Origin of the sequence: Pseudomonas sp. AG1028, assembly GCF_007993955.1 — a bacterium.
Taxonomy (GTDB): domain Bacteria; phylum Pseudomonadota; class Gammaproteobacteria; order Pseudomonadales; family Pseudomonadaceae; genus Aquipseudomonas; species Aquipseudomonas straminea.
In genome coordinates, this window is sequence record NZ_VIVP01000004.1 from 55,373 (window position 1) to 112,218 (window position 56,846).

The window sequence follows — 56,846 nt, forward strand, 5'->3', positions numbered from 1 at the left end:
GACGACCAGTCGATCAGGCGCTTTCAACGTGAAAATCTGATATTTCGCCGGGCCGCTCAGCTCGAACACCAGCCTAAGCTTGTCGCCGTCATCCCAGGCGCGGGCATGCACGATTTTCTGGGTGGCGGAAGCGTCGAAGGCCCAGGGCAGGGCGATACCTGCAAGGGCCAGGTGCAGGAGGTGACGTCTGTGCATGGTGCTACGCTACCGAAGCGATAGATATTGGACGTTATATTATTTCATAATATGTCGTAATGTAAGTGCCCCTATATCCGCTGGCGATCGTGCAAAATTTGCTCATGCACAAGCACGAACGCCACCCGAAGGTGGCGTTTTTCATTGGAGAGCGCGTCACAACATGCGTTTCAGCACATCGTTGCGCTTGTCCTTGTCGAAGAAACGGTGCTTCAGCGAGCCGATCACGTGCAACACGATCAAGCCAAGCAGGGTATAGGCCAGCGTTTTGTGCAGCCACTGGAAGACCACGAACCAGTCATCGTTCTTGGCCAGCAGCTCCGGCAGGTTGACGCCGAAGAAGTACACGCCGTCGCTCATGGTGTAGGTGCTCGACATCGAATAGCCCATCAGCGGCACCAGCACCAAAAGCACGTACATGGAACGTTGCACCAACTGAGCAAGAAAACGTTCGTGTCTGGCTAAGGTAAGCGGTGGCTTTGGCAGCACCGGGGTCTTCAGGCGAATGATGATCTGGATCACCACCACCAGAAAGGCCAGCACGCCGAAGGATTTGTGCCAGGGGTAATAGAGCACGAATTTGCTCTCGACATCGTCGCTCATCCCGGTCATGTGCCAGCCGGCCCACAACAGGCCTAGGATCAGCACTGCACGTACCCAGTGCAGCACCAGCAAGGATCTTGGGTAATGGTCGACTGGTTCTTTTCTTATCGTATTCATCGCAGTCTCTTTTTAATGATCATCAAGGCCTGGGAATTACGGGCGGCCCGCGAAACTACGGGTCGCCCGGGTGACACACTCAGTTGGGTAGCAAAACGGTAACCACCTTCTCCTCGGTGTAGGCGACCGCGCCACCGAAGCCGCCTTCACGGCCGATGCCGCTGGTCTTCACGCCGCCCCAGGGCAGGTTGGCATCCAGCGGGCTCCAGCAGTTGACGCCCACTGCGCCGGTTTTCAGGGCCGCCGCCACACGGTGCGCGCGCGCCAGGTTGGTGGTCCATACGGTGGCCGCCAGGCCGTAGCTGGAATCGTTGGCCAGGGCGATGGCTTCTTCTTCGGTGTCGAAGGTGATCACCGTACCGACCGGGCCGAAGATTTCGTCGCGGGCGATGGCCATTTCATTGCGGGCATTGGCGAAAATGGTCGGGCGCACGAAGAAGCCCTGGTCGGGGTTGGACACGCCGCCGGCCAGCAGCGTGGCGCCCTGGTCGATACCCAGCTGGATGTAGCGGTTGACGCGGTCGAACTGCGCCTTCTTGGCCACCGGGCCCATCTGGGTGTCCGGCTGGCGCGGGTCGCCGACCTTCACGGAGCTGGCCGCCTGAGCCAATGCCGCCGCGAATCGTTCGGCCACGCCGCGTTGCACCAGGATGCGCGAACCGGCGGCGCAGACCTGGCCCTGGTTGGCGAACAGGCCCAGCGAGCAGCCGAACAGGGCATCTTCGAAAGACGCATCGTCGAAAACGATCTGCGGGCTCTTGCCGCCCAGTTCCAGGGCCACGCGCTTGAACAGCACGCCAGCGGTGCGCTGGATCTCGCGGCCGGCTTCGGGGCTGCCGGTGAAGCTGATCTTGGCGATGTCCGGGTGTTCGCACAGGGCGCGGCCCACTTCGGCGCCGAAGCCGGTGACGATATTGATCACGCCATCAGGAAAGCCCGCTTCCTTGGCCAACGCGGCCAGGTGCAGGGCCGACTGCGGGGTTTCTTCCGACGGTTTGACCACCACGGTGCAGCCGGCGGCCAGCAGAGCGGCCAGTTTCCACACGGTGATCATCAGCGGCGAGTTCCACGGCACGATGGCGCCGACTACGCCAATCGGCTCGCGTACGGTGTAAGACAGGGTTTTGGTGCCGAAATAGCCACCGCTCGGAATGGTGCGGCCTTCGAGCTGGTTGGCCCAACCAGCGGCGGCGCGCAGGTTGGCGATGGCGTTGGGCAGATCCATGCGGCGCGGCTCCATCGGCGAGCGGCCGATGGCGTTGGCGTCCATATCGGCGAGCTGCTCGGTGTCGCGTTCGACCAGATCAGCCAGCTTGTTCAGCAGACGGCTACGCTGGGAGCCGGAAAGCTGGCTCCAGGCGCCGCCTTCGAGCTGGCTGCGCGCCGCTTCCACGGCGCGGTTGACGTCCTCGGTGGTGCCGCGTGCGGAGCTGCCGTAGACCTTCTCGGTCACCGGGTCGATGAGGTCGAAACGACGGCCATCGGAGGAGTCCGCGGCGGCGCCGGCGATGAAGTGTTGCAGATGCTGAGTCATGTACGTGTCCACCAATGAGAGAGTCTGTTAAGCCTTGAGCGACGCCAGAGCGTCACCGAAGATGTCCAGCGCCTTGAAGAACAGCGCCCGTGAAATGGTCAGCGACGGCATGATGCGCATCACGTTGCTGTAGCGCCCGCACGGGATCATCAGCACGCCGTGGTTCATCAGGTAGCCCATCAGCTGACCGATCTTGTCGCGCGACAGCGGCTCCTTGGTGACCGGATCCTCGACCAGCTCGATGCCGATCATCAGGCCACGGCCGCGTACTTCGCCCAGGAACGGGCTGTTGAAGGCGCGGATACGCTCCTGGGCTTCGAGGCCCAGGGTGTGGGCGCGGTTGAGCAGGTCCAGTTCGGGGTCCTGAAGGATGGCGATGTTGGTCAGCGCCACCACGGCGGACAGCGAGTTGGCGGCGAAGGTGTTGGGCATCGAGCCGTCGGGGATCTGCGCGGCGAGGTCCGAGCGCATCATCAGGCCGGCCATTGGCAGGTCGCTGCCGATTCCCTTGCCGAAGGTCAGCATGTCCGGCTTGACGCCAGAATGCTCGACGGCCCACATCTTGCCGGTACGCCCGGCGCCGGCCTGAACTTCGTCGACGATCAGCAGCGTGCCGCTACGGTCGCAGGCCTTGCGCAGCAGTTGCAGGAATTCGGGTGAAGGCGGCACGTAACCGCCTTCACCCTGTACGGGCTCGACGATCACCGCGGCCACGTCGTCGGCGGCGGTGTAGGGCGTGTTGAGCAGGTAGTCCACGTACTCACCGGCGATCTGCTCGGCACTCTTGTGGGTAGTGTCGAACGGAAAACGGTAGGCGTAAGGGTAGGGCGCGTGAATCACGCCACCCATCTGCGCGCCAAAGCCCTTGCGGTAGGCGTTGCCGGTAGTCAGCGCGCCCGAGGCATGCCAGACACCGTGGTAACCGCCATGAAAGGCGAGGATCTGATGGCGACCGGTGACGCGCTTGGCGAACTTGATCGCCGCTTCCAGCGCGTCACTGCCGCTCTGGGTGAAGAAGGTCACGCAGTCGCCACGCAGCCCGGGCGGCGCGATCTCGGAAAGCTTGGCGGCCAGCTCGGTGCGCCGGGTGCTGTTGATCTCCAGGGCGTGCATCAACACTTCGGATTGAGCACGAATGGCCTCGACCACCTTGGGGTGGCAGCGGCCGACGCTGCTCACGCCCACGCCGGCGGACAGGTCGATGTAGGTGTTGCCGTCCGGATCCTTGAAGGTCGCCCCGAAGGCGCGATCCATGGCGATGGGCATGCGGCCGCCACCACGGGCCATCGACTCGGTGCGCGCCGACAGGGCTAGGGCTTCGCTGGTTTTCGGGCCTGGCAGGGTGCTGGAGACGATGTGCGGGGCGTCCGCAAAGTGCAGGGATTCGAGTTTGGCTTCGCTCATGACGGCCTCTACGGGATGTCGGTTCAGGTAAGCCGATCATCTGCTCAGTGGGCGTAGAGCCGGTATCCCAAATCGGCAACCGGCGTGTCCAGGACGGGTGCAGCGATCAATCAAACCATGTATGCCACGAAAGGGGCCTGGCACCGCTGCGCCCTGCCACCCATCATTCTTTGGCATCGACAGCCCCTAAAACCGGTCATAAGCAGAACATGAACATCCCGGAAACGGCCGATGAAACGTCTGCGTATCGCCACCTTCAATATCAATGGCATCAACGCCCGCCTGCCTAACCTGCTTAGCTGGCTGGAGCGCGAGCAACCGGATGTGGTGTGTCTGCAGGAGCTGAAAACAGCGGACAAATCATTCCCGGCCCGTGATATCGAAGCGGCCGGTTATGGCGTGGTGTATCAGGGGCAGACGTCGTGGAACGGCGTGGCGATTCTCGGCCGTGATACCCAACCGCTGGAGATTCGTCGCGGCCTGCCAGGCGCTGAGTGGGACGTCCAGGCTCGCTATATCGAGGCCGCAGTGCAGGGCGTGGTGGTGGCCTGCCTGTACCTGCCCAACGGTAATCCGCAGCCCGGGCCGAAATTCGATTACAAGCTCAAATGGTTCGAGCATCTGATCGCGCACGCACAGACGTTACAGGCCAGCGAACATCCGGTGGTGCTGGCTGGCGACTTCAACGTGGTACCGACCGATTTCGACATCTACAACACCCGTTCCTGGCTCAAGGACGCATTACTGCAGCCCGAAAGCCGCGCCTGCTTTCAACGGTTGCTCGAGCAGGGCTGGGTGGACGCACTGCGCACACTTCACCCGAACGAGCAGCTGTTCACCTTCTGGGATTACTTTCGCCGCCACTGGCAGAGCAATTCCGGGCTGCGAATCGACCACCTGCTACTCAACCCGGCGCTGGCTCCTTACCTGCAGAGCGCCGGTGTGGACACCTGGGTGCGCGGCGAGGATCACCCCAGCGACCACGCGCCTGCTTGGATCGAGCTGAGTAGCCGCAAGCGCAAACGCCATTAGCGGACAGCTGCTGGCGGGATTCGCCTGATGCAGGCTACACGCAGGCTTGGCGAGCTGCGCGCGCATTGTGCCAAGCGCATCTGGATGCAGATGCTCGGCTCCTGTTTCAAACCTTTAACAGTTCATCCATTACCACGCGGCACCTGTTGCCACGCAGGTTGCGCGGCAATTGCTGTCTGACGCCGGCACGCGAAGGTGTCTCGCCAGCGTTACAAATAGCGGTGGGGGCTTGTCCGCTATAAAACTTATCCTTTTGTTTTATATGAAAAAATATCTAGTGGCACAGTGCATGCTCAAGGCTCGATAACGCTCACATGGATCGAGCCTGGGGATGTAAGTCATGAAGCGCCTGGTTATCTTCAACTACTGCATATTGGCGCTGGCCTGCGTGCTGCAGGCCAGCGTTCAGGCTGCCGATGGCGACGTGATCATCACCCGTGACGTACAACCGCGTGTCGCTACCCGGGCAGCGCTGGTACCGGATCCGAACCCACTTTCCGTGAACCCTGGTCGCTCGGTGGTCGATGCCACTGCCGAACTGGCCGATGGCGACTTCGCCAACGTTTCCAGTGGGCTGGCTTTGCCTGCGCAACTGCTTGGCAACTCGTTTGGCTACCAGGTGCAAGCGCCGCTGCAGCAATCGATGCCGGGACTCGGCGCGTCCCATAGCGGCAGCGGTGGCAACGGTGTGGCCTCGCAGGTCAACCGCAGCGTGCAGCAGGGCCTGCGGCCTCTGCAGATGCTGGGGGATCGCTGATATGCGCTCGTGCATTCTGCTCATAAGCCTGGCCCTGAGCGGGCTGGTTCAGGCTGACGATGTCGCGCGTATCGACGCAGCCGGATCCGCTTATCAGGGCAACCTCAGCGTCAACCAGGCTGCCGGCGATCTGCAGCAGCAGGCCAATGTGCGGGTCATCAGCGTGGGCGGGACAGGGGTTTCAGCCAGCACTGTGCGCCAGAGCATCGACCAGCTACCCGCTGGCAGCGCTGCCCATAACACCCAGGCAAGTATCGACGGCAACGCCTTCAGCGGCGGTAACGGCGTGGTTGGCGTCACCCAGGCAGCCGGTGTCGGCAACCAGCAGGTCAACGTACTCAGCGTGACCTTGCTAGCCGCACCGCAAAGCCTGGACGACAGCGTTCTGGCGCAGAGCGTGACTCGCGCCGACGAATCCTTTTCAGCGACACCCGTCGGCGAGCGCCGGGCGCAGATGAGCAACGAGGCCTTCTCGGGAAGCCGTGGCGTCGTGCAGCTGAACCAGAGTTCCGGGATTGGCAACCGAACCGCCAATCACCTGAGCATCAGGGTTGTGGATTGACCCTAATCGAGCAAGGCCAACACTAAACCGCATGGAGAAACACGTCATGAAACCTTCAGTACTGCTCAGCCCTCTGGCATTCGCACTGGCTGCTGTTCTGGCCACCTCCGCCCACGCAACCCAACCAAGCAGCGGTGCTTCCAGCAACGCCAGCGGCGCCACGGCAAAGATTTCCGACACCCAGCTCAACTTCGGTAACCGTGTCACCAACCACGAGACCAAGAACAACGCCAGCGTCGACGGTTCGCTGCGTAATGCCTCCGGTAACGTAGGCGTCAACGTCGCGGCCGGCGACAACAACCAGCAGGCCAACGCGGCCGCCATTGCCACCGCCGACACCGCCTTCGTATTCGGTGTCGCGGTCGCCGGCTCCGGCGCCAATGCCACCACTGGTGTCGAGCAGCGGGCGTACTCCAACAACCTGACCAACTACGGCAACCCCAACAATGCGTCGGTCAATAACAGTGCCAACGGCGCAACCGGCAACCTGGGCGTCAACGTGGCGGCGGGTAACTACAACCAGCAGAAGAACGACACCACCATCGCTTCGTCTGAAACCGCCTACGTGGCCAACGCCTCGGCCACCGTGCTGCAGGCTTCCAACGGCAACGTGACCGATAACAACCAGGGCACTGTCTTCGAAGACGAGTCTGCCCTTGCCATGCAAACCAGCAGCTACGGCGGTTCCTGGTGGCCTCAGCCACAGCAGGAGAAAACGCCAAGCGTCAACAACGCCAGCCTGAGCGGTTCGCTGGCCGGCGTATCGGGCAATGTCGGCGTCAACATCGCAGCCGGTGGCGGCAACCAGCAAAGCAACAGCCTGACCATTGCCGCTGGTTGTAATGCCTGCGTAGCACGTTAAGGCCTGAAGCAGTCGACGATGCCGGGACCACCCGGCATCGTTTTATCGGGGAACCACCATGGCTGGATTTCTTGCCAGGCGACTGCTGGGCTTGAGCTGCGTGACGCTATGTCTGGCCGCGACAGCTGCCGAGATGCGCATGGCTGTGTTGCCCGGCGGGGCGCTTGCCAGCGTGCAGGTCGAGAGCATGCGCGAGCGGCGTTTCGCCAACCTGGTCGAGCAGAAGACCGACTTCAGCTGTGGCGCCGCTGCCATGGCGACGATTCTCAACCAGGCCTATGGCATGCAGCTGCAGGAGGAAGAGGTGATTCGCGGCATGTTGGCCAGCGCCGACGCCGAACAGGTACGCACCCAGGGCTTTTCCATGCTCGACATGAAGAATTACGCCAGCACCCTGGGCCTGCGCGCGCGGGGTTACCGGGTCGATGCCGAGCAACTGCAGAACCTGAAGATTCCCAGCATCGTGTTGCTCAACGTGCGTGGCTACAAACACTTCGTGGTGCTACAGCGCATCTACCGCGGCTACGCCTATGTCGGTGATCCGGTGCTGGGGCACAAGAAGATGCCGCTCAGCGAATTCAGCCAGGGCTGGAACGGGATTGTCTTCGCACTGATCGGCCCGGGCTACAACCGCGCCAACGCGTTGCTGACACCGCCGGAGCCGCTGACCGCCAAGACGCGCATCGATGGCTTCAGCCCGGTGAAAGATGCCGAGCTGATGGAGTTCGGCTTCATCCAGAGTGATTTTTTCTAACTGCCAGGGGAAGGGTCATGAACAGCAAGCTATGGCTGGCCGCGAGCATTCTTGCTGCGAGCCTGCCGGTGAGCGCCGCCAATCCGTTCCAACCTATAGAAGTCGCCGATCAGGAGCTCGCTCAGTTGCGTGGGCGCTACATATTGCCCGACCGCATCATCAGCTTCGGCGTAGTGATGAGCTCGACCTGGCAAAACAGCGCAGGGCAGGTGATCGGTGCCGAGGTGGCGGTGAGCGTCGCTAACGGGCAGGTGCTGCCGTCGCTGCAGGTTCGCGAGATCAGTTCGCTGGGTACCGGCGCAAACGTCACGGCCGGAACCGGGGTGATTACTGGTGGCAATGGCCTGGATTCGGTCAACGGCATCGTGCAGAGCGTGCGCACCGCGGGGGACCTGAATAGTGGCCTGAACGATCTGCGTGTGCAGATCAGCACCGGTGGCAGTACTACGGCTAGTAGCGAAGGCCAGGCGTGGAGGGGTAGCGAGGCGTTCGCCAACGCCGCCGGTACGGTGAATGTCAGCAGCCGCAACGGCGGCATCAATATCGCGTTGCAGGCCGGGCAGGGGCAGGGCTTCAGTAGCCAGCAGATCGGTGGCGGGGTAGCCCAGCACGCCAACATCTCCGGCTCGCTGAACGAGGTGCGCAACCTGGCGACTCTCAACGTGGCGCTGCGTGACAACCCGCGCAACCTCAATCTGGACAGCTGTATCGAGCAACTTCGGGCCCTGCGCCCCCATGGCTATTGAGCAGTGCCAAGGTGGCACAAAGGATTACGACTATGCGCCAGATGATCAGCGTCGCCATGCTGTTCGGTGTCGGCTTCAACACGGCTTTCGCGGCTGATCCGTCTCAGGTCGAGGCGCTGCAGCAGGAGCTGCAAGCGCTCAGGACCCAATACGAAACGCAGCAGAATGCCCTCAAGGTGCTCGAACAGCGCCTGCGCCAGGTCGAAAGCCGCGCGCCACAGTCCACCAGCGGCCCGGCGCCATTGACCCGCAGTGGCAACCAGCAGGTGGCCAGCAGCGGTGGTGGCTCGTCCGCTGGCTACGGGACGGCATTGAAGGATGATGCCGCGCCACCGGCCAGCGTCGAGCATCTCTACCAAGAAGCCAGCGGTTTCTTCGGCAGTGGCACATTCAGCCTGGAGCCAGGCATCACCTACAGCCATTACGACTCGCGCCAGTTGTTCCTCAACGGTTTTCTGGCCCTGGATGCGATCTTTCTCGGCAACATCGGCGTCGATCAGATCAATGCCGATACCTTCACCTTCGACCTGACCGGGCGCTACAACTGGGCGCAACGCTGGCAGCTCGACGTCAATGCACCCTGGGTCTACCGCGAGAGCACCTACCAGTCCGCCGGTGCCGGCGGCTCCAGCACCTCGATCAGCGAGGCCAGCGTGAGCAGTGATGCGCGGCTCGGCGATGTCAGCGTGGGGCTTGCCTACAAGTTGTTCGATGAAGGCGAAGGCACACCCGATGTGGTGCTGAACATGCGCGTCAAGGCGCCTACTGGCGTCGAGCCATACGGCATCAAGCTCGACAAAGTAGCCGGCAACGACAACTTGAGCATTCCCGAGGACCTACCCACGGGCAACGGAGTATGGTCGGTCACCTCGGGCGTGGCGTTGGTCAAGACCCTTGACCCGGCGGTGGTGTTTGGCAACTTCTCCTACACCTACAACCTGGAAGACAGCTTCGACGACATCAGCCCACAGCGCGGCGTGAAGGTGCCAGGCAAGGTAGACCTGGGCAACTGGTTCCAATTCGGCCTCGGCGTCGCCTTCGCCCTCAACGAGCGGGCCAGCATGTCGATGTCGTTCAGCGAGCTGATCAGCCAGAAGAGTCGCATCAAGGCCGAGGGGCAGAGCTGGCAGACCGTCTCCGGTAGCGATGCCAACACCGCCTACTTCAATATCGGTATGACGTTCGCCGCCACCGACAAACTCACCGTGGTGCCCAACCTGTCGATCGGCCTGACGCCGGACGCGCCGGACTTCACCTTTAGCATCAAATTCCCTTACTACTTCTAGGCTCCGTACGGAGCCTAGTCGCCTTGGGCCACACGGCTATTGCGCAGATTGTGTTTCTGCAGCAGCCGGTAAAAAGTCGGCCGCGACACACCCAGGGAGCGGGCGGCGTGGCTCATGTTGCTGGCGAAGTGCAGCAGGGCGTCTTCCAGTGCCTTGCGCTCGGCGTTGAGCAGGTATTCATCGAGGGGGCGACAGAGTGGGGTAACGGGCGCTGCCAGACCGATATCGTGCAGCTCGATCTCCCGCCCTTCGGCGAGCACCTGGCCGAGGCGGACGCGATTGGCCAGCTCGCGCACGTTCCCCGGCCAGCGGTGGGCGAGCAGGGCTGCGGTGGCTTCGCGGCTGAAGCGGCGCGGGCGCCGGCCAATCTCAGCGGCATAGAGTTGCGAGAAGTGTTCGGCGAACAGGGCGATATCTTCCTTGCGCTCGCGCAGCGGCGTGGTGCGCACCTGCAGCACGTTCAGCCGATAATAGAGATCCTCTCGGAAGCGACCTTTCTCGATGGCGTCTTCCAGGTTGATATGGGTCGCAGCCAACACCCGGACATTGGCAGTAATCGGCTTGCTTGAGCCCACGCGTTCGAAGGTCATTTCCTGCATGAAACGCAGCAGATTGGCCTGCATTTCCAGGGGGAGGTCGCCAATCTCGTCGAGGAACAGCGTGCCGCCTTCGGCGGATTCTATACGGCCGATCTTGCGCTGATGCGCGCCGGTGAAAGCGCCTTTCTCATGGCCGAACAGCTCCGAGTGGATCAAGTGTTCTGAGATCGCCCCGCAGTTGATGGTCACGAAGGGGCCCTTGTTACGCCTCGATTGACGCTGGAGGCTGCGCGCCACTACTTCCTTCCCAGTGCCGCTTTCTCCGGTGATCAGTACCGGCGAGTCGCTGATTGCGAGTTTGCCGATCAGCTTGCATAGCGCCTGAGTAGCTGGGCTTTGCCCGACCATCAGCACATCGTCGATGGCGCTAGGCTTGGTGTCCGGGTGGCGCAAGCGGCCCATTCCGAACGCGCGGCCCAGGGTGCAGTGCATGCGAGCGATGTCGATGGGCAGGGTATGAAAGTCGAAAAACCATTCGTAAATGAAGTTGGCCAGCCCGGTGTTATGGCGCAGGTCTCCACTCATCACAGCGATCCATTCACTTCGGCTGTGATGAATCAGCTGTTTGATATGTTCAAGTTGGTTCAGGTGGTGAGACTGCAGGCAAATAACACAAACATCGTAACCTGGCTCGATCTTATTGTTCAGGCCGCTGCGTTCGACCAGCCAGCGTTCGCGCTGCAGTTCCTGAATAAGCGGTTCACAGTCGCTAACGGAGTCAACCATCAGCAGACGCCTGTGCGAATAATCCAGCGAACCTAGCATACGAACTCCTTGCCAGTATGGGCCGTCATGCAGTGCGTGCACCGTCGTTCCACGCTCACGGCATCGCGTCGCCGGTGGGCTGTGAGCCTGGTCGGCGATGGCGTCGAGGATTCGGTGCGGCGTACCAGCGCCAACAAGACGCCAGATTCTATCGTTATCGAACGCCCTACATAGGGCGCTTCTTGTTTTCTACGTTCTTATATATGCAGTTGTGCAGGTGTGTCGTTCAGACAAAGCTAGATTATCCGATGAGCATGAAGCTTGGAATATGTAGGCATCGCGTGTGATATTAAAATTAGTCTTTCGAAATTGTCAGTCGTCTTACCTGTTTTTTATTTGGCGCCAGTTTAAAGATTCGTTGAAGTTGGTAAGTTGATAAGTTCACCAACTTCTCGGGAGCGTTATGTTCTTGGCGGCTTTTTAATTGGCGCTACCGGATTGAGCTGCCTGATCCATCTGGATCACGGCAGCGCTCCAAGCCCGACATGCTGGTTATTTCTTTTGGAGATAAGCAAATGCATTTTGGATATTTGCAGCTATTTCGGCTGGCAAGGGAAAATGCTCGATTGCACAAATTTATTGATACAGGTCAAAGCCTTGCTTTAAAGGTGCCTTTTGAACACATCCCTCAGCGGCCAATTGGCCAGAACGCTTGCCGACAGTCAGCCCGGATCTGAGGAGCGCACGCGCGCCCGCGAGGGCGTGATCGATTACTTCGCCTGCCTGCTGCCCGTGCAGCTCGGTTTGCTGAAGGACTCGGGGCTGATGCCGGTGCGTGAAGTGTTTCCTGCAGCGCGCAGCACGGAACATCATGCCCTGCAGCTGGGTTACATGAGCCACGCGCTGGATTTCGACGACTACCATGCGACCTTCCGCGGCCACCCGACCACGGTGGTGCTGTCGACGCTGCTGGCCTTGCTCGCGAACCAGCCGTGCCTGGCGGTCGAGGATTTTCTCGATGCGTATGTCGTCGGCGTCGAGCTGGCTGGGCGTATGGGCAAGGCCATCGGTACCCGCCATTACGCCGCCGGGCTGCACAGCACCGCGACGCTGGGTGTGATCGCCGCGACCGGCGCTGCCTGCCGGCTACTGCGCCTGACGCCAGAGCAAAGCGAAATCGCCCTTGGCCTGGCCGCGACCCAGGCTTCGGGCCTGCGCGCCCAATTCGGCTCCGCGGCCAAGGCCCTGCATGCCGGCCTGGCCGCGCGGGGCGCCGTCAACAGCATCGAGTTGGCCCGGGCGGGTTTCGCCGCGCAGCGCCACGGCGTGCTGGAGGGATTTCTGGCTGCCCTGGGTTACGGCGTCGAACGCCCGGATGATCTGTTGGCCGGGTGGGGCGCCCCCTGGCGAATCATCGCGCCCGGCCTGGAATTCAAGCGCTATCCCACCTGCGGTGGAACCCACAGTGCGGCGGAGGCCGCGTTCGTGCTGCGTGAGCGGCTGGGCGCCGACCTGCATGCGGTGCAGCATATCGAGGTGAGTTTCCCGCCGGGCGCCGACACTGCGCCCAACATCATCGCGCCGGTCAATGGCGTGCAGGCGCGCTTCAGCCTCGAATACGTGATCGCCGATGCGCTGCTCAACGGCGCAATTTCCCTTGAGCGTTACGGCGAAGAACCGGTCGATACCCAGATCGCCGCGCTGGCTGCACGGGTGAGGCGCGTACCGGACCCGTGTGCGCCGGCCGATGAGCTCGATCCGGATCGCCGCTTTCACCGCGTCACGCTGTTCATGGCCGACGGCACGTCCCAAAGCCACTGCGTGACCCGCATGGAAACCGCCGCCGCACCCACCGATGTGCTGGCCAAGCTGCGCACCAATCTTCGATCCCTGCCCGAGGCGCGGCTGGCCGCGATCAGCGGGGATCTGCAACTCGCTGACGATGCCGCGCTGCATCGCCTGGCTTCACTCATCAGCTGTCAGTAAGGATTCGTTATGTCCGTGCAACCTGCTTCACCCCGTCAACTGCGCCTCGGCCTGTTCGTGCAGGCGCTGGGGCACCACGTGGGCGGCTGGCGTGCCGAGGGCGCGAAAGGCTCGCCCACCGACATCGACTGGTTCACCTGGATCGCCAAGAAGGCGGAAGAGGGCAAATTCGACATGTTCTTCGTTGGCGACGCCCTGGCCACCAGCGTGCACCGCCTGCCGTCGACCATGTCGCGCCTGGAACCGCTGACGCTGCTCTCGGCCCTGGCCGTGCAGACCAAACACATCGGCCTGGCCGCCACGGCTTCCACCACCTTCGACGAGCCGTTCCACCTGGCCCGCGCGCTGTGTTCGGTGGACCACATCAGCCGTGGCCGTGGCGCCTGGAACGTGGTCACCTCGTTCTCCCTCGACGCGGCGCGCAACTTCAGCCGTGAAGACCTGCCGTCCCACGCCGACCGCTATGAAATGGCCCGCGAGTTCCTCGATGTCGCCTTCAAACTGTGGGACGGCTGGGAAGAGGGCGCCATCGTCCGCGAGAAGGACACCGGCCGTTACTCGGACGAAAGCAAGATCCACCCGGCCAACCACAAGGGCAAGCACTTCCAGGTGCAGGGCCCGCTGAACATCGCCCGTTCGCCCCAGGGCCGCCCGGTGATCATCGAGGCAGGTTCGTCGCCGGCCGGTCAGCAGCTCGCTGCGCAAACCGCCGAAGTGGTGTTCACCGCAGCGTCGTCGCTGGAGGAGGGCCAGGCCTTCTACCAGAGCCAGAAGCAATTCGTGCGCGACGCCGGTCGCCAGCCCGACCACCTGCTGATTCTGCCGGGGGTGATGCCCATCGTCGGTCGCACCCGTGAAGAGGCCCAGGAAGTCTGGAACCAGCTCAACGAACTGGTGGACATCGACAACGGCATCGAGCAGCTGTCGGCGCGTTTCGGCGTGGACATGACCGCCTATCCGCTCGACGGCCCGGTGCCGGAAATCCCCGCTACCGAAGGCAGCCAGAGCCGCGTCAAGCTGCTTACCGAGCTGGCCGCCCGCGAGAACCTGACCCTGCGCCAACTGGCAGCAGTGGCTGCCGGCTCGCGCGGTCACCGCGTGGTGGTCGGCACCGCCGAGGATATCGCCGATGACTTCCAGCACTGGCTGGAGCAGGGCGGCGCCGATGGTTTCAACATCATGCCGGCCGTGCTGCCCGACCAGCTCGAGCTGTTCGTCGAGCTGGTGATTCCAGAGCTGCAGCGCCGCGGCCTGTTCCGCACCGATTACCAATACAGCACGCTGCGGGAAAACCTCGGCCTGCCGTCCGTCGATGAAAACTTTGCCGCCGTTGCCCCGCTGGCAACCGAGAAGGAATAAGCCCATGAAACGTTCTGCACTGACCGCTGCCGCCTTCGCGCTGTTGCCCCTGACCGGCGCCTTGGCCGCCGACAAGGGCGTGCCCTTCAACGCCACCGCCAAGCCCGAGGCCGATGCCGCGCTGCATGACAGCCTGCCCGAAGCGATCAAGAAGCGTGGCAGCATCATCGCCGGCACCAACCCGAACACGCCGCCGACCACGTTCTACCAGGCCGACAACAAGACCCTGGCCGGGCGCGAGATCGACATCATCAGCGCGGTTGCCGATCGCCTCGGCGTGAAGCTGGACCTGCGTGACACCGGCGGCTTCGACAACATCATTCCGGGTCTGAAATCCGGGCGTTACGACGCGGCGATCTCCAACATCGACGCCAATGCCAAGCGCCTGGAGCAGGTCGACTTCGTCGGCTACTACAACGCCTCCAAACTGGCCCTGGTCGGCCGTGCGGATTCCGACAAGGTGCCGTTCAACAGCTTTGCCGAGCTGTGCGGCCAGACCGTCGGCGCCGGCGCCGGCACGTCCCAGGTCACGCGCCTGCAGCAGGCCAGCGAGGCGTGCGTGGCCGATGGCAAGCCGGCCATCAAGGTGCCGATCTTCCCGGATCGCCCAGCCGGCGTGCAGGCGGTGATCAGCGGCCGCGTGCCGATGTTCTTCGGCCCGTACGAAGGTCTGCGCTACCAGGCCAGCCAGGTGAAGGCGCTGAAACTGGCCGGTGAGATCACCATCGAGGACACCATCGTGTCCATCGCCCTGGCCAAGGATTCGCCGCTGGGCAAGCCGATCCAGGCAGCGCTGAACTCGCTGATCAAGGACGGCACCTACCAGCAGATCCTCGACAAGTGGGAAATCGGCTTCGGCGCCGTCGAATCCGCCGGCCTCAACGCAGAAAACCTCAAATGAGCCAACGGCCTGACGACTACATCGCCGGGCTGCGCATCGTCAAGCACCGTCACTGGGGGCGCTGGTTCAGCGCCCTGATCGTGTTGTTGCTGCTGTCGCTGGTGGCCACTTCGATGGTCAACAACCCGCGTTTCGAATGGAACGTGGTGGCGCAGAACCTGACGGAAGAATCGATCCTCGCCGGCGTGCTGATGACCATCGAACTGACGGTCATCTCGGTGGTGTTCGGCTTCGCCGGCGGCACGCTGCTGGCCCTCATGCGGCTGTCTTCCAACCCGGTGCTGGTCAGCGTCAGCTGGGCCTACACCTGGTTCTTCCGCGCCGTGCCGATGCTGGTGCAGCTGTTTCTCTGGTACAACATCGCGGCGCTGTATCCGCAGCTGTCGCTGAGCCTGCCGCTGGTGGGCGAGGTGTGGAGCGCGGAAACCAACGAGATCATCAGCCCGTTCAGCGCGGCGGTACTGGCCCTGGTGATTCACCAGTCCGCGTACGCGGCGGAAATCATCCGCGCCGGCATCCAGAGCGTCGGCCAGGGCCAGCTCGAAGCGGCCAAGGCCCTGGGTTATCGGCCTGGGCAGATCTTTCGCCAGACCGTGCTGCCCCAGGCCATGCGCACCATCCTGCCGCCGGCTGGCAACGAGGTGATCGGCCAGCTGAAAACCACCGCGGTGGTGTCGGTGATCGCCCTGCAGGACGTGCTCTATTCGGCGCAGATCATTTACCAGCGCACCTATGAGGTGATCCCGCTGCTGCTGGTCGCCACCCTGTGGTACCTGGTGATGACCTCGGTGCTGTCGGTACTCCAGCATTACATCGAAGTGTGGTTCAGCCGCGGCAATGGTCCGGCGCGCAGCAGTTGGTTGCGCCGCAACAAGGTCACGCAGGAGGCCGAATCATGAGCGAGTCCGTCCGCCTGCGTGGCGTGCACAAGCAGTTTTCCGGCAACACGGTGCTGCACGGCATCGACCTGGACATCGCCGCCGGCTCGGTGACGGTGATTCTCGGGCCGTCCGGTTCGGGCAAGTCGACCTTGCTGCGCTGCATCAACCACCTGGAAAAGCTCGACGGCGGCACCATCCACGTCGGCGACACGCTGATCGGCTATTGCCGCAAGGGCCAGGCACTCTACGAACTGCCGGAGAAGGCCGTTGCCCGGCAGCGTCAGCGCATCGGCATGGTGTTCCAGCAGTTCAATCTGTTCCCGCACCGCACGGTGCTGCAGAACATCGCCGATGCACCGATCCGCATCCTCGGCCAGAAACGCGCCGAGGTGGAGGCGCGGGCCATGCAGCTGCTCGACCAGGTTGGCCTGGCGCACCGCGCCCAGGCCTGGCCGCGGGAGCTGTCCGGTGGTCAACAGCAGCGCGTGGCGATCGCCCGGGCGCTGGCGATGCAGCCCGACGTGATGCTGTTCGACGAGCCGACCTCGGCGCTGGATCCCGAGCTGGTCGGCGAAGTGCTGCAGGTGATGAAGCAATTGGCGCACTCGGGCATCACCATGGTGGTGGTCACCCATGAAATCGGCTTTGCCCGCGAGGTAGCGGACAACATCGTGTTCATGGACAACGGCAAGGTGGTGGAGGCGGGCGATGCCCGTGCCTTGCTGGACGACCCGCAGCATCCACGGCTGCGCGAGTTCCTGGCCAGCGTGCTGTGACGCGTCGCCTGGTGGTGAGCCTCTCGCTCATCACCAGGCGCATCGTCATTCCGCCCGGCCGGCGTGCACGGCCTGTAGGAATTCCGCCGCCAGGTGATGGGCCCAGGGCCTGGCGGCAAGCCCCGAGAGGTAGGCGCAATGGCTGCCGCGCGAGGTCACGGCCAGCAGCGTTCTTGGCAGGCGCGCCATGGCGTGTTCATGCTCGCGCACGTTGTCCGCCACGCAGACGGGATCGTCCTCGGCGTTGAGCACCAGCAGCGGCACACTGATCCGCTCCATCAGCGCCACCGGGTTGCAGCCGTCCAGGTAAGCCTGCCAACTGTTGTAGCCAGCACACTCGTACAGGTGCTGGTGAAACTCATCGAGGCTTTGCGCCTCCTCAAGCCGCGCCAGGCTTGGCCAGGCCGCCAGAGCCTCGCGGTTGCGCGTCACGAACTGGCGTACCAGCCTTCTCGCCATCACCCGGCTGTAGGGTGCTCGCGAGCGGGCGAACGCCACCTCGATGTCGTAACCCGGGCAATAGGCGAAGGCGCCGTGCAGCGGGGTGTCATCGCCTTGCTCGCCGAGGTAGCGCACCAGCAGGCCGGTACCGGCAGAGATACCGGCGGCGTAAAGCGGGGAGTGGGGGTGGCGTTCGCCGATCCGACGCAATTGCTCGCGCAGATCCTCGGTGTCGCCCAGGGTGTTGAAGCGCGGGCTGGTCAGCGGCAACTCGCCGTGGCCGCGACGCTCGCACAACACGATTCGCCAGCCGGTGAGGCGCTGCATGTCCCGCACGAACACACGCATGCTCTGCGGTGTACCGGTGATGGTGTGCAGCACTGCCAGGGTCGGCGTATGGGCTGGCAAGTCGGCGCCCAGCCAGTGCAACGCCGTGGTACCACCATCGCTCATGCGCAGCGTCTCGACCCGGTCGTAGGTCAAGCGAGGGGAGAGCGCTTCCTGGATACCGGCGACGAAAATCTGCAGGTGCCTGTTGACGGCCCAGGGCGTGGCCCAGAAGCGCTGCGTCAGGCGTGGCAGCCTGGCGAGCAGCTCGGCATTGTGGGCGTTGGCCTGATAGATCAGCTGAGGGCGACGCGCGACGACGCCCAGGTAGTAGGCGGCGAAGCCAATCAGAAGTACGCACAGCGCGACCATCGCGGTTGTCATTCAATGCTCCCATGAGCGTCGTCAGCCGGGCAATCTTACCGGCTGCGGCGCCGGACTGCCGCATGGTCTGGGTTAATGAAGGCGGGTGAGGGCAGTGACAGCGCGCTATCTGCCCAACCCAAAGGCCAGATCGAGCGCCCAGATGGGTCGGAATTGCTTGCCTGATGCTTTAAACTAGCCGGTTACCGTAAGAACCGTCATGGCCATAGCCATGAAGGGCTTCAAACCTTCAAATATGTGTGGTGAAGATGACCAAGCCTTTCATTTCGCTGTGCCCGGAAATAACTCGGGCACATGCGCTGAAGCTGATGGACTGGTTGGAAGATGATCGCGTTACCTGCTACCTGAGCGATTCACGCGATGTTTCCCGGTCCATCGAACACGCCATCGATCGGACGCAATTACCGATCCTGACCCATTTGTTCAACCGCGATGGCCGTTTCTTCATGGCCTATGACCGGTACGACGAGCCGGTGGGCTTCGTCCGTCTGATCAAGAATGGCCCCGAGTGCGAGATCGTCCTGGCCATCGGCGACAGCGAAAAATGGGGCCGCAACCTCGGCACCCGCACCATCCGCGAAGGCATGAAGCTGGCGTTCCTCGACATGCGCGCCGGGAAGCTCATCGCCAAGATTCACCCGGACAACCAGCGCTCGCAGAAAGCCTTTCTGCGCAGCGGCTTCGAACTCGAGAGCCAAACACCGACCATGACCTCATGGGCCATGACGGCCGGGCGCTACCTGCAGCTACTGCGCGAAGATGCCTTCCGCGATGCACCCGGGATCTACATCACCGAAATGGACAAGGCCAAGCTCGACAACCTGATCGCTCTGGAGGAAGGCCCGGTCGTCCAACTCGAACACGAGCTCGAACGCGCTATTGTCGTCGAGCCGAACCAGGTGCCCAGCACCGTCGTCACGATGAACACCAGAGCCCTGGTGCAACTGGACGACGAAGAGATCGAAGTGGCCGTGGTTTACCCCGAAGAGGCCAACAGCAGCGCCGGCAAGCATTCAGTGTGCTCCGACCTCGGCGCTGCCATCCTGGGCTATCAGGAAGGCGACGCCATCGACTGGCGCATCGCAGGCCGCACGCGGCAGATCGAGATCAGGAAAGTGCTTTATCAGCCGGAGGCGGCGGGCGACTATCACCTGTAGCGCCAGATTGAAGTCCGTGTCGCTGCATGGCGGGTGAATAGAAGAGCCACAGGGAAGTTGCTCAGCTGGGAAGCAGAGTGAGGTGCAAGTTGAATGAACGTGACCGTTCGCCATACTTAATTTAACATAATATACATTATACGAACCAATGTACTGAGCAATGCCAGCCGTTCTCCTGCCAGATTCTCGTAATCATCCGCTGCAAACTCACTGCGTAATCGTCAGCCCCTTCAAGTAGCCGCTGCTCATGCAGAACACTCTAGTTTGCGAAGATGCTCTCCATTTGCGTGCACACGGTACTTGGACGGCTTTGCAGATATGGCTGTCGAAGATGCCACGGCTGACGCTCTGCTTTCAGCTCGCGTTGTGCCTGAGAAATATCGTGGGTCGTCCGCCAGGACCTGGCGCTACGTACGGCACCAGATGAACACGTTCCAGACCCCGCATAGCGAGCTGCCGGGTTGTTCCAGATCTGGAACGGTGTGTAATCCCGCACCGATGCCGTCGCCATGACGGCATCGGCCTTTCACGCTACAGGATCAGGCTGCCAATGACCGCCAGGATGAACGCGATGCCACCGAGCAATGTTTCCATTACTGTCCAGGTCTTGAGCGTGGTCTTTTCGTCCATTTCCAGAAAGCGGCTGACCAGCCAGAAACCCGAGTCGTTGACGTGGGACAGCACGGTGGCGCCGCCGGCGATAGCAACCACGATAAAGCACAGGTCGAACTCGCTCAGCCCAGGTGTGGCGGCAACCATCGGCGCCACCAGTGCGGCCGTGGTGGTGAGTGCCACGGTTGCCGAACCCTGGGCCACGCGCAGCGCCGCGGAGATCACGAACGCCGCAAGGATGACCGGCATACCAGTGTCCGAAAGCGTGGCAGCCAGCGCGTCACCGATACCGCTGGTACGCAGCACGCCACCGAACATGCCCCCTGCCCCTGTCACCAGAATGATCGAGCAGATAGGACCGAGGGCGCCTTCGCAGACCTTCTCCAGATGCTGACGGCTGTGGCGGCCGCTGAAGGCGATCAATGCGAACAGCACGGTGATCAGCAGTGCCACCGGGGTTTTGCCGAGCATGCGCAGGAATTGCACCCAGCTGCTGCCGCCATCCACTGCGCCGATGACGGTCAGGGTATTGAGGCCGGTATCCAGGAAGATCAGCACCAGCGGCATCAACAAGATGGTCAGCACCAGCGAGAACGCCGGCGGTGCTACGTTGGTATCGCGCGGCACGTCGGTCAGGAAGCTGGCTGGCAGTTTCAGGTCATAGCGCTTGCCGGCCCACAGGCCGAACAGATAGCCGCCGAAATACCAGGTTGGCAGCGCGATGATGGTACCGACGATCACCAGCAGGCCAATGTTGGCGCCCAGCAGCTCGGCCGCGGCGACCGGGCCGGGATGCGGCGGCACCAAGGCGTGCATGGCGGCGAAGGCGCCAGCGGCTGGCAAGGCGTACTTGAGGGTCGAACCACCGAAGCGCTTGGCCACGCTGAAGATGATCGGCAGCATCACGATCAGGCCTGCATCGAAGAAGATCGGAAAGCCGAACAACAACGAAGCCACACCCAGGGCAAACGGTGCCCGGTGTTCCCCGAACTTGTTGATCAGCGTATCGGCCAGCACCTGGGCACCGCCGGTTATCTCCAGCAGCCGGCCAATCATCGCGCCGAGGCCGACCAGCAAGGCCACCGCTGCGAGCGTGGTGCCGAAGCCGCCAAGCAGCGTCGGGACGATCTTGTCGAAGGGAATCTGCGTTGCCAGTGCGGTGATGATGCTCACCAGCACCAGTGCCAGAAAGGCATGCAGGCGGAAGCGGATGATCATCAGCAACAGCAGCAGGACGGCGCCGGCGGCGATGGACAGCAGCGGCCCGGCGCCAAGGGTGGTGGTCACCTCATTCATGGTGAGCGCCCTCCTCTATGCCTGCAGCATGGGATAGGAAGTACGGTGCAGCCTGATGGTTGGTATTCATGTCGCCTCCACTTGTCTTTGTTATGGGAGATGCATGGGGTCGTTACGGTCAGCGGTCGTCGTTGGAAGTCCGCCACCAGTCAGCGGCCTTGCGGCCAAGGGTATCGATGGGTTGTGTGGCATCCAGCACCAGGGTCGAAGGCTCACCGTGAGGCGGCTCCAGGGTGGCGAACTGGCTGTCGATCAGGCTGGCGGGCATGAAGTGCCCCGGGCGATTGCCGACACGCTGCGCGGCTTCCTCACGGGACAGTTCGAGGAACACGAAGCCCAGGCCAGGCACGGCTTCGCGCAGCCGGTCGCGGTACTTGCGCTTGAGCGACGAGCAGGTCAAGACGGGATGCGGGTGGGTCTCGAGCGCGCTGATCAACTCCTGGCCGAGGCGGCTCAGCCAGTCGGCACGGTCGTCGTCGTCGAGGGGAATGCCGGCGCTCATCTTTTCGATGTTGGCAGGCGGGTGAAATTGGTCACCTTCGATCAGGTAACCGCCGACATGGTTGGCGATCGATTCGCCGACGCAGCTTTTGCCGCATCCGGATACGCCCATGACGACTACTGCGGTTATCGATTTGCTCATCGTGCAACTCCAGCAGAAGACAGCGCTATCTTTGGCGAGTGAAACAATACGCGAGACAGCGGCTTCAGATGTTGTAACTGTTATTCGCCGGTTCCTGCTGCTCAGAGGTGGCAAGCGCATCGCGCTCGATTGCCAAGCTCCTGAGACAGCGCTACCTTAACCAGCAATTCTGGCCGATGACAACCCCTGGCGATGAAATCCCCGACGCACAGCAACTCCCGCACCCTAGGTATGCCGACCCTGGCACAGGTCGCCGAACGTGCCGGCGTATCGACCATCACGGCCTCGCGGGCGCTGCGCGGCGTGGCCACGGTGGGCGCTGATCTCGCCGAGCGAGTGCGCAAGGCCGCCGATGAACTGGGTTACGTGGCCAACCCCGCGGCGCGAACCCTGGCATCGGCGCGCAGCACCTCGGTGGTGGTGCTGATTCCCTCCCTCTCCAACCAGCTGTTCATCGAACCGCTGGACGCCATTCACGAAGTGATGCGGCCACGTGGCATCGAGGTGCTGATCGGTGATTACCACTATTGCCGGGACGAGGAAGAACGACTGGTGCGCAACTACCTTCCGTATCGGCCGATGGGCATGCTGCTGACCGGCTTCGATCGCACCGAAGGCACCCGACACCTGCTCAGCGCCAGCCGTATTCCCTGCGTGCACATGATGGAATTGAGCGATGCGCCGGGTATCGCCAGCGTCGGGTTTTCCCAGCAGGCGGCCGGTGAAGCCGCGGCCAGGCATCTGTTGCAGCAAGGTCGCAAGCGGCTCGCCTATGTGGCGGCCCAGCTGGACCCGCGGGTGATGCAACGCGGCGAAGGGTTTCGCCGCGCCTTGCAGGCCGCCGGCGTCTACGACCCTGCCCTGGAGCTGTTGCATCCCCTGCCCTCGTCCATCGGCCTGGGCTGCCAGCTGTTTCGCGATTTGATGCAGCGCCATCCGGATGTCGACGGCATCTTCTTCTGCAACGACGACCTGGCCCAGGGCGCGTTGTTCGAAGCACAGCGCTGCGAGATGGCGGTGCCGGGGCGCGTGGCGATGGTCGGTTTCAACGACCTGCCGGCTTCGGCGCACACCGTGCCGCGGCTGTCGTCGATCCATACGCCGCGCACCGAGGTCGGTCGCGAAGCCGCCAACCTGCTGCTGAAAATGCTCGACGGCCGTCCTGCCACGCCCAACATCGACCTGGGTTTCGAACTGCGGGTGCGTGAGAGCAGCTAGGCGCGCGGTCATCAAATCGCAACGGATGGCCGCCATGATCGGTACCCGACACAAGGACGTGTTACCCCAGAAAAAAGCCCGGTCAGTGCCGGGCTTCTTTCGTTCAGGGGCGGATCATTCCAGCGTCAGGGCGACGCGACCACGATCGGGACAGGCTTCCATATGGCGGTGCGCGTCGGCGAATTCCTCGAAGGTGAAGGTCCGGTCGATACGCGGCTTGAGCAGGCCATCGGCGGTGAGCATGTTGATGTGATCCAGCGCGCGCTGCACCGCGGCGTGATCCTGCTCGATGCCCAGCTCCGAGTGCCCGGTGAAGTCCAGCACGCAGTGGCGGAAGAACTGCAGGTGCTTCTTGAACGCGGCGCAGGCCGGGAACGCGGTGTCGTTGCCACCGTTGAGGCCGTAGAGAATCAGCTTGCCGCGGGTGGCGGCCACGTCACCGAGCAACTTGAGCTGCTGGCCGGCGCAATGGTCGAGAATCACCTCGGCACCCTTGCCTTCGGTGTAGCGCTCGACCTCGAGCACCAGATCCTGCTCTTCGGTGAAGATGATCTTGTCGGCGCCCAGCTCGCGCAGGAATTCACGGCTGCCCGGCACGCTGGTCGAGACGATGACGTTGGCGCCCAGCGCCTTGGCCAGTTGCACCGACTGCGGCGCCAGGCAATGGCAGGCCTCGGTGATAAGCACGTGCTGGCCGGCCTTGAGCTTGGCCAGGTCGACCATCGCGAAATAGGCGAACAGCAGGCCGGTGTAATGGATGCTGGCTTCGGTCGGGCTGAGCACGTCCGGGTAGCGGGTCAGCGCATAGCGCGGCACCACCACCACGTCACCCCAGGTCGGGTAACGGTTGGGCGTGTTGGCCGGGAATGCGGCGACCGGCGTGCCGACAGGGAGGTCGTCAACGCCCTCGCCCACGGCTTCTACGATACCGGCCAGCTCGGAGCCGACACCGGAGGGTAATTTGGCTTCTTCGGACGCCAGGTTCTGGCGCCACAACACATCGCCCCAGCTGACGCCAAGCGCCTGGACACGTACCAGCACCTCCCCGGCGTTCGGAGTGGGTGTCGGCATTTCTTCGCACTGCAATACGCTGGCGTCGCCGAACTTGTGGAAACGGATCATGCGGGACATCGTCAACCTCAACTGATCGCGGACTGGGTCATTCAATGGACTCGACTTTATCTGCAGACCTTATGTCACACCACCCGGCACGAGTAATAGTCGTCATGCCTCGCAGTGATATAGGCCGCCAGAACGTGTGGTTATGCCGATATGCCGGTGTCTTTCCCAATACGCTCAAGTGCTCGTACTATTGGCGCACAAGGCTCTCACTAGCGTCCCGCTCTGGCAAGCCCGCACATTTGGAACCCGGATGAACCGCAACGACCTGCGACGTCTCGATCTCAACCTGCTGATCGTGTTCGAAACGCTGATGCATGAGCGCAGCGTGACCCGTGCGGCCGAGAAACTGTTTCTTGGCCAGCCCGCGATCAGCGCGGCGTTGTCGCGCCTGCGCAACCTGTTCGACGACCCGCTATTCGTGCGCACTGGCCGCAGCATGGAGCCCACCGCCAGGGCCCAGGAAATCTTCGCCCTGCTCTCGCCGGCGCTGGACTCGATCTCCACGGCGGTCAGCCGTGCCTCCGAATTCGACCCGGCCACCAGCAATGCGGTGTTTCGCGTCGGCCTGTCGGACGATGTCGAATTCGCCCTGCTCCCAGCCCTGCTGCGGCGCCTGCGCTCCGAGGCGCCCAACGTGGTGCTGGTGGTGCGCCGCGCCAACTACCTGCTGATGCCCAACCTGCTGGCTTCCGGCGAGATATCGGTAGGCGTCAGTTACACCGAAGAGCTGCCGGCCAACGCCAAGCGCAAGACCCTGCGGCGCAGCAAGCCCAAGCTGCTGCGCGCTGATGCCATCCCCGGCAAGCTCAGCCTCGATGAATATTGCGCCCGCCCCCACGCCATGGTGTCGTTCGCCGGCGACCTCAACGGTTTCATCGATGATCAGTTGGCGCGCTTCGACCGAACCCGCAAGGTGGTGCTCGCCGTGCCGCAGTTCAACGGCCTTGGCACCCTGCTCGCCGGTACCGATCTGATCGCCGTGGTGCCCGACTACACCGCATCCGCGCTCACCGCCGCCGGTGGCCTGCGCGCCGAGGACCTGCCTTTCGAGAGCGACAGTTTCGAAATGTCCATGGCCTGGCGCGGCGCCCAGGACAACGATCCGGCCGAGCGCTGGCTGCGCTCGCGCATTCAGATGTTCTTTGGTGATCCTGACAGCCTGGAATAAGCGAAGTCGCTCCGCCATTTGGACTAGACCAAATAGATAGCTAGCTTTCTATTTATATTCCATTGGGTAATATCATCATTGGTGATGATATTTATCTTCGTGTCGTTCGATTCGTTCAGAAATGTTGCAGCGACCAGACTCCGCCTCCATCACTTCTCTCCTCCTGGCGGATCTCAATCATGGAACAGCCCACTACAAGACTCTGGCAATTTCCCCTCGCCCTTACCGCCGCCCTGGTGCTCGCCGCCTGTGGCAAATCCCAGGAAACTGCACAGCAGATGCCGGCCCCGAAGGTCAGTGTGGCCGAGGTCATCGAGCAGCCGCTCAACGAGTGGGACGAATTCACCGGTCGCCTTGAAGCCCCGGAGTCGGTGCAGGTCCGCCCAAGGGTGTCCGGCTTCATCGACAAGGTCAGCTTTACCGAAGGCGCGCTGGTGAAGAAAGGCGACCTGCTGTTCCAGATCGACCCGCGCCCGTTCCAGGCCGAAGTCAAACGCCTCGAGGCCCAGCTGCAACAAGCCCGCTCCAATCAGGTACGGGCCAGCAGCGAAGCGCAGCGTGGTGAACGCCTGCGTGAAGGCAATGCGATTTCCACCGAGCTGGCCGATGCCCGCAAAAGCGCGGCACAGGAAGCCCAGGCCGCCGTGGCCGGCATCCAGGCCGAACTCGACAACGCCCGCCTGAACCTCAGCTTCACCCGCGTCATCGCGCCCATCGATGGCCGCGTCAGCCGTGCCGAAGTGACCGCCGGCAACCTGGTGACCGCCAGCGAATCGCTGCTCACCTCGCTGGTGTCCACCGACAAGGTGTACGCCTACTTCGACGCCGACGAGCGCGCCTTCCTCAAGTACACCGAGCTGGCTCGCAAGGCCGGCCACGACAGCCGCGGTAAGAGCCCGGTGTACCTGGGCCTGTCCAACGAAACCGGCAACCCGCACCTGGGCCAGCTGGACTTTCTCGACAACCAGGTCAACCCGCGTACCGGCACCATTCGCGGCCGCGCGGTGTTCGACAACCGTGACGGTCAGTTCACCCCAGGCCTGTATGCCCGCCTGAAGCTGGTCGGCAGCGACACCTACGACGCCATGCTGGTGCAGGACGTCGCCATCGGCACCGACCTGGGCAAGAAGTTCGTGCTGGTGCTCGCTGACAACAACACCGTGGCCTATCGCTCGGTGGAGCTGGGGCCCAAGCTCGAAGGGCTGCGCATCGTCCGCAGTGGTCTGGCCAAGGGCGACCGCGTGGTGGTCAATGGCCTGCAGCGCGCGATACCGGGCAGCACCGTGGACCCGCAGAGCGTACCGATGGCCGACGAGAAAACCCTGGCGACACTGGAAAAGCAGCGCAAGGCCGTAGCCTCGGCGCGCAATGACGAACCCCTGAAGGTCAGCCTCAAGTAACACCGGGCCTCGCCCTCTCCCACTTCCTACCCGAGAACCTGCTCGCGCCGCCCATGGCGTGGGCAGGCTGGGCTGTGCCCGCATCAAAAGGACATTAACGATGAACTTCTCGCAGTTCTTCATCCAGCGGCCGATCTTTGCCGCCGTGCTCTCGCTGATCATCCTGATCGGCGGTGCCATCTCGCTGTTCCAGCTGCCGATCAGCGAATACCCGGAAGTGGTGCCGCCCACCGTGGTGGTGCGTGCCGACTTCCCCGGCGCCAACCCCAAGGTGATCGGCGAAACCGTGGCTTCGCCGCTCGAACAGGCCATCGTCGGCGTCGAGGGGATGCTCTACATGTCGTCCCAGGCGACCAATGACGGCCGCATGACGCTGACCATCACCTTCGCCCTGGGCACCAATCTGGATACCGCCCAGGTGCAGGTGCAGAACCGCGTGACCCGCACCATGCCGACGCTGCCCACCGAAGTGCAGCGCCTCGGCGTGACGGTCGACAAGGCCTCGTCGGACATGACCATGGTCGTGCACCTGACCTCGCCCAACGACGCTTACGACATGCTCTACCTGTCCAACTACGCCTCGCTGAACATCAAGGACGAGCTGGCTCGCCTTGATGGCGTAGGCGACGTGCAGTTGTTCGGCCTCGGTGACTACTCGATGCGCGTGTGGCTGGACCCGGACAAGGTCGCCTCCCGCGGGTTGACCGCCACCGATGTGGTCAACGCCATCCGCGAGCAGAACCGCCAGGTGGCGGCCGGTTCCCTGGGCGCGCCACCGGCGGCCAGCGACAACAGCTTCCAGCTGTCGATCAATACCCAGGGCCGTCTGGTCAGCGAGGAAGAGTTCGAGAACATCGTGGTGCGCGCCGGCGAGAACGGCGAGATCACCCGCCTCAAGGACATCGCCCGCATCGAACTGGGCTCCAAGCAATACGCCCTGCGTTCGCTGCTCAACAACAAGCCCGCCGTGGCCATGCCGATCTTCCAGCGCCCGGGCTCCAACGCCATCGCCATTTCCGATGCGGTGCGCGAGCGCATGGCCGAGCTCAAGCAGAGCTTCCCGGAAGGCGTGGATTACGAAATCGTCTACGACCCGACCATCTTCGTGCGCGGCTCCATCGAAGCGGTGGTGCACACCCTGCTCGAAGCCATCGTGCTGGTAGTGCTGGTGGTGATCCTGTTCCTGCAGACCTGGCGCGCCTCGATCATTCCCCTGGCCGCCGTACCGGTGTCGCTGATCGGCACCTTCGCGGTCATGCACATGTTCGGCTTCTCGCTCAACGCCCTGTCGCTGTTCGGGCTGGTACTGGCCATCGGTATCGTGGTGGATGACGCCATCGTCGTGGTGGAGAACGTCGAACGGAACATCGGCCTCGGCAAGACGCCGCTGGAGGCGACCCGCCAGGCCATGAAGGAGGTCACCGGGCCGATCGTCGCCACCGCCCTGGTGCTCTGCGCCGTGTTCGTGCCGACCGCGTTCATCTCCGGCCTCACCGGGCAGTTCTATCAGCAGTTCGCGCTGACCATCGCCATCTCCACGGTGATCTCCGCCTTCAACTCGCTGACCCTGTCGCCAGCCTTGGCCGCCGTATTGCTCAAAGGTCATTACGAGCCCAAGGACCGCTTCTCGGTGGTGCTCGACAGGCTGTTCGGGCGCTGGCTGTTCAACCCCTTCAACCGCGTGTTCGAGCGAGCCAGCCATGGCTACGTTGGCACCGTGCGCCGGGTGGTGCGCGGCAGCGGCATCGCGCTGATTCTTTACGCGGGGCTGATGGGGCTGACCTATATGGGCTTTTCCAGCACCCCGACCGGCTTCGTACCGCCCCAGGACAAGCAGTACCTGGTGGCCTTCGCCCAGCTGCCGGACGCCGCCAGCCTGGATCGCAGCGAAGCGGTGATCAAGCGCATGTCGGACATCGCCGCCAAGCACCCCGGCGTAGAAAACACCGTGTCGTTCCCGGGTTTGTCGATCAACGGCTTCACCAACAGCCCGAACAGCGGCATCGTGTTCGTTACCCTCAAGGACTTCGACCAGCGCAAGGACGCCTCGCTGAGCGCCAACGCGATTGCCGCCGACCTCAACGGCCAGTTCTCCAGCATTCAGGAAGCCTACATCGCCATCTTCCCGCCACCGCCGGTGATGGGCCTGGGCACCATTGGCGGCTTCCGCGTGCAGCTGCAGGACCGTGGCAGCTTGGGGTACGAAGAACTGTACAAGCAGACCCAGAACATCATCGCCAAGAGCCAGAACGTGCCGGAGCTGGCCGGGCTGTTCACCAGCTACCAGGTCAACGTGCCCCAGGTGGAGGCCAACCTCGACCGCGAGAAAGCCAAGACCCACGGCGTGGCCATCGATGACATCTTCGACACAATGCAGGTCTATCTCGGCTCGCTGTACGCCAACGACTTCAACCGCTTTGGCCGGACCTATCAGGTCAACGTGCAGGCCGACCAGCGCTTCCGCCTGGATGCCGAGCAGATCGGCCAGCTGAAGGTGCGCAACAACCGTGGCGAGATGATCCCGCTGTCGACCTTCGTCAAGGTCAGCGACACCTCCGGCCCCGACCGGGTGATGCACTACAACGGTTTCATCACCGCGGAGATCAACGGTGCGGCCGCCCCCGGCTACAGTTCCGGCCAGGCCGAAGCGGCGATGGCCAAGCTGCTCAAGGAAGAGCTGCCCAACGGCATGAGCTACGAGTGGACCGAGCTGACCTACCAGCAGATCCTCGCCGGCAATACCGCGCTGTTCGTGTTCCCGCTTTGCGTACTGCTGGCCTTCCTGGTGCTGGCCGCCCAGTACGAAAGCTGGAGCCTGCCGCTGGCGGTGATCCTGATCGTACCGACGGTGCTGCTGTCGGCCATCACCGGGGTGATCCTGTCCGGCGGTGACAACAACATCTTCACCCAGATCGGCCTGATCGTACTGGTCGGCCTGGCGTGCAAGAACGCGATCCTGATCGTCGAGTTCGCCAAGGAACAGCAGGAACACGGCCTGGACCGCGTCGCCGCGGTGCTGGAAGCCTGCCGCCTGCGCTTGCGGCCGATCCTGATGACCAGCTTCGCCTTCATCATGGGTGTGGTGCCCCTGGTCATCTCCAGCGGCGCTGGTGCGGAAATGCGCCACGCCATGGGTGTTGCGGTGTTCAGCGGCATGCTTGGCGTGACCTTCTTCGGCTTGCTGCTCACCCCGGTGTTCTACGTGCTGATTCGCGGCTTCGTGGAAAAGCGCCAGGCGCGTAAACAACAGGCCCGTCTGCAGGAGGCCCAAGCATGAATTCGATGACTCACCTCGTGCCACGCACGCTGCTGATCTCCGCCCTGGCGCTAGCCATCAGCGCCTGTGCGGTCGGCCCGGACTACCAGGCGCCGCAGGACGCCACCGTGGTGTCGGCGCAAGCGGCTCAGGGCAGTTACGACACCGCCCGCTTCGAGGCGCAGTGGTGGCAGCAGTTCGATGACCCGACCCTCAACCAACTGGTCGAGCAGTCGCTGCAGGACAACCGCGAGTTGCGCGTGGCCTACGCCCGCCTGCGCGCCGCCCGGTCGATTCGCGACGACGTCGCCAACGACCGCCTGCCCAACGTGACCAGCCGGGCCAGCAGCGAGATCGGCAAGGCCCAGCAGCCCGGCATGACCGAGCAGCGGGTCAATGCCGAGCGTTATGACCTGGGCCTGGACATGGCCTGGGAACTCGACCTGTTCGGGCGCATCCAGCGGCAGCTGGAAGCCAGCGAGGCGCAGATCGAGGTGGCCCAGGCCGACTACCAGCAACTGCAGGTCAGCCTGATCGCCGAGCTGGTCGACGCCTACGGCACCTTGCGTGGCGCCCAGTTGCGCGAAAGCATCGCCCGCTCCGATCTGCAGAACCAGCAGTCGTCGCGGGACATCATCGAGCGTCGCCGTGAAGTCGGCATGGGCAGCGAGCTGGACGTACTGCGCTCCGACGCCCGCCTGGCCGCTACCGAAGCGACGATTCCGCAACTGCAGGCGCAGCAGGTACGGGCGCGCAACCGTATCGCCACCCTGCTCGGCCAACGTCCGGAGCAACTCAGCGTGGACCTGGCGCCGCGTCCGTTGCCGGCCATCGCCAAGGCGCTGCCAATCGGTGATCCGGGCGAGCTGCTGCGCCGCCGGCCGGACATACGCGCCGCCGAACGCGAGCTGGCGGCAGCCACTGCTCAGGTCGGCGTGGCCACGGCGGACCTGTTCCCGCGGGTCAGCCTGTCCGGCTTCCTCGGCTTTACCGCCGGGCGCGGCTCGCAACTCGGCTCCTCGGCAGCGCGCGCCTGGGGCGTGGCACCGACCATCAGCTGGGCCGCGTTCGACCTGGGCAGCGTCAGGGCCCGCCTGCGCGGCGCCGAAGCGGATGCGGACGGCGCCCTGGCAAGCTACGAGCAGCAGGTGCTGCTGGCCCTGGAAGAATCGGAGAACGCCTTCAGCGACTACGGCAAACGCCAGCAGCGCTTGCTGTCGTTGGTGCGCCAGTCCGAGGCCAGCCGCGCCGCTGCCGCCCAAGCCGCGTTGCAGTACCGCGAAGGTACGGCGGATTTCCTGGTGCTGCTCGACGCCGAACGTGAACGCCTGGCGGCTGAAGACATCCAGGCCCAGGCCGAGGTCGAGCTTTACCAGGGTATCGTTGCCATCTACAAGGCCCTGGGCGGCGGCTGGCAGCCGGCCACCTGAGTACCCCATTCCCTCCCGGCCGCATCGCCGGCCCCCTGCCCCACGCGGACGCCCCTCTGCGTGGGGATTTTTTTGGATGCGTGAAAGCGCGCGCACTGTTGTTGTGGGAACGGGCCATGCCCGTGATTTCCCGCGCATGGACTGGGCGTCCCCGCACGCTCACAGATAGTGGTCAGGCATGGTCTTCAACTGCCCCCCTATACATGCCTGCAAAAATGATGGTTTGCATCGGAATCCTCGATTGCCCGGCACGCTGCCTTCCGGTACAAACGGCACCTTGTCGCCGTAGGCCTTCCCTCCTGGAGAATTTCATGTCCCGCCCCGCCCCGCTGTTGCTGCTGATCGCCCTGGCCAGCGTCCTGATGCTCGCCGGTGCCCTGATTGCCCAGCATGTATTCGGCTGGGAACCCTGCACCCTGTGCGTGCAGATCCGCCTGTGGCTGTGCCTGACCGCCGCAATCGCCTTGCTGCTGAGCGCCGCCTCGGCGGCGCGCCAGACCTGGCTGGCGGTGCTGCTGTGGCCGCTGCTGCTGGCCGCCAGCGGCATGGCGCTGATCGACAACGCCCATGTCACCCTGATCGAAGTGGGCATCATGGAAAGCTTCAGCTGCTCGCCCTTCCCGTTCTATTACCAAGTGCTGCCGTTGCACGAGTACTGGCCGGGCGTGTTCATGAGCGGCGGCGTGTGCGGCATGAACGATTACAAGATTCTCGGCCTGCCTTTCACCGTATGGACGCTCGCCAGCATCGCCGCGCTGTTTGCGTTGGTGCTGACCACCCTGTGGCGCAGCATTCGCGGTAAACGCTGAAGCCCATGCGCAAGGTTTTGGTGATCGGCTATGTGTGGCCGGAGCCGCGCTCGTCCGCGGCCGGCAGCCGCATGCTGGAATTGCTCGGGGTGTTTCGCAGCCAGGGCTGGCAGGTCATCTTCGCCAGTGCCGCGGCGCTGTCCACACACCGCGCTGATCTCGCCGAGCTGGAAATCGAGGAAGTCACCGTCGCCCTGAACTGCGACAGCTTCGATCGCTACGTGGCGAGCCTGCAGCCGGATCTGGTGCTGTTCGACCGTTTCTTCACCGAAGAACAGTTCGGCTGGCGGGTAGAGCGCGCCTGGCCAGACGCCCTGCGCGTGCTCGATACCAGCGACCTGCATTGCCTTCGCGATGCCCGTCACGCCTTGCTCAAGGCCAGTCAGCAGGCTTGCGACAGCGAAGCGCAGCGCCAACAGGTCGGTCCGGTGCAGGCCTCAGCGCAGCAATTGTATGCCGCTATGGCCGGCACCGATATGGCCCAGCGCGAGGTTGCGTCGATCTACCGCTGTGACCTGACGCTGATGATTTCCGAATTCGAGATGCAGCTGCTGCAGGAACAGTTTGGCGTGCCGGCGAGCCTGCTACACGACTGCGCACTGATGCTGATCCCGCCCGCGCTGGCCGATCTGCCTTTTGCCGAGCGCGCGCATTTCCTGAGCATCGGCAACTTCCGCCACGCGCCCAACTGGGATTCCGTGCTGTGGCTCAAGCACTCCCTGTGGCCGCTGATTCGCGCGCGCCTGCCCCAGGCGCAACTGCACGTGTACGGCGCTTATCCGCCGCCCAAGGCCACGGCGCTGCACAACCCCAGGCAGGGCTTTCACGTGCTGGGCTGGGTCGACGACGCCCACCGGGTCATGGCCCAGGCTCGCGTCTGCCTGGCGCCTCTACGTTTCGGTGCGGGCATCAAGGGCAAGCTGGCTGATGCCATGGCCTGCGGTACACCGAGCATAACCACCGCCATCGGCAGCGAAGGCATGCACGGCGAGCTGCCCTGGCCGGGCGCTGTCGCGGACGATGCTACGCGGTTTGCCGATGCAGCCGTGCAGCTCCATGAGGATCCAGCTGCCTGGTCGCAAGCCCGCGCTCACGCCGCCCCTCTGCTGGCTCAGCGTTTCGATCGCCCGCGGCTCGCCGCCGAACTGCTGGCCAGGCTCGAACAGCTCATGAACAACCGCGAGCAGCACCGCCAGCTGAACTTCGTGGGCGCCATGCTGCGTCACCACCAGCACAAGAGCACTCAGTACATGTCCCAGTGGATCGCCGCCAAGAACGCCCGCGGAAGTTGACCACTAGGGTGGCATTTTGCCGGTTGTCCTGCCCCAGCTAGGAAGGCCGTCACATATCTGACGCCATGACTGCAGTAGACTTCGCCTACAATCCTTTACGGATCCTGCGGGCGTTGCCGCCAACCAGCGCCCGACCTGACAACAGTCGACAAGAATAAGGTCACCCCCATGCTGAAAAAGCTCGCTGTCGCGGCCGCCTGCGCCCTGACGCTCACCTCTTACGCCGCCGTTGCCCAGGAAAGCACGCTGGTGATCAAGCTTTCCCATGTGGTGGCGGATGACACGCCCAAGGGCCAGGGCGCCCTGATGTTCCAGCGCCTGGTCGACGAACGCCTGGAAGGCAAGGTACGCGTCGAGGTCTACCCCAACTCCTCACTGTATGGCGATGCCAACGAACTGGAAGCGCTTCGCAACAACGAGGTGCAGATGCTGGCTCCGTCGCTGGCCAAGTTCGACCAGTACACCAAGCAGCTGCAGGTGTTTGACCTGCCGTTCATGTTTGATGACCTGGAGGCCGTCAACCGCTTCCAGAAGCGCGCCAAGGGCCGCCAGCTACTGCGCTCGATGGAAGACAAGAACATCGTCGGCCTGGCCTATTGGCACAACGGCATGAAGCAGATGTCGGCGACCAAGGCCCTGCGCCTGCCCGGTGACGCCGCTGGCCTGAAATTCCGTATCCAGAATTCCAAGGTGCTCGATGCCCAGTTCGCCCAACTGGGCGCTACCGCGGTGAAGATGCCCTTCGCCGAGGTCTACAAAGGCTTGCAGAGCGGCCAGGTACAGGGCGCGGAAAACCCCTGGTCGAACATCTACAGCCAGCGCCTGCACGAGGTGCAGCCGTTCATCACCGAAACCAACCACGGCGTGCTCGACTACATGCTGATCAGCAACGCGCGCTTCTGGTACGCCATTCCTCACCAGATCCGCACCGAGCTGGAAGCGATCATCGACGAGGTCACCTATGCGGTGAACCGCCAGGCCGAAGAAGCCAACCAGGCCGATCGCCGCCGCATCGAAGCCTCCGGCAAGAGCCAGATCATCAGCCTCACCCCTGAACAGCGCCAGGCCTGGCGCGACGCGATGCAGCCGGTGTGGCAGCAGTTCGAAGCCGAGATCGGCAGCGACGTGATCAAGGCCGCTCAGGTTGTGAACCGCAAGCGCCACGATTGATCGTTCCACAAACGAAAGAGGCCCGCGTTATGCGGGCCTCTTCGTTTTTGCTCCCAGGCTCAGGCGTGCTGCGCCCCTTCGAACCAGGCCAGCTTCTCGCGTAGCAGCACCACTTCCCCGACGATCACCAGGGTTGGCGCATGCACTTCATGCCGCGCCACCAGATCCGGCAGGTTGGCCAGGGTGCCGGTGAATACCCGCTGATTTTCCGTGGTGCCCTGCTGGATCAACGCCGCTGGCGTGCTGGCAGCGCGGCCGTGGGCGACCAGTTGCTGGCAGATGGTCGGCAGGCCGACCAGGCCCATGTAGAACACCAGGGTCTGGCTGGAGGCCACCAGCTCCTGCCAAGGCAGATCGGCGCTGCCGTCCTTCAGGTGGCCGGTGACGAAACGTACCGACTGGGCATGATCACGATGCGTCAGCGGAATGCCGGCGTAGGCTGAACAGCCGCTGGCCGCGGTAATGCCCGGCACGACCTGGAAGGGAATGCCGTGGGCGGCCAGCTGTTCGATTTCCTCGCCACCACGGCCGAAGATGAACGGATCGCCGCCCTTGAGGCGCAGCACGCGCTTGCCGGCCTTGGCCAGGTCGATCAAGCGCTGGTTGATCTGTTCCTGAGGCACGGCGTGATCGGCGCGGCGCTTGCCCACGTAGATGCGTTCGGCGTCACGGCGGCACAGCTCGACGATGGCCGGGGCGACCAAGCGGTCGTAGAGCACTACGTCAGCCTGCTGCATCAGGCGCAGGGCGCGAAAGGTCAAGAGATCGGGATCGCCGGGGCCGGCGCCGACCAGGTACACCTCGCCCAGCACCTGGGGCGCCGCGCCGTTTATCTTGTCTTCGAGCAGGCGTCTGGCTTCGCCGAGCTTGCCGGCGAATGCGCTCTCGGCGACCGGGCCCTGGAATACGTCTTCCCAGAACACGCGGCGCTGCTGCACGTCCGGGAACAGGCTCTTGACCTGGGCACGGAAGATTTTCGCCAACCCGGCCAACTGGCCGTAGGTGGCAGGGATCCAGGTCTCGATCTTGGCGCGAATCAGGCGAGCCAGCACCGGGGCATCGCCACCGCTGCTGACCGCGACGATCAGCGGCGAACGGTCGACGATGGCCGGGAAGATCACGCTGCACAGCGCCGGTGCATCGACCACATTGACCGGAATACCGAGGGCCTGGGCCTGCTCGGAAATCTGCGCATTGAGCGGGACGTCGTCAGTCGCCGCGATGACCAGCGAGACGCCTTGCAGGTCGCCGGCCTCATAGCCACGCAGCAGCAGCTCCCCTGCTCCTTGCGCGACCAGCTCGCGCAGCTCGCTGACCACGTCGGGCGAAACTACCCGCAGCGTACCACCGGCATCGGCCAGCAGCCGCGCCTTGCGCAGGGCGATTTCGCCGCCGCCGACCACCAGCACGCGACGGTTCTGCAATTTGTGGAACAGGGGAAGGAAGTCCATAGCGAGTCCCGCTTCAGTCGCTCACGGCAGCGACATTGAAAATGGCGACCCCGAGACGAAGCTCGGGGCCTGATTCGTAAGGTGGGCCGGGGGCGCGTAGAGACACTCTATTAGCCCACCGCTGCAATGCCCGGGCGCCCAGGAGCGCCCAAGCCTTCTCGCAGACCCGCTTCAGATGACCTCGATGCCACCCATGTACGGCTTCAGCACGTCCGGCACGCGGATGGTGCCGTCGGCCTGCTGGTAGTTCTCCAGCACGGCCACCAGGGTGCGGCCCACCGCCAGGCCGGAGCCGTTGAGGGTGTGCAGCAGCTCGGGCTTGCCGGTTTCCGGGTTGCGGTAACGCGCCTGCATGCGGCGTGCCTGGAAGTCGCCACAGTTGGAGCACGAGGAGATCTCGCGGTACTTGTCCTGGCTCGGCACCCAGACTTCCAGGTCGTAGGTCTTGGTGGCGCTGAAACCCATGTCGCCGGTGCACAGCGCGAGGACGCGGTATGGCAGCTCGAGCAGCTGCAGCACTTTCTCGGCGTGGCCGGTCAGCTCTTCCAGCGCATCGAAAGACTTGCCAGGCTCGACCACGTGAACCATCTCGACCTTGTCGAACTGGTGTTGGCGAATCATCCCGCGGGTGTCGCGACCCGACGCACCGGCCTCGCTGCGGAAGCACGGCGTATGGGCGACGAACTTGATCGGCAGCTGCTTGGCGTCGACGATCTCGCCGGCCACGATGTTGGTCAGCGACACTTCGGCGGTCGGGATGAGGTAGAAGTCTGCTTCGCCTTCACGGCTGATCTTGAACAGGTCTTCCTCGAACTTCGGCAGCTGGCCGGTACCCTGCAGCGCCGGCGCCTGTACGAGATACGGCGTGTAGGCCTCTTCGTAACCGTGTTCGGCGGTGTGCAGGTTGATCATGAACTGCGCCAGGGCGCGGTGCAGACGGGCGATCGGACCACGCAGCAAAGCGAAGCGCGCGCCGGACAGCTTGGCAGCGGTTTCGAAATCCAGCCAGCCGTGCTGCTCGCCGAGGGCGACATGGTCCTTGATCTCGAAATCGAAGGCCCGCGGCGTACCCCAGCGACGCACCTCGACGTTGTCGTCTTCATCGGCGCCCACCGGCACCGACTCATGCGGCAGGTTGGGGATGCTCAGCAGCAGGTTATCCAGCTCGGCCTGAATGGCGTCCAGTTCGCGCTTGCCCTCTTCCAGCTCGTTGCCCATGCGGTCGACATCGGCCAGCAGCGGCGCGATGTCTTCGCCGCGCTGCTTGGCCTGGCCGATGGACTTGGATCGACTGTTGCGCTCGGCCTGCAGTTGCTCGGTGCGGGTCTGAACGGACTTGCGCTGCGCCTCGAGGGCTTCGACGCGGGTCACGTCCAGTTCATAGCCACGGGTGGCCAGACGCTGGGCAATTTCGTGCAGTTGGCTGCGCACCAGTTTGGAATCGAGCATTTCAGGTTCTCGTCGATCAGAGTTTGGTTAGCGAAAGGCCTGCCCAGGTGGCGAGCAGGCCGCCCAGGACACTCACTGCCACATAGGCCAGGGCCAGTGGCGCCTGGCTGCCTTCCAGCAGGCGCAGGGTGTCCAGGGAAAACGAAGAAAATGTGGTGAAACCGCCCAGCACGCCGACGATCAGTCCTGCCCGAACGGGCAGCGGCACCTCGGGGCGCATCAGGAACAGGCCGTAGAGTACCCCGATCAGCAGGCAGCCGACGAGGTTGACGATCAAGGTGGCGCCATAAAAATGCTGTGGCCAGTTGGCGTTGACCCAGTTGCCGGTGAGAAACCGCGCCAGGGTGCCCAGGGCGCCGCCGACGGCAACCGCGACGATGGTCGTGATCATGGCTTTCTCCGCTGCCGGGGGCTGTTGGCATCCTGGTTGGCCAGATGGGCCAGCTTGTCGCGAATTTTCAGTTCCAGACCGCGCGGCACCGGTTCGTAATAGCGCCGCGGTTCGAGGTCTTCCGGAAAGTAGTCTTCGCCGGCCGCATAGGCATCGGGCTCGTCATGGGCGTAGCGGTACTCGTCGCCGTAGCCGAGCTCCTTCATCAGCTTGGTCGGTGCGTTGCGCAGGTGTAGCGGCACTTCCCGGGAGCCATTTTCGGCGATATCGCGCTTGGCGGCCTTGAAGGCCATGTAGACGGCGTTGCTCTTCGGCGCACAGGCCAGGTAGACGATGGCCTGTGCCACCGCCAGCTCGCCCTCGGGGCTGCCCAGGCGTTCCTGCACGTCCCAGGCGTTCAGGCACAGGGTCAGGGCGCGCGGGTCGGCGTTGCCGATATCCTCGCTGGCCATGCGCACCACACGGCGAGCGATGTACAGCGGATCGCAGCCGCCGTCGAGCATGCGTGCGAACCAGTACAGCGCACCGTCCGGGCTGGAGCCGCGAATCGATTTGTGCAGCGCGGAGATCTGGTCGTAGAACGCCTCGCCGCCCTTGTCGAAACGCCGCCGCGTGTCACCGAGCAGGTCGAGCAGCAGCTCGGTGCTGATGTCGCCGCCGTCATCGGCCAGGTCCGCCGCGTTCTCGAGAAAATTGAGAAACCGCCGGCCGTCACCGTCCGCGGCGCTCTTGAGAATCTCGAAGCTTTCTTCCGGCAGTGTCAGGCGGCGCTCGCCAAGCCCTTTGGGCTCGTTCAGAGCACGGTTTACCAGCTTGCGCAGCGCAGCGTCGTCGAGGCTCTTGAGCACATAGACGCGGGCGCGGGACAGCAAGGCGTTGTTGAGTTCGAAGGACGGATTTTCGGTGGTCGCGCCGATGAAGATCAGCGTGCCGTCCTCGACATAGGGCAGAAAGGCGTCCTGCTGGGACTTGTTGAAGCGATGCACTTCGTCGACGAACAGGATAGTGCGGCGCCCGTACTGAGCAGCGTGCTGCTGGGCGACCTCGACGGCCTGGCGGATTTCCTTTACCCCGGACAGCACCGCGGAAATGGTCTCGAAATGCGCGTCGGTGACCTGGGCCAGCAGGCGCGCCAGGGTGGTCTTGCCCACCCCGGGCGGGCCCCAGAAGATCATCGAATGCAGGGCGCCCTGCTCCAAGGCTTCGCGCAGCGGTTTACCGCGGGCCAGCAAGTGCTCCTGGCCGACGTATTCGTCCAGCGTGGTCGCCCGCAAACGGGCGGCCAGGGGCTGAGCGACGGGTGCGCTGCGAAACAGGTCCACGACTTACCTACTCTTGGATGACGTCCGCACCCTCAGGGATGTCGAAGCGGAACTGCTTGTCATCCAGAGGCTGGTTCATCTTCACGCTCATGAACAGGATGTTGGTGCGCTGGCCGATGCTGTCGATCAGCTGCATGTCGTTGAGCACGCCGTTGCGGAAGGACAGGCGCAGGCTGTCGAACAGGGTGTCCTTGGCCTTGGGCTTGAGGATGAAGTCCACCACGTTGCCGCCTTCCTTGAAGGTGATCTCGAAGTTCTCGCGGATCTGCGACACGTCGCCGGACAGCAGCAGCGCCGGCGTGTGAGTCAGACGCTGGTCGAGGGACTGAATGGTGACCTGCTCCAGATCCGGGTCGTACAGCCAGACCTGCTTGCCGTCAGAAACCAGCAACTGCTCCATGGGCTGGTCGGTGTGCCAGCGGAACAGGCCCGGACGCTTGAGGGCCAGCTCGCCGGCGGTTTCTTGCAGCTGGGTGCCGCTGCCATCGAGCGACAGCTGGGAAAAGCGTGCGGTGATGGTCTGCGCCTGGTTGAGCAGCTCGGTCAGGCGTTTGACCGCTGCCTCGTCGTCAGCGTGGGCGAACAGGCTGGCCGTGGTCAGCACGGCCAGCAGCATCAGGCGAATCAGGCGCATGTGAATCCTCTGTCGGAGTTAGTCGCGGCTCGAACCAGGTGCGATGACCTCGCGCGAGCCGTTGGTATTCATCGGGGTGACGACGCCGGCCATTTCCATGGCTTCGATCATGCGAGCAGCGCGGTTGTAGCCGATCTTCAGCTTGCGCTGCACCGAAGAGATCGAGGCGCGACGGCTTTCCAGTACGAAGTTGACCGCTTCGTCGTACAAAGGATCACTCTCGCTGTCTTCACCGCCCTCACCGCCGCTGCCGCCGTCGAAGCCACCGCCGCCGCCTTCTTCTGCGCCGGCGAGGATGTCTTCGTTGTAATCCGGTGCGCCGCGCAGTTTCCAGGCCTCCACCACGCGGTGCACTTCGTCATCGGACACGAAGGCGCCGTGCACGCGGATCGGCAGGCTGGTGCCCGGTGGCATGTAGAGCATGTCGCCGTGGCCGAGCAGCTGTTCGGCGCCGCCCTGGTCGATGATGGTACGCGAGTCGATCTTGCTCGATACCTGGAACGCCATACGGGTCGGGATGTTGGCCTTGATCAGGCCGGTGATCACGTCCACCGAGGGGCGCTGGGTGGCGAGAATCAGGTGGATGCCGGCGGCACGTGCCTTCTGGGCGATACGGGCGATCAGCTCTTCGACCTTCTTGCCGACGATCATCATCATGTCGGCGAACTCGTCGACTACCACGACGATGGTCGGCAGCGGCTTGAGCAGCGGTGCTTCGTCTTCCATGCTCTCGCGGCGATACAGCGGGTCGGCCAGCGGCTCGCCGGCCTCGATGGCGTCCTTGACCTTGCGGTTGAAGCCGGCCAGGTTGCGCACGCCCATCTTCGACATCAACTTGTAGCGGCGCTCCATCTCGGCAACGCTCCAGCGCAGTGCGTTAGCCGCCTCCTTCATGTCGGTGACCACCGGGCACAGCAGGTGCGGAATGCCTTCGTAGATCGACAGCTCGAGCATCTTCGGGTCGATCATGATCAGCCGCGCGTCTTCCGGGCTCGACTTGAACAGGATCGACAGGATCATCGCGTTGACGCCCACCGACTTACCGGAGCCGGTGGTACCTGCTACCAGCAGGTGCGGCATCTTCGCCAGGTCGGTGATCACCGGCTTGCCGCCGATGTCGTGGCCCAGGGCCAGAGCCACCGGCGACTTGGCGTCGTCGTATTCTGGGGTGGACAGCACTTCGGAGAAGCGCACGATCTGGCGGTTCTCGTTGGGAATCTCGATACCCACGGTGGTCTTGCCGGGAATCACTTCCACGACGCGCACGCTGGTCACCGCCAGCGAGCGCGCCAGGTCCTTGGCCAGGTTTGCGATGCGGCTGACCTTGACGCCGGCAGCCGGCTGGATTTCGTAGCGGGTGATCACCGGGCCCGGGTGGATCGAATCCACCGTGACCTCGACGCCGAACTCCTTGAGTTTGATTTCCAGCAGGTGGCCGACGCCAGCCAGGGATTCGGGCGAGTACTCGACCTTCTTGGCCTCGGCCGGGTCGAGCAGGGAAATGGGCGGCAAGGTGCCTTCCACGGCGCTGTCGACGAACAACGGCACCTGCTTTTCCTTCTGTACGCGCTTGCTCGGTTCCGGCGCCTTGGGCGCTATCGGTGCGGAAATGACTGGCGCCGGGCGGCTTTCGCGCTCGGTCATGTGCTTGTTGAGCGACTCTTCGCGCTCGATCAGGCGTTCCTTGACCTTGGCCTGCTCGCGGCGATCCTTGACCACCGGGGCGGCGACGTCATGCACGCGCTCGTCCACTTCGCGCAGCTGGGCGACGAGTTGCTTGCGATCCTGGCGCGAGCTCCACCAGCGGTTGACCACGCTCTGCACCAGTTCAAGCAGGTCGAGGGTGATCTTGCCGGTCAGGTCCATGACCTTGAACCAGGACAGGTCGGTGAACACGGTCAGGCCGAACAGGAACAGGGCGATGAACAGCAGCGTGCTGCCCTGCACGTTGAGCGCGGCGACGGTCAGTTGCCCGAGGCTTTCGCCCAGCGCGCCGCCGGCCGAGGCCGGCATGTTGGCGCCGCTCTGGAAGTGAATGTAGGCCAGCGCCGCGCCGGACAGCACCAGGAACACCAGGCCGATCAGCCGCCAGGAGAACAGCCAGCCGCTCCAGTGCCACGGTTCGTGGCGTGCGCGAAACACCTGCAGGGCCTTGATGCCCAGCAGCAGCGGAAACAAGTAAGCGAAATAGCCCAGGGCCATGAACAGCACGTCAGCGAACCAGGCGCCGGCACGCCCCGCGGCGTTGTGCACCTGCTCGACGTTGCTGGTGTGCGTCCAGCCCGGATCGGCCGGGTCATAGGTGAGCAGCGCCATCCACACGTAGAGACACAGCGCACCGAGAGCGATCAGGGCGCCCTCTTTGAGGCGATATGGCAATTGCTGACGCCAGGCCGGCGCCGGTGCTGTAGAGCTAGAGTTCTTCAAAACGCATCTGTTCCTGCGCTGCTTAGCGCGCCGAATGATCGGTGGAGGACGAAACGCCGCCATTGTACGGCATGCCGCCGGTGCATTGGGGAACCGATCGCCCGGCTGGCTCCCGCTCGTCCCGTGCTTCGGTGTAGCATAGCGGCCACTATTCGTCCGTGCGGCTCAATTTGAGCATGCATTCTCTTTTGTGACAAAGGCTTATGAGGTGTTTTTATGAGCGAAGTCAAGCATTCCCGCCTGATTATCCTGGGCTCCGGGCCGGCCGGTTACAGCGCCGCCGTATACGCCGCTCGTGCCAATCTGAAGCCTGTCATCATCACCGGTATTCAGCCTGGCGGTCAGCTGACCACCACCACCGAGGTCGACAACTGGCCGGGTGACGTGGAAGGGCTGACGGGACCGGGGCTGATGGAGCGCATGCAGAAACACGCGGAGCGCTTCGAAACCGAGATCATCTACGACCACATCCACACCGCCGAGTTGCAGAGCCGTCCGTTCACCCTCAAGGGTGACAGCGGCACCTACACTTGCGATGCGCTGATCATCGCCACCGGCGCTTCGGCGCAGTACCTGGGCCTGCCCTCCGAAGAAGCGTTCGCCGGCAAGGGCGTGTCCGCCTGCGCGACCTGCGACGGTTTCTTCTACCGCAACCAGGTGGTCGCGGTCATCGGCGGCGGCAACACCGCCGTGGAAGAAGCGCTGTACCTGTCCAACATCGCCAAGGAAGTGCACCTGGTGCATCGCCGCGACAAGCTGCGCTCGGAGAAGATCCTGCAGGACAAGATCTTCGACAAGGCGGCCAACGGCAATATCAAGCTGCACTGGAACCACACCCTGGAAGAAGTGCTGGGCGACGCCACTGGCGTGACCGGCGCGCGCCTGCGCAGCACCCAGGACGGCACCACCAGCGACCTGCCATTGGCCGGCGTGTTCATCGCCATCGGTCACAAGCCGAACACCGACCTGTTCCAAGGCCAACTGGAAATGCGTGACGGCTACCTGCTGGTCAAGGGCGGCAGCGAAGGCAACGCCACGGCCACCAGCATCGAGGGCGTGTTCGCCGCCGGTGACGTGGCCGATCACGTCTATCGCCAGGCCATCACCTCGGCCGGTGCGGGCTGCATGGCCGCCCTGGATGTCGAGAAGTTCCTCGACGACAACTGAGGCTCCGGGCGGGGTGACTCCCGCCCTCCCCCGCTGCGGTCTCGCCAATGCTTACCTGGTTGCAACGCGACTCCCTGACCTTTCCGCCGCTCGACAAGGCGCTGCGCGAACCCAATGGCCTGCTGGCCGCTGGCGGCGACCTGCGCGCCGAGCGGCTGATCGCCGCCTATCGGCACGGCTGCTTTCCCTGGTACCAGGATGGGCAGCCGCTGCTGTGGTGGTCGCCCGACCCGCGTACCGTGCTGTTTCCCAGCGAATTGCATGTGTCGCGCAGCCTGCGCAAAGTCATCCGCCAAGGTTATTTTCAGGTGACCTTCGACCAGGCGTTCACTGATGTCATACGCGCCTGCGCGGCGCCTCGCGACTACGCGGATGGCACCTGGATCACCACGCCCATGCAACAGGCCTATATCGACCTGCACGAGCGCGGCGTCGCGCATAGCGTCGAGGTCTGGCAGGACCAGCAATTGGTCGGCGGGCTTTACGGGCTAGCCATGGGCAGGCTGTTCTTCGGCGAGTCGATGTTCAGCCGGGCCGACAATGCCTCCAAGGTCGGCTTCGCCAGCCTGGTCGAGCAGCTCCTGGCCTGGCAGTTCGAACTGATCGACTGCCAGATGCCGACCCAGCACCTGCACAGCCTCGGCGCCCGCGCGATCAGCCGCCAGGCGTTCGCCGGTTATCTGGAGCGTTTTCTGGATCAGCCCAGCCTGGCCGACTGGCACGGCGCTGGCGACCGGTGACGAGCGCCGTTCTGGCTCGCAGCCCGGCACTGGCATACACTGATTCCAGGCCATTCCCGGGAGTCGATCATGACTGAGCTGGCTCGCCTGAAGTTCTACGCCACGCAACCCCATCCCTGCAGCTACCTGCTCGAGGAACAGGCCACCACGCTGTTTCTCGACCCCAGCCAGCCGATGGACGCGGACATGTATGCCGAGCTCTCCGAGCTCGGCTTCCGGCGTAGCGGCGATCACCTCTATCGCCCGCATTGTCAGCGCTGCACGGCCTGCGTGCCGGCGCGGATTCCGGCTGCCCGCTTTGCCCCCAATCGGCAGCAGCGGCGCATCCTCAAACGTAATGAGTCGCTTGAGGTTCGTGCGGTAAGGCCTTGTTTCAACGAAGAATATTATCAGCTCTACGCGCGCTACATCGAGCAGCGTCATGCCGACGGCGACATGTACCCGCCCAGCCGTGAGCAGTTCTCCACGTTTCTGGTGCGCGACCTTTCTTTCTCCTGCTTCTTCGAATTTCGCGAACAGGGCCGGCTGCTCGCCATCGCCGTGACCGACGTATTGCCCAATGGCCTGTCGGCGGTCTACACCTTCTACGATCCGGACGAAGAGCGCCGCAGCCTGGGTCGCTACGCCATTCTCTGGCAAATCGGCGAAGCGCTGCGCTTGAATCTGCAGGCCGTATATCTTGGCTACTGGATCAAGAACTGCAGGAAGATGAACTACAAGACCCAGTACCGCCCCATCGAGCTCTTCGTCAATCAGCGCTGGGTCGCTCTGACCTGAAATCGACGATTTTCCTGGCCTTTCGCTGCTGAAACAGAGGCAGCCCCTTGGCGTCAACCCTTGTTTTCAGGCACAATGCTTGCCGCTTTTGCCTGGGGCCAGTTGCGCCGGGCCATTCTCTGGATACCGAGGGCTTTACTGCATGTCGAAAGAAGACAGCTTCGAAATGGAAGGCACTGTCGTCGACACCCTGCCCAACACCATGTTTCGCGTGGAGTTGGAAAACGGGCACGTCGTTACCGCGCACATCTCCGGAAAGATGCGCAAGAATTACATCCGCATTCTGACTGGTGACAAGGTTCGCGTAGAGCTGACCCCGTACGACCTGAGCAAAGGTCGCATCACCTATCGCGCTCGCTAACAGGGCAAGAGCACGATTCACTGCTCTGCTCCAGTGACCAATAAAAAGCCCGGCATCTCTGCCGGGCTTTTTATTGGTCACCTGCCTGGAAAGACGGGGCGCGATGAGCGCCCCGCCAACCCTCAGGCCATTTCCGCAGTGGTCTCGAAATCGAACGTCAGCTCGCCGTTTTCGAGATTCACGCGCACCGTACCGCCATGCTCGGAAAGCTCCCCGAAGAGAATCTCCTCGGCCAGGGGACGTTTGATGCGGTCCTGGATCAGGCGAGCCATGGGCCGGGCGCCCATCTGCACGTCGTAACCCTGCTCGGCCAGCCAGTCGCGCGCCGCATCGCTGACTTCGAGCATGACGCGCTTGTCCTCGAGCTGCGCCTGCAGCTCGATGAGGAACTTGTCGACGATGCTCTTGATCGTTTCGTGACTGAGACGGCCGAACTGGATGATGGTATCCAGACGGTTGCGGAACTCCGGCGTAAAGCTCTTCTTGATCACTTCCATGGCGTCGGACGAGTGATCCTGATAGCTGAAGCCGATCGACGCCCGCGATGCGGTTTCCGCGCCGGCGTTGGTGGTCATGATCAGGATCACGTTGCGGAAGTCCGCCTTGCGCCCGTTGTTATCGGTCAGCGTGCCGTGATCCATGACCTGCAGCAGCAGGTTGAAGACTTCCGGGTGCGCTTTCTCGATTTCATCGAGAAGCAGTACGCAATGGGGCTGCTTGGTGATCGCTTCGGTCAGCAGCCCGCCCTGGTCGAAACCGACGTAGCCGGGTGGCGCCCCGATCAGGCGCGACACGGTGTGCCGCTCCATGTACTCGGACATGTCGAAACGCACCAGTTCCACGCCCAGCGCCTTGGACAGCTGGCGAGCCGCCTCGGTCTTGCCGACGCCGGTGGGGCCGGCGAACAGGAACGAGCCGACCGGCTTGTCCGGCGCCTTGAGGCCAGCCCGCGACAGCTTGATGGCGGTGGCCAGCGAATCGATGGCGGCGTCCTGGCCGAATACGGTCAGCTTGAGGTCGCGCTCCAGGTTGCGCAGCAGTTCCTTGTCGGAGCTGCTGACATGTTTCGGCGGAATGCGCGCGATCTTGGCCACGATGTCCTCGACCTGCGGCACGTCGATGCGCTTGACGCGCTTCTCCTGCGGCTGAAGGCGCTGGAAGGCCCCGGCTTCGTCGATCACGTCGATGGCCTTGTCGGGCATGTGGCGATCATTGATGTAGCGAGAGGCCAGCTCCGCAGCTGCGCGCAGTGCTTCGTCGCTGTACTCGATGTCGTGATGCTGCTCGAAGCGCCCCTTGAGGCCCTTGAGGATGCCGATGGTGTCCTCCACCGACGGCTCGACCACGTCGACCTTCTGGAAGCGCCGCGCCAGGGCGCGATCCTTCTCGAAGATGCCACGAAACTCCTGGAAGGTCGTCGAGCCGATGCAGCGAATCTCGCCGGACGACAACGCCGGCTTGAGCAGGTTTGAGGCATCCATCACGCCGCCCGACGCCGCACCGGCACCGATGATGGTGTGAATCTCGTCGATGAACAGGATGGCCTGCGGGCGCTTGCGCAGCTCGGTGAGCAGCGCCTTGAGGCGCTTCTCGAAATCACCGCGGTACTTGGTACCGGCCAGAAGCGCGCCGAGATCCAGGGAGTAGACCACGCTGTCAGCCAGCAGATCCGGTACCTGGTTGTCGACGATGCGCTTGGCCAGGCCTTCGGCGATGGCGGTCTTGCCGACACCGGCCTCGCCGACCAGCAGCGGGTTGTTCTTGCGGCGGCGTGCGAGAATCTGCGCAACGCGCTCGACTTCATGCTCGCGACCGACCAGTGGGTCGATGCGGCCCTGGCGAGCCAGCTCGTTGAGGTTGCTGGCGTAGGCGTCCAGCGGATTGCCCGAGGAAGATGACTCGCCGCCCTCTTCGTCCTGCATTTCCGGGTCGGCTTCGGGCGACGCGCCCTGCCCGGGCACCTTGGAGATGCCGTGAGCGATGAAATTGACCACGTCGATACGGGCCACGCTCTGCTGCTTGAGCAGGAACACGGCCTGGCTCTCCTGCTCGCTGAAGATGGCGACCAGCACGTTGGCGCCGGTGACTTCGCGCTTGCCGGAGCTCTGCACGTGGAATACCGCACGCTGCAGCACGCGCTGGAAGCCCAGCGTCGGCTGGGTTTCGCGCTCTTCGTCGTGCTGGGGGATCAGCGGCGTGGTGGAGTCGATGAATTCCTGCAGGTCACTGCGCAGCTTGTCCAGGCTGGCCCCGCAGGCGCGCAGCACGCTGGCTGCAGCTTCGTTGTCTAGAAGAGCCAGCAGGAGGTGCTCCACGGTCATGAATTCATGACGTTTCGCGCGGGCCTCCTTGAAGGCCAGGTTGAGGGTGACTTCGAGCTCTCGATTTAACATAGCTTCACCTCATGCCAAGCGGCCGGCGTTAACCGTCCTTCTCGATTTCACAGAGTAATGGGTGCTGGCTTTCACGCGCGTACTGATTGACCTGCGCGGCCTTGGTCTCGGCGATATCGCGGGTGTAGAGCCCACAAACGGCGCGACCTTCGGTGTGCACGGTCAACATGATCCTGGTTGCCACCTCGCGATTGAGGTTGAAGAAGGTCTCGAGTATCTCGACAACGAAATCCATGGGGGTGTAGTCATCATTGAACAAGACCACCTTATAGAGCGGAGGCGCCTGCAATGCCGGCTTGGATTCCTCAACGGCCAGGCCTGATGAGTCGTCCTCATGCGGTGCGGGTCGATCCTGATTGAATGTTAGTCGAATCTGGCTACTTGCATGCATGCTGGATAAAAGGTTCGTGGGGGTGGATGGAGCGGGCCGCAAAAATAAGACCCGTTTATCGTCGTTTCGTGCGATGCCTTGACTATCCGTCAAAGGGTGTTACAACCAAAGGATACCCCTACGGGGCGAAAGGGCTTGCGTTCGCCGGGCGATGTCCGCGGGCGCTGGATCTAATGTGGATGATACTCCAGCAGTGGGGTTCCTTGCAGAGGGATATCGGCATGCTAAGTGGTAAGGTCAAGTGGTTCAACAACGCCAAGGGCTACGGATTCATCCTGGCCGACGGCCGAGATGAGGACCTGTTCGCCCATTACTCGGCCATCCAGATGGATGGATACAAAACCCTGAAGGCCGGCCAGGCCGTCAGCTTCGATATCATTCAGGGCCCCAAAGGTCTCCATGCCGTTAACATCAGTGCCGCCCAGGCCAGCCAGGACAAACCAACCCCGGCAGCCAGCCCAGCACGCGCCACAGCGGTCGGCGCCTGATCTCGCTGCTTGACACAACCGGCCCATGTGGCCGGTTTTTTATAGGCGCAGCAAAAATAGTACAGCCTTCAAGTTCGTTGCCGAGCGCCAAGACCAATCTCTTCACTACGGCCATGAGCAACTTGATGCGACGGTTTGATATACTCGGGCGCTGACTGAGTAGTCATAAGGGCGCCTTTGCCTGGAGTACGGCTTCCAGCACTCGTCGCGCGTGCCCTGTCAGGCGATCCAGATACCGCCATCAGGCAGCTGCGACACCCAACATCATCGGGATGGAACTTCGAATTCACCTCATTGATGCCGCGCTGTGGCCAGAAGCCACCTCACCCGGATCAGTGCCGTGCAAGTTCAGTAAAGAGAGAGTTAAATCAAATATGACCACACGCTCGAAGATCATTTACACCCTCACCGACGAAGCCCCAGCGCTCGCGACCTACTCCCTGCTCCCCATCGTCAAAGCCTTCACCGCCTCCTCCGATATCGCCGTCGAGACCCGCGACATTTCGCTGGCCGGCCGTATCCTGGCGCTGTTCCCCGAGTTTCTGACCGATGCTCAGAAACAGGGTGATCACCTCGCCGAGCTGGGCGCCCTGGCCACCACGCCAGAAGCCAACATCATCAAGCTGCCGAACATCAGCGCCTCGGTGCCGCAGCTCAAGGCCGCCATCAAGGAGCTGCAGAGCCAGGGTTACGCCCTGCCCGACTATCCGGACGCCGACGACAGCGAGCAGGCGCGCGACATCCGCAGCCGCTACGACAAGGTCAAGGGCAGCGCCGTGAACCCGGTCCTGCGTGAAGGCAACTCCGACCGCCGCGCACCGCTGTCGGTCAAGAACTATGCCCGCAAGCACCCGCACAAGATGGGCGCCTGGACTGCCGACTCCAAATCCCATGTCGCGCACATGGAAAGCGGCGACTTCTACGGCAGCGAGAAAGCGGCCCTGATCGACGCCAAAGGCAGCGTGAAGATCGAACTGGTCGGCGCTGACGGCAGCACCACCGTGCTGAAAGAGAAAACCAGCGTGCTGGCTGACGAAGTCCTGGATTGCTCGGTGCTGAGCAAGAAGGCCCTGCGCAGCTTCATCGCCGCTCAGATCGAAGATGCCAAGAAACAAGGCGTGCTGTTCTCGGTGCACCTGAAAGCCACCATGATGAAGGTCTCCGACCCGATCATCTTCGGCCAGATCGTCGCCGAGTTCTACAAATCGGCCCTGGAGAAGCACGCTGCTGCCCTGCAGGAAGCCGGCTTCAACCTGAACAACGGCATCGGTGACCTGTACGCCAGCATCAAGAAGCTGCCGGCCGACAAGCAGGCCGAAATCGAAGCCGACATCAACGCCGTCTACGCCGATCGTCCGGCACTGGCGATGGTCAACTCCGACAAGGGCATCACCAACCTGCACGTGCCGAGCGACGTGATCGTCGACGCCTCGATGCCGGCGATGATTCGCGACTCGGGCCGCATGTGGAACACCGCGGGTGAGCTGCAAGATGCCAAGGCAGTGATCCCGGATCGCTGCTATGCCGGTATCTACCAGGCCGTGATCGAAGACTGCAAGGTCAATGGCGCCTTCAACCCGACCACCATGGGCAGCGTGCCGAACGTTGGCCTGATGGCGCAGAAAGCCGAAGAGTATGGCTCCCATGACAAGACCTTCCAGATACAGGCCGCCGGCGTGGTTCGCGTCAGCGATGCCAACGGCAAGGTACTGATGGAGCAGAAGGTCGAGGAAGGCGACATCTTCCGCATGTGCCAGACCAAGGACGCGCCGATCCAGGACTGGGTAAAGCTGGCCGTCAACCGCGCCCGTCTGAGCAACACCCCGGCGGTGTTCTGGCTGGACCCGGCCCGTGCCCACGACGCCGAGATGATCAAGAAGGTCGAGAAGTACCTGAAGGATCACGACACCAGCGATCTGGACATCCGCATCCTCGCGCCGGTCGAAGCCATCAAGTTCTCCCTGGCGCGCATCCGCGAAGGCAAGGACACCATCTCGGTGACCGGCAACGTGCTGCGCGACTACCTGACCGACCTGTTCCCGATCATGGAGCTGGGCACCAGCGCCAAGATGCTGTCGATCGTGCCACTGATGAACGGCGGTGGCCTGTTCGAAACCGGCGCTGGCGGTTCGGCGCCCAAGCACGTGCAACAGCTCGTCGAAGAGAACTTCCTGCGTTGGGATTCTCTGGGTGAGTTCCTCGCTCTGGCTGCTTCCCTGGAGCACCTGGGCAACACTTACGACAACCCGAAAGCACTGGTGCTGAGCAAGACTCTGGACCAGGCCACCGGCCAGTTCCTCGACAACGATAAGTCGCCGGCGCGCAAGGTTGGCGGTATCGATAACCGTGGCAGCCATTTCTACCTGGCGCTGTACTGGGCCCAAGCCCTGGCAGCCCAGAGCGAAGATGCCGCCCTGCAGGCGCAGTTCGCACCACTGGCCAAGACCCTGACCGACAGCGAAGCCAAGATCGTTGCCGAGCTCGGCGCGGTACAGGGCAAACCGGCAGACATCGGTGGCTACTACGCACCGGACAAGGCACTGACCGAAAAAGTCATGCGCCCGAGCGCGACCCTCAACGCTGCCCTGGCTTCCCTGGCCTGAGCAGCCTGTTGTTCTAGCGACACCGACAACCCCGGCCTCGTGCCGGGGTTGTCGTTTTCAGTATTCGAAAAGGAGTCAGCATGACCTGGCACGCACATGTCACCGTCGCCACCATCGTCGAACACGAGGGGCGTTTTCTGTTCGTCGAGGAGCTCAAGGGGGGACGCCTGGTGCTCAATCAGCCCGCCGGCCACCTGGAGCCGAAGGAGAGCCTGCAGCAGGCAGCCGTGCGCGAAACGCTCGAGGAGACCGGCTGCGACGTCGAGTTGACGGGCGTTACCGGCATCTATCTGTACACCGCGCCGAGCAACGGCGTGACCTATCAACGCATCTGCTTCGTCGCCAACATGGTAAAGCACCATGCCGAGCGTGCGCTGGACAGCGACATCAGTGGCATCCGCTGGCTCACGTACGACGAACTGCTGGCCGAGCGCGGCCGCCTGCGCAGCGAGCTGGTGCTGCGCTGCCTGGATGACTACCTGGCGGGCGCCCGCCTCCCACTCAGCTTCATCCACGACCCCATGTGAACGCCGCCCGTGCGCGGCAGACTGAAACACGTCGCGCATCCTGTTAGAATCTCGCCCCTTTGAAGCCCGTATCGATCCCGACCATGCAAGATTCAGCCACCCAGCGCGTCATCGTCGGCATGTCCGGCGGTGTCGACTCCTCCGTCTCGGCCCTGCTCCTGCTCGAAGCGGGCTATCAGGTCGAAGGCCTGTTCATGAAGAACTGGGACGAAGACGACGGCACCGAGTACTGCACCGCCATGGACGACCTGGCGGACGCCCAGGCCGTGTGCGACCGCATCGGCATCAAGCTGCACACCGCCAACTTCGCCGCCGAGTACTGGGACAACGTGTTCGAGCACTTCCTGGCCGAGTACAAGGCCGGGCGCACGCCCAACCCGGACATCCTCTGCAACCGTGAAATCAAGTTCAAGGCGTTTCTCGACTACGCCCTGATGCTCGGTGCCGACCTGATCGCCACCGGCCATTACGTGCGCCGCCGCGATATCGACGGGCGCAGCGAACTGCTCAAGGGCCTGGACCCGAACAAGGACCAGAGTTACTTCCTGCACGCCGTGGGCGGCGAGCAGATCGCCAAGACCCTGTTCCCGGTCGGCGAGCTGGAGAAGCCCGAAGTGCGGGCGATTGCCGAGAAGTACGAGCTGGCCACCGCCAAGAAGAAGGATTCCACCGGTATCTGCTTCATTGGCGAGCGCCGTTTCAGCGACTTCCTCAAGCAGTACCTGCCGGCGCAGCCAGGCAACATCGAAACTACCGAGGGTGACGTGATCGGCAAACATCACGGCCTGATGTACCACACCATCGGCCAGCGCCAGGGCCTGGGTATCGGAGGCCTCAAGGATGCCGGCGACGAGCCCTGGTACGTGCTGCACAAGGACCTGACCCGCAACGTGCTGATCGTCGGCCAGGGCAACGAGCATCCCTGGCTGTTTTCCCGCGCCCTGCATGCCTCGCAGATCTACTGGGTCAACCCCGTGGCGCTCGATGCCCCTCGGCGCCTGACCGCCAAGGTGCGTTACCGCCAAGCTGACCAGGCCTGCACCCTGGAGCGCACCGCCGATGGCTACCGCGCTACGTTCGAGCAACCCCAGCGTGCGGTCACGCCGGGGCAGTCCGTGGTGTTCTATGAAGGTGACGTCTGCCTCGGCGGCGGCGTGATCGAGAGCGCCGAACCCTGGAGCGAGGGCGCACCGCGATGAATCCCATTCAAGAGCAGCTGATCGCCCTGGGCGCGGTGTTTCAGGCCGCGGTGATGGTCGACAAGATCGCCAAGACCGGCCAGGCCGCCGAAAGCGAAGTGACCTGCCTGATCAACAGCCTGCTGGTACGCGATGCCAACGGCACGCTGGACGTGTACGGCGGTGATGACCTGAATTTGCGCGACGGTTACCGCGCCCTGGTCAGCGCCCTGGAACGTGACCCCACCAGCCTGCAGCGCGAGCCGCTGCGCTACGCCCTCGCCCTGCTCGGCCTGGAGCGACAGCTCGACAAGCGCGGCGACCTGCTGCAACTGATGGGCAATCGCCTGGACCAGATCCAGAGCCAGGCCGACCATTTCGGCATTGGCCACGAGAACGTCATTTCTTCCTGTGGCGCGCTGTACCAGGACACCATCAGCACCTTCAAGCAGCGCATTCAGGTGCAGGGCGACAGCCGCTTCCTGCAACAACCGGCCAATGCCTCGAAGATTCGCGGCCTGCTGCTCGCCGGGATTCGCTCGGCACGCCTGTGGCGCCAACTGGGCGGGCATCGCTGGCAGCTGGTGTTCAGCCGCCGCAAATTGCTGCGCGAGCTCTACCCGATGCTGCGCGGCTGATCCGCCGCACCCTTCATGCATTTCATCCGTCGATTCGCCGGGCGGCAGCGCTGATAGCCGCCCGGATTCGTGTATGATATGCGCCCTTTTCAACGCCCGACTGTCCGAGAACGCCTCCCATGCAGCTTTCCTCGCTCACCGCGGTTTCGCCCGTAGACGGCCGCTATGCCGGCAAAACCAGCGCCCTGCGCCCCATTTTCAGCGAATACGGCCTGATCCGCTTCCGCGTCCAGGTGGAAGTCCGCTGGCTGCAGCGCCTCGCCGCCCATGAGGGCATCAGCGAAGTGGCGCCCTTCTCCGCCGAGGCCAACGCCCTGCTCAACGAGCTGGCGGAAAACTTCGCCGTCGAGCACGCCGAGCGCGTCAAGGAAATCGAGCGCACCACCAACCACGACGTCAAGGCCGTGGAATACCTGCTCAAGGAGCAGGCTGCCAAGCTGCCGGAGCTGGACAAGGTCAGCGAGTTCATCCACTTCGCCTGCACCAGCGAGGACATCAACAACCTGTCCCACGCTCTGATGCTGCGCGAAGGCCGTGACGACGTGCTGCTGCCGCTGATGCGTCAGATCGCTGCCGCCATCCGCGAGCTGGCGGTCAAGTTCGCCGACGTGCCGATGCTGTCGCGCACCCACGGCCAACCGGCATCGCCGACCACCCTGGGCAAGGAGCTGGCCAACGTCGTGTACCGCCTCGAGCGGCAGATCACCCAGATCGCTGCCGTACCGCTGCTGGGCAAGATCAACGGTGCCGTGGGCAACTACAACGCTCACCTGTCGGCCTACCCGCAGGTCGACTGGGAAGCCAATGCCCGCCAGTTCATCGAAGGTGACCTGGGCCTGCAGTGGAACCCCTACACCACGCAGATCGAGCCCCACGACTACATCGCCGAACTGTTCGACGCCATTGCGCGCTTCAACACCATCCTCATCGACTTCGATCGCGATATCTGGGGCTACATTTCCCTCGGCTATTTCAAGCAGAAGACCGTCGCTGGTGAGATCGGCTCGTCGACCATGCCGCACAAGGTCAACCCGATCGACTTCGAGAACTCCGAAGGCAACCTCGGTATCGCCAATGCGCTGTTCCAGCACCTGGCCAGCAAGCTGCCGATCTCGCGCTGGCAGCGTGACCTGACCGACTCCACCGTACTGCGCAACCTCGGTGTCGGCTTCGCTCACAGCGTGATCGCCTACGAAGCAAGTCTCAAGGGAATCAGCAAGTTGGAGCTCAATACTCAACGTATTGCTGAAGACCTGAATGCCTGTTGGGAAGTGCTCGCCGAGCCGATCCAGACGGTCATGCGTCGCTACGCCATTGAGAACCCCTACGAGAAGCTCAAGGAGCTGACGCGCGGCAAGGGCATCACGCCCGAGGCGCTGCTGGCCTTCATCGACGCGCTGGACATGCCCGCTCCTGCCAAGGAAGAGCTCAAGCAGCTCACTCCGGCCAACTACATCGGCAACGCCGTGGCTCAGGCCAAGCGCATCTGACCGACGGGCACGCCCGAGAACGCCCGGCTGACGCCGGGCGTTTCTTTTTATAAGCACCGATAAATATCAAGGACTTACAGATGAATCCTGATGCTCCTCTTCAGCTATTGGGTGGCCTGAGCGCACGCGAGTTCCTGCGCGATTACTGGCAGAAGAAGCCCTTGCTGGTGCGCCAGGCCATCGCCGATTTCGAGAGCCCGATTTCTCCCGATGAACTGGCTGGCCTGGCCCTTGAGGAAGAAGTCGAGTCGCGCCTGGTGCTCGAACACGGCGAAACCCCGTGGGAGGTTCGCCGCGGCCCATTCGCCGAGGATGCGTTCGCCGATCTGCCGGAGCGTGACTGGACCCTGCTGGTGCAGGCCGTCGACCAGTTCGTGCCCGACGTCGCCGAGCTGCTGGAGCAGTTCAAGTTCCTGCCCAAGTGGCGGATCGACGACGTGATGATCAGCTTCGCCACGCCAGGTGGCGGCGTTGGCCCGCACTTCGACAACTACGACGTATTCCTGCTGCAGGCCCATGGTCGCCGCCGCTGGCAGATCGGCCAGATGTGCGACGCCCAGAGCCCGCTGCTGCCGGATCTGGACATGAAGATCCTGGCTCAATTCGATCAAACTGAAGAATGGGTGCTCGAGCCCGGCGATATGCTCTATCTGCCGCCGCTCCTGGCCCACTGTGGCACCGCCGAGGACGATTGCATGACTTATTCCGTGGGTTTCCGCGCACCCAGCGCGGCCGAAGTTCTGACCCATTTCACTGACTTCCTTGGCCAGTTCCTGCCGGACGAAACGCGCTACAGCGACGCAGGCACCGCGCCGACCAGCGACCCGCACGAGATCCAGCGTGACGCCCTCGAACGCCTCAAGGCGCTGCTCGCCGAACACATGAGCGACGAGCGCCTGCTAATGACCTGGTTCGGCCAGTTCATGACCGAGCCCAAGTATCCGGAGCTGGTCGAAGGCATCGAGATCGACGAGGACGGCTTCCTCGATCAGCTCGAGGACGGCGCCATTCTGGTTCGCAACCCGAGCGCGCGCCTGGCCTGGTCGGAAGTCGGCGATGGCCTGGTACTGTTCGCCAGCGGGCAGAGCCGCCTGGTCTCCGCCAGCCTGCGCGAATTGCTGAAGATGATCTGCTCGGCCGACGCCCTGCATCTGGAAAACCTCGGCCCATGGCTGGGCAACGACGAGGCCCGCGAGCTGGTGCTCGAATTGGCCAAGCAAGGAAGCCTGGAGTTTGCTGCCGATGAATGACCTGCACGTACGCATCGCCGACTGGCACAAGGATTACGAAGAGCTGCATCGCATCCGCGAAACCGTCTTCGTCGCTGAACAGGCCGTGCCGCCTGAACTGGAATGGGACGCCGAAGACAGTGATGCCGTGCATTTTCTCGCCTGCGAAGGCGACTACCCGATCGGTACGGCGCGCCTGCTCGCCGACGGCCAGATTGGCCGGGTAGCGGTACTCAAGGACTGGCGCGGCCTGAAGGTCGGCGAAGCCCTGCTGCAGGCGGTGATCGCCGAAGCGGAAAAACGTGGCCTGAGCCAGCAAATGCTCAGTGCCCAGGTGCAGGCGACGCCGTTCTATGAAAAGCTGGGCTTCACTGTAGTGAGCGAGGAGTACCTGGAAGCCGGTATC

50 protein-coding genes (2 of these 50 running past the window's edge) are annotated in these 56,846 nt (G+C 63.3%); 33 read left to right on the top strand and 17 right to left on the bottom strand.

Annotated elements, in window-relative coordinates:
• From FB481_RS07500 to FB481_RS07515, 4 genes are all read right to left on the bottom strand, one after another.
• Positions 1 to 195, bottom strand: partial view of an N-acetylmuramoyl-L-alanine amidase gene (locus FB481_RS07500; protein ID WP_093504676.1) — the beginning only. 1,014 nt of this gene lie to the left of the window's left edge; the window shows 195 of its 1,209 coding nt (coding positions 1–195); its start codon is at positions 193 to 195; its stop codon lies off the left edge, out of view.
• Positions 196 to 351: 156 nt separating this feature from the next.
• Positions 352 to 915 (bottom strand): cytochrome b, encoded by a 564-nt coding sequence (locus tag FB481_RS07505; RefSeq protein ID WP_093504678.1) that lies wholly within the window; start codon positions 913 to 915, stop codon positions 352 to 354.
• Between the two features lie 79 nt (positions 916 to 994).
• Complete coding sequence (locus tag FB481_RS07510; protein ID WP_147175738.1) at positions 995 to 2,449, bottom strand: aldehyde dehydrogenase family protein; 1,455 nt, start codon at positions 2,447 to 2,449, stop codon at positions 995 to 997.
• Between the two features lie 27 nt (positions 2,450 to 2,476).
• Positions 2,477 to 3,853 carry an aspartate aminotransferase family protein gene (locus FB481_RS07515; RefSeq protein ID WP_147175740.1) on the bottom strand — a complete coding sequence of 459 codons (1,377 nt, stop codon included), beginning with the start codon at positions 3,851 to 3,853 and terminating at the stop codon, positions 2,477 to 2,479.
• Positions 3,854 to 4,084: 231 nt separating this feature from the next.
• Here FB481_RS07515 and xth point away from each other — a divergent pair, with 231 nt between their 5' ends.
• The 7 genes from xth (at position 4,085) to FB481_RS07550 (ending at position 9,852) form a co-directional block, all read left to right on the top strand.
• Positions 4,085 to 4,885, top strand: a complete 801-nt coding sequence (gene xth / locus FB481_RS07520; protein ID WP_093504684.1) for an exodeoxyribonuclease III — start codon at positions 4,085 to 4,087, stop codon at positions 4,883 to 4,885.
• A 340-nt stretch (positions 4,886 to 5,225) separates the two neighbouring features.
• On the top strand, positions 5,226 to 5,642 hold the full coding sequence (locus FB481_RS07525; protein ID WP_093504686.1) for a hypothetical protein: 417 nt from the start codon (positions 5,226 to 5,228) through the stop codon (positions 5,640 to 5,642).
• Position 5,643: 1 nt separating this feature from the next.
• Positions 5,644 to 6,204 carry an adhesin gene (locus tag FB481_RS07530; RefSeq protein WP_256662717.1) on the top strand — a complete coding sequence of 187 codons (561 nt, stop codon included), beginning with the start codon at positions 5,644 to 5,646 and terminating at the stop codon, positions 6,202 to 6,204.
• Positions 6,205 to 6,250: 46 nt separating this feature from the next.
• The gene (locus tag FB481_RS07535; protein WP_147175742.1) at positions 6,251 to 7,066 is read left to right on the top strand and encodes a hypothetical protein; all 816 of its coding nucleotides are present in this window, start codon (positions 6,251 to 6,253) and stop codon (positions 7,064 to 7,066) included.
• A 58-nt stretch (positions 7,067 to 7,124) separates the two neighbouring features.
• A complete protein-coding gene (locus tag FB481_RS07540; RefSeq protein WP_147175745.1) occupies positions 7,125 to 7,820 on the top strand; it encodes a C39 family peptidase in 696 nt (231 codons plus the stop codon).
• Between the two features lie 17 nt (positions 7,821 to 7,837).
• Positions 7,838 to 8,566, top strand: coding sequence for a hypothetical protein (locus FB481_RS07545; protein ID WP_147175746.1), 729 nt, complete (start codon positions 7,838 to 7,840; stop codon positions 8,564 to 8,566).
• Between the two features lie 32 nt (positions 8,567 to 8,598).
• The gene (locus FB481_RS07550) at positions 8,599 to 9,852 is read left to right on the top strand and encodes a hypothetical protein (protein ID WP_147175748.1); all 1,254 of its coding nucleotides are present in this window, start codon (positions 8,599 to 8,601) and stop codon (positions 9,850 to 9,852) included.
• A gap of 14 nt (positions 9,853 to 9,866) precedes the next feature.
• On the opposite strand, the gene FB481_RS07555 is transcribed toward FB481_RS07550, so the two are convergent.
• A complete protein-coding gene (locus FB481_RS07555) occupies positions 9,867 to 11,216 on the bottom strand; it encodes a sigma-54 dependent transcriptional regulator (protein ID WP_147175749.1) in 1,350 nt (449 codons plus the stop codon).
• 615 nt (positions 11,217 to 11,831) lie between these two features.
• On the opposite strand from FB481_RS07555, the gene FB481_RS07560 reads away from it, so the two are divergent.
• The 5 genes from FB481_RS07560 to FB481_RS07580 are packed head-to-tail and all read left to right on the top strand — an operon-like array spanning position 11,832 to position 17,059.
• A complete protein-coding gene (locus FB481_RS07560) occupies positions 11,832 to 13,142 on the top strand; it encodes an MmgE/PrpD family protein (RefSeq protein WP_093504698.1) in 1,311 nt (436 codons plus the stop codon).
• Between the two features lie 9 nt (positions 13,143 to 13,151).
• Positions 13,152 to 14,501: an LLM class flavin-dependent oxidoreductase gene (locus tag FB481_RS07565; protein ID WP_093504700.1), complete on the top strand. Its 1,350-nt coding sequence runs from the start codon at positions 13,152 to 13,154 to the stop codon at positions 14,499 to 14,501.
• A gap of 4 nt (positions 14,502 to 14,505) precedes the next feature.
• Positions 14,506 to 15,402: an ABC transporter substrate-binding protein gene (locus tag FB481_RS07570; protein ID WP_147175751.1), complete on the top strand. Its 897-nt coding sequence runs from the start codon at positions 14,506 to 14,508 to the stop codon at positions 15,400 to 15,402.
• Positions 15,399 to 16,301 (top strand): amino acid ABC transporter permease, encoded by a 903-nt coding sequence (locus tag FB481_RS07575; RefSeq protein WP_147175753.1) that lies wholly within the window; start codon positions 15,399 to 15,401, stop codon positions 16,299 to 16,301. Before FB481_RS07570 ends, FB481_RS07575 begins: the two co-directional genes overlap by 4 nt.
• Complete coding sequence (locus FB481_RS07580) at positions 16,298 to 17,059, top strand: amino acid ABC transporter ATP-binding protein (RefSeq protein ID WP_147175755.1); 762 nt, start codon at positions 16,298 to 16,300, stop codon at positions 17,057 to 17,059. Before FB481_RS07575 ends, FB481_RS07580 begins: the two co-directional genes overlap by 4 nt.
• 45 nt (positions 17,060 to 17,104) lie before the next feature.
• On the opposite strand, the gene FB481_RS07585 is transcribed toward FB481_RS07580, so the two are convergent.
• Entirely contained in the window at positions 17,105 to 18,211 is a 1,107-nt protein-coding gene (locus tag FB481_RS07585) for a YheT family hydrolase (RefSeq protein ID WP_147175757.1), read from the bottom strand.
• A 248-nt stretch (positions 18,212 to 18,459) separates the two neighbouring features.
• Here FB481_RS07585 and FB481_RS07590 point away from each other — a divergent pair, with 248 nt between their 5' ends.
• Positions 18,460 to 19,368, top strand: a complete 909-nt coding sequence (locus FB481_RS07590) for a bifunctional GNAT family N-acetyltransferase/nucleoside diphosphate kinase regulator (RefSeq protein ID WP_093504710.1) — start codon at positions 18,460 to 18,462, stop codon at positions 19,366 to 19,368.
• Positions 19,369 to 19,899: 531 nt separating this feature from the next.
• Here the strand turns inward: FB481_RS07590 and FB481_RS07595 are convergent.
• Together FB481_RS07595 and FB481_RS07600 are read right to left on the bottom strand one after the other, a co-directional pair.
• Positions 19,900 to 21,276, bottom strand: coding sequence for a GntP family permease (locus tag FB481_RS07595; protein WP_093504712.1), 1,377 nt, complete (start codon positions 21,274 to 21,276; stop codon positions 19,900 to 19,902).
• Between the two features lie 118 nt (positions 21,277 to 21,394).
• A complete protein-coding gene (locus FB481_RS07600) occupies positions 21,395 to 21,889 on the bottom strand; it encodes a gluconokinase (protein WP_178109854.1) in 495 nt (164 codons plus the stop codon).
• Between the two features lie 222 nt (positions 21,890 to 22,111).
• Between FB481_RS07600 and FB481_RS07605 the strand changes: the two genes are divergently transcribed.
• Complete coding sequence (locus FB481_RS07605) at positions 22,112 to 23,137, top strand: LacI family DNA-binding transcriptional regulator (RefSeq protein ID WP_093504717.1); 1,026 nt, start codon at positions 22,112 to 22,114, stop codon at positions 23,135 to 23,137.
• Between the two features lie 114 nt (positions 23,138 to 23,251).
• Here the strand turns inward: FB481_RS07605 and FB481_RS07610 are convergent, their stop codons facing one another.
• Positions 23,252 to 24,268, bottom strand: coding sequence for a zinc-dependent alcohol dehydrogenase family protein (locus FB481_RS07610; RefSeq protein WP_093504719.1), 1,017 nt, complete (start codon positions 24,266 to 24,268; stop codon positions 23,252 to 23,254).
• A gap of 241 nt (positions 24,269 to 24,509) precedes the next feature.
• On the opposite strand from FB481_RS07610, the gene FB481_RS07615 reads away from it, so the two are divergent.
• The 7 genes from FB481_RS07615 to FB481_RS07645 all read left to right on the top strand — a co-directional run bounded on the left by FB481_RS07615 (position 24,510) and on the right by FB481_RS07645 (position 34,784).
• Complete coding sequence (locus tag FB481_RS07615) at positions 24,510 to 25,427, top strand: LysR family transcriptional regulator (RefSeq protein WP_093504721.1); 918 nt, start codon at positions 24,510 to 24,512, stop codon at positions 25,425 to 25,427.
• A gap of 179 nt (positions 25,428 to 25,606) precedes the next feature.
• Positions 25,607 to 26,827: a multidrug efflux RND transporter periplasmic adaptor subunit MexE gene (gene mexE, locus FB481_RS07620; protein ID WP_147175760.1), complete on the top strand. Its 1,221-nt coding sequence runs from the start codon at positions 25,607 to 25,609 to the stop codon at positions 26,825 to 26,827.
• 100 nt (positions 26,828 to 26,927) lie between these two features.
• Positions 26,928 to 30,104, top strand: a complete 3,177-nt coding sequence (locus tag FB481_RS07625; RefSeq protein ID WP_147175762.1) for an efflux RND transporter permease subunit — start codon at positions 26,928 to 26,930, stop codon at positions 30,102 to 30,104.
• A gap of 5 nt (positions 30,105 to 30,109) precedes the next feature.
• Positions 30,110 to 31,513: an efflux transporter outer membrane subunit gene (locus FB481_RS07630; protein ID WP_372239554.1), complete on the top strand. Its 1,404-nt coding sequence runs from the start codon at positions 30,110 to 30,112 to the stop codon at positions 31,511 to 31,513.
• A 311-nt stretch (positions 31,514 to 31,824) separates the two neighbouring features.
• On the top strand, positions 31,825 to 32,322 hold the full coding sequence (locus FB481_RS07635; RefSeq protein WP_178109850.1) for a disulfide bond formation protein B: 498 nt from the start codon (positions 31,825 to 31,827) through the stop codon (positions 32,320 to 32,322).
• A gap of 5 nt (positions 32,323 to 32,327) precedes the next feature.
• Entirely contained in the window at positions 32,328 to 33,614 is a 1,287-nt protein-coding gene (locus FB481_RS07640; RefSeq protein ID WP_147175768.1) for a glycosyltransferase family 4 protein, read from the top strand.
• 168 nt (positions 33,615 to 33,782) lie between these two features.
• Entirely contained in the window at positions 33,783 to 34,784 is a 1,002-nt protein-coding gene (locus tag FB481_RS07645) for a TRAP transporter substrate-binding protein (RefSeq protein ID WP_147175769.1), read from the top strand.
• A 59-nt stretch (positions 34,785 to 34,843) separates the two neighbouring features.
• Here the strand turns inward: FB481_RS07645 and cysG are convergent, their stop codons facing one another.
• The 6 genes from cysG to ftsK form a co-directional block, all read right to left on the bottom strand.
• Positions 34,844 to 36,235: a siroheme synthase CysG gene (cysG, locus tag FB481_RS07650; protein WP_147175771.1), complete on the bottom strand. Its 1,392-nt coding sequence runs from the start codon at positions 36,233 to 36,235 to the stop codon at positions 34,844 to 34,846.
• Between the two features lie 171 nt (positions 36,236 to 36,406).
• A complete protein-coding gene (gene serS / locus FB481_RS07655; protein WP_147175773.1) occupies positions 36,407 to 37,684 on the bottom strand; it encodes a serine--tRNA ligase in 1,278 nt (425 codons plus the stop codon).
• A 16-nt stretch (positions 37,685 to 37,700) separates the two neighbouring features.
• Positions 37,701 to 38,075, bottom strand: coding sequence for a fluoride efflux transporter CrcB (gene crcB / locus FB481_RS07660; protein ID WP_147175775.1), 375 nt, complete (start codon positions 38,073 to 38,075; stop codon positions 37,701 to 37,703).
• Complete coding sequence (locus tag FB481_RS07665) at positions 38,072 to 39,397, bottom strand: replication-associated recombination protein A (protein WP_147175777.1); 1,326 nt, start codon at positions 39,395 to 39,397, stop codon at positions 38,072 to 38,074. Before FB481_RS07665 ends, crcB begins: the two co-directional genes overlap by 4 nt.
• Before the next feature lie 7 nt (positions 39,398 to 39,404).
• Positions 39,405 to 40,031: an outer membrane lipoprotein chaperone LolA gene (gene lolA, locus FB481_RS07670; RefSeq protein WP_147175779.1), complete on the bottom strand. Its 627-nt coding sequence runs from the start codon at positions 40,029 to 40,031 to the stop codon at positions 39,405 to 39,407.
• Positions 40,032 to 40,049: 18 nt separating this feature from the next.
• Entirely contained in the window at positions 40,050 to 42,458 is a 2,409-nt protein-coding gene (gene ftsK, locus FB481_RS07675) for a DNA translocase FtsK (protein ID WP_147175781.1), read from the bottom strand.
• Between the two features lie 216 nt (positions 42,459 to 42,674).
• Between ftsK and trxB the strand changes: the two genes are divergently transcribed.
• From trxB to infA, 4 genes are all read left to right on the top strand, one after another.
• Positions 42,675 to 43,625, top strand: coding sequence for a thioredoxin-disulfide reductase (gene trxB, locus FB481_RS07680; protein WP_027910772.1), 951 nt, complete (start codon positions 42,675 to 42,677; stop codon positions 43,623 to 43,625).
• Positions 43,626 to 43,672: 47 nt separating this feature from the next.
• On the top strand, positions 43,673 to 44,365 hold the full coding sequence (gene aat, locus FB481_RS07685; protein WP_147175783.1) for a leucyl/phenylalanyl-tRNA--protein transferase: 693 nt from the start codon (positions 43,673 to 43,675) through the stop codon (positions 44,363 to 44,365).
• A gap of 69 nt (positions 44,366 to 44,434) precedes the next feature.
• Positions 44,435 to 45,142, top strand: a complete 708-nt coding sequence (locus FB481_RS07690) for an arginyltransferase (RefSeq protein WP_075930294.1) — start codon at positions 44,435 to 44,437, stop codon at positions 45,140 to 45,142.
• Between the two features lie 142 nt (positions 45,143 to 45,284).
• Positions 45,285 to 45,503 carry a translation initiation factor IF-1 gene (infA, locus tag FB481_RS07695; RefSeq protein WP_002553999.1) on the top strand — a complete coding sequence of 73 codons (219 nt, stop codon included), beginning with the start codon at positions 45,285 to 45,287 and terminating at the stop codon, positions 45,501 to 45,503.
• A gap of 122 nt (positions 45,504 to 45,625) precedes the next feature.
• Here infA and clpA read toward each other — a convergent pair whose 3' ends face one another.
• Together clpA and clpS are read right to left on the bottom strand one after the other, a co-directional pair.
• Positions 45,626 to 47,896, bottom strand: coding sequence for an ATP-dependent Clp protease ATP-binding subunit ClpA (gene clpA / locus FB481_RS07700; protein ID WP_147175785.1), 2,271 nt, complete (start codon positions 47,894 to 47,896; stop codon positions 45,626 to 45,628).
• A gap of 28 nt (positions 47,897 to 47,924) precedes the next feature.
• Complete coding sequence (gene clpS / locus FB481_RS07705) at positions 47,925 to 48,287, bottom strand: ATP-dependent Clp protease adapter ClpS (RefSeq protein ID WP_074887722.1); 363 nt, start codon at positions 48,285 to 48,287, stop codon at positions 47,925 to 47,927.
• A gap of 221 nt (positions 48,288 to 48,508) precedes the next feature.
• Here clpS and cspD point away from each other — a divergent pair, with 221 nt between their 5' ends.
• From cspD to FB481_RS07745, 8 genes are all read left to right on the top strand, one after another.
• Positions 48,509 to 48,775, top strand: a complete 267-nt coding sequence (gene cspD / locus FB481_RS07710; protein ID WP_147175787.1) for a cold shock domain-containing protein CspD — start codon at positions 48,509 to 48,511, stop codon at positions 48,773 to 48,775.
• A 374-nt stretch (positions 48,776 to 49,149) separates the two neighbouring features.
• A complete protein-coding gene (locus FB481_RS07715; RefSeq protein WP_147175789.1) occupies positions 49,150 to 51,378 on the top strand; it encodes an NADP-dependent isocitrate dehydrogenase in 2,229 nt (742 codons plus the stop codon).
• A gap of 80 nt (positions 51,379 to 51,458) precedes the next feature.
• Positions 51,459 to 51,905: an NUDIX hydrolase gene (locus FB481_RS07720; protein WP_147175791.1), complete on the top strand. Its 447-nt coding sequence runs from the start codon at positions 51,459 to 51,461 to the stop codon at positions 51,903 to 51,905.
• A gap of 83 nt (positions 51,906 to 51,988) precedes the next feature.
• A complete protein-coding gene (gene mnmA / locus FB481_RS07725; RefSeq protein WP_147175793.1) occupies positions 51,989 to 53,104 on the top strand; it encodes a tRNA 2-thiouridine(34) synthase MnmA in 1,116 nt (371 codons plus the stop codon).
• The gene (gene hflD, locus FB481_RS07730) at positions 53,101 to 53,721 is read left to right on the top strand and encodes a high frequency lysogenization protein HflD (RefSeq protein ID WP_075930300.1); all 621 of its coding nucleotides are present in this window, start codon (positions 53,101 to 53,103) and stop codon (positions 53,719 to 53,721) included. The genes mnmA and hflD overlap by 4 nt, the downstream gene beginning before the upstream one ends.
• A 119-nt stretch (positions 53,722 to 53,840) precedes the next feature.
• On the top strand, positions 53,841 to 55,211 hold the full coding sequence (purB, locus tag FB481_RS07735; RefSeq protein ID WP_147175795.1) for an adenylosuccinate lyase: 1,371 nt from the start codon (positions 53,841 to 53,843) through the stop codon (positions 55,209 to 55,211).
• Positions 55,212 to 55,291: 80 nt separating this feature from the next.
• The gene (locus FB481_RS07740; RefSeq protein ID WP_075930302.1) at positions 55,292 to 56,461 is read left to right on the top strand and encodes a cupin domain-containing protein; all 1,170 of its coding nucleotides are present in this window, start codon (positions 55,292 to 55,294) and stop codon (positions 56,459 to 56,461) included.
• Positions 56,454 to 56,846, top strand: the 5' portion of a protein-coding gene (locus FB481_RS07745; protein ID WP_013791415.1) for a GNAT family N-acetyltransferase. The gene runs 30 nt beyond the window's last position; only the first 393 of its 423 coding nucleotides appear in the window; it begins with the start codon at positions 56,454 to 56,456; its stop codon lies beyond the right edge, outside the window. The genes FB481_RS07740 and FB481_RS07745 overlap by 8 nt, the downstream gene beginning before the upstream one ends.

Excerpts from the sequence above, each read along its gene's own strand:
- FB481_RS07505 (WP_093504678.1), bottom strand. The coding sequence starts at position 915 with ATGAATACGATAAGAAAAGAACCAGTCGACCATTACCCAAGATCCTTG.
- FB481_RS07510 (WP_147175738.1), bottom strand. The coding sequence starts at position 2,449 with ATGACTCAGCATCTGCAACACTTCATCGCCGGCGCCGCCGCGGACTCC.
- FB481_RS07515 (WP_147175740.1), bottom strand. The coding sequence starts at position 3,853 with ATGAGCGAAGCCAAACTCGAATCCCTGCACTTTGCGGACGCCCCGCAC.
- xth (WP_093504684.1), top strand. The coding sequence starts at position 4,085 with ATGAAACGTCTGCGTATCGCCACCTTCAATATCAATGGCATCAACGCC.
- FB481_RS07525 (WP_093504686.1), top strand. The coding sequence starts at position 5,226 with ATGAAGCGCCTGGTTATCTTCAACTACTGCATATTGGCGCTGGCCTGC.
- FB481_RS07530 (WP_256662717.1), top strand. The coding sequence starts at position 5,644 with ATGCGCTCGTGCATTCTGCTCATAAGCCTGGCCCTGAGCGGGCTGGTT.
- FB481_RS07535 (WP_147175742.1), top strand. The coding sequence starts at position 6,251 with ATGAAACCTTCAGTACTGCTCAGCCCTCTGGCATTCGCACTGGCTGCT.
- FB481_RS07540 (WP_147175745.1), top strand. The coding sequence starts at position 7,125 with ATGGCTGGATTTCTTGCCAGGCGACTGCTGGGCTTGAGCTGCGTGACG.
- FB481_RS07545 (WP_147175746.1), top strand. The coding sequence starts at position 7,838 with ATGAACAGCAAGCTATGGCTGGCCGCGAGCATTCTTGCTGCGAGCCTG.
- FB481_RS07550 (WP_147175748.1), top strand. The coding sequence starts at position 8,599 with ATGCGCCAGATGATCAGCGTCGCCATGCTGTTCGGTGTCGGCTTCAAC.
- FB481_RS07555 (WP_147175749.1), bottom strand. The coding sequence starts at position 11,216 with ATGCTAGGTTCGCTGGATTATTCGCACAGGCGTCTGCTGATGGTTGAC.
- FB481_RS07565 (WP_093504700.1), top strand. The coding sequence starts at position 13,152 with ATGTCCGTGCAACCTGCTTCACCCCGTCAACTGCGCCTCGGCCTGTTC.
- FB481_RS07570 (WP_147175751.1), top strand. The coding sequence starts at position 14,506 with ATGAAACGTTCTGCACTGACCGCTGCCGCCTTCGCGCTGTTGCCCCTG.
- FB481_RS07575 (WP_147175753.1), top strand. The coding sequence starts at position 15,399 with ATGAGCCAACGGCCTGACGACTACATCGCCGGGCTGCGCATCGTCAAG.
- FB481_RS07580 (WP_147175755.1), top strand. The coding sequence starts at position 16,298 with ATGAGCGAGTCCGTCCGCCTGCGTGGCGTGCACAAGCAGTTTTCCGGC.
- FB481_RS07585 (WP_147175757.1), bottom strand. The coding sequence starts at position 18,211 with ATGACAACCGCGATGGTCGCGCTGTGCGTACTTCTGATTGGCTTCGCC.
- FB481_RS07590 (WP_093504710.1), top strand. The coding sequence starts at position 18,460 with ATGACCAAGCCTTTCATTTCGCTGTGCCCGGAAATAACTCGGGCACAT.
- FB481_RS07595 (WP_093504712.1), bottom strand. The coding sequence starts at position 21,276 with ATGAATGAGGTGACCACCACCCTTGGCGCCGGGCCGCTGCTGTCCATC.
- FB481_RS07600 (WP_178109854.1), bottom strand. The coding sequence starts at position 21,889 with ATGGGCGTATCCGGATGCGGCAAAAGCTGCGTCGGCGAATCGATCGCC.
- FB481_RS07605 (WP_093504717.1), top strand. The coding sequence starts at position 22,112 with ATGAAATCCCCGACGCACAGCAACTCCCGCACCCTAGGTATGCCGACC.
- FB481_RS07610 (WP_093504719.1), bottom strand. The coding sequence starts at position 24,268 with ATGTCCCGCATGATCCGTTTCCACAAGTTCGGCGACGCCAGCGTATTG.
- FB481_RS07615 (WP_093504721.1), top strand. The coding sequence starts at position 24,510 with ATGAACCGCAACGACCTGCGACGTCTCGATCTCAACCTGCTGATCGTG.
- mexE (WP_147175760.1), top strand. The coding sequence starts at position 25,607 with ATGGAACAGCCCACTACAAGACTCTGGCAATTTCCCCTCGCCCTTACC.
- FB481_RS07625 (WP_147175762.1), top strand. The coding sequence starts at position 26,928 with ATGAACTTCTCGCAGTTCTTCATCCAGCGGCCGATCTTTGCCGCCGTG.
- FB481_RS07630 (WP_372239554.1), top strand. The coding sequence starts at position 30,110 with ATGACTCACCTCGTGCCACGCACGCTGCTGATCTCCGCCCTGGCGCTA.
- FB481_RS07635 (WP_178109850.1), top strand. The coding sequence starts at position 31,825 with ATGTCCCGCCCCGCCCCGCTGTTGCTGCTGATCGCCCTGGCCAGCGTC.
- FB481_RS07640 (WP_147175768.1), top strand. The coding sequence starts at position 32,328 with ATGCGCAAGGTTTTGGTGATCGGCTATGTGTGGCCGGAGCCGCGCTCG.
- FB481_RS07645 (WP_147175769.1), top strand. The coding sequence starts at position 33,783 with ATGCTGAAAAAGCTCGCTGTCGCGGCCGCCTGCGCCCTGACGCTCACC.
- cysG (WP_147175771.1), bottom strand. The coding sequence starts at position 36,235 with ATGGACTTCCTTCCCCTGTTCCACAAATTGCAGAACCGTCGCGTGCTG.
- serS (WP_147175773.1), bottom strand. The coding sequence starts at position 37,684 with ATGCTCGATTCCAAACTGGTGCGCAGCCAACTGCACGAAATTGCCCAG.
- crcB (WP_147175775.1), bottom strand. The coding sequence starts at position 38,075 with ATGATCACGACCATCGTCGCGGTTGCCGTCGGCGGCGCCCTGGGCACC.
- lolA (WP_147175779.1), bottom strand. The coding sequence starts at position 40,031 with ATGCGCCTGATTCGCCTGATGCTGCTGGCCGTGCTGACCACGGCCAGC.
- trxB (WP_027910772.1), top strand. The coding sequence starts at position 42,675 with ATGAGCGAAGTCAAGCATTCCCGCCTGATTATCCTGGGCTCCGGGCCG.
- aat (WP_147175783.1), top strand. The coding sequence starts at position 43,673 with ATGCTTACCTGGTTGCAACGCGACTCCCTGACCTTTCCGCCGCTCGAC.
- FB481_RS07690 (WP_075930294.1), top strand. The coding sequence starts at position 44,435 with ATGACTGAGCTGGCTCGCCTGAAGTTCTACGCCACGCAACCCCATCCC.
- infA (WP_002553999.1), top strand. The coding sequence starts at position 45,285 with ATGTCGAAAGAAGACAGCTTCGAAATGGAAGGCACTGTCGTCGACACC.
- clpA (WP_147175785.1), bottom strand. The coding sequence starts at position 47,896 with ATGTTAAATCGAGAGCTCGAAGTCACCCTCAACCTGGCCTTCAAGGAG.
- clpS (WP_074887722.1), bottom strand. The coding sequence starts at position 48,287 with ATGCATGCAAGTAGCCAGATTCGACTAACATTCAATCAGGATCGACCC.
- cspD (WP_147175787.1), top strand. The coding sequence starts at position 48,509 with ATGCTAAGTGGTAAGGTCAAGTGGTTCAACAACGCCAAGGGCTACGGA.
- FB481_RS07715 (WP_147175789.1), top strand. The coding sequence starts at position 49,150 with ATGACCACACGCTCGAAGATCATTTACACCCTCACCGACGAAGCCCCA.
- FB481_RS07720 (WP_147175791.1), top strand. The coding sequence starts at position 51,459 with ATGACCTGGCACGCACATGTCACCGTCGCCACCATCGTCGAACACGAG.
- mnmA (WP_147175793.1), top strand. The coding sequence starts at position 51,989 with ATGCAAGATTCAGCCACCCAGCGCGTCATCGTCGGCATGTCCGGCGGT.
- hflD (WP_075930300.1), top strand. The coding sequence starts at position 53,101 with ATGAATCCCATTCAAGAGCAGCTGATCGCCCTGGGCGCGGTGTTTCAG.
- purB (WP_147175795.1), top strand. The coding sequence starts at position 53,841 with ATGCAGCTTTCCTCGCTCACCGCGGTTTCGCCCGTAGACGGCCGCTAT.
- FB481_RS07740 (WP_075930302.1), top strand. The coding sequence starts at position 55,292 with ATGAATCCTGATGCTCCTCTTCAGCTATTGGGTGGCCTGAGCGCACGC.